Genomic DNA, 57,671 nt, shown 5'->3' with positions numbered 1-57,671 from the left:
ATTTGGATGCTCCGTCATGGGTCAACGGATTGCTTGCGTGGAGCTTTTTCGGGTTCGCGTGGGGACTTGCGCGACGAGCAATATTCAGGGGGAAAGGACTAGTTCTCTCAATATTCGTTTGCATGCTGCTGATAGGCATCGGATATTTTCATGCGACGCTCTTCCTGGCGGTCGCCCTCGCCGCGACTTTGGTTGAGGCGATTTTGCTCCGGCACGGTCCAACGATGGTACGCGGGTTCGTGGTCTCGATAGGGGCCGGTCTCTTTGCGGTGATCGTGCACCTACCTGCGCTCTTGACTGCGGGAGTCTCGGGTCGCGTGCAGAGCGTGGTGAACACAGGATTGTTGACGGCGGATTTGTCCGGTATTTTCGCGTCAAGTACCGCAGTTGGAGTGCCTCAGGTCGGGCTATGGGGTGTCAACTTTCCTGATGCTCCGTTGCTTTACACGGCCTGGTTCTTCCCGCTGTTCTTCTTCATTGAGTGGTCGAAACTCGCGCCCTTGCTTCGAGCGCGTGTCAGCGTCATCGTAGTCCTAACGGTTGCACTGGTGGGAGTGTTGCTTCCCAGCGACTTTGGCCCTCTGCGGATACCGATCAGGATGATGCCGTACTTTGCGCTTCCCCTCTTGGTGATTCTCGCCGTGGGACTGTCTCGCGCATTCCTGCGCCCGGTCCCTCGCCGACGGTTCGTGGCAGCGGTGGCCTTCACCGTTTCTAGCGCCTGGCTGACGTTCGTCCAGTCCCCAAAGTATGGGCCCGCGATCCTCCTGTTCACCGGCGTCGCTCTGCTTGTGTTCGCGCTGATTTACCGCTTGACATCAGCGCCCACAAGTCAGGCGACCGGGTCTCCGTCCGGTCATCTCCGTTCAGGTCGGCTCACTGGGCTATCCGCGACCGCCGTGCCGGTGTTGATGCTGGCCGGAGCTTGCCTTGTCGTCGTGCCCCAGCATGTCGTGCACCCCAATGGCCCCCTGACCGACTACAAAGTGCCCCATTCGGTTAGCGATCTGCGGTCCCCTCTGGCCGGCGCGGCTGGGGATGTGCTCGTGGTAGGGGGAATTGTGGACGGGATAGTTCACCCGGATGATTGGGGAGAGACTTCGATCGGTAATCTTTGGTACGTATCGGATGCTCGCGTCCAAAACGCATACACATCCGTCTTCTACCCTGGGTACCAGGACTCTTTGTGCATGGTCTATCAAGGGTCAACGTGCGCAGACCTGTATAGAAAATTGTTTGAGATCCAGCCGGATACCGGCAACCTCCTCGTTGACAATTTGGGCGTCAGCAGTATTCAACTGGTCAAGCGAGTGTTTACAGCCAATGAATGGGAGACTGTACCTGCCGGCTGGGAAATCGTGGAGGATTCTGATCAGACCCGTTTGATTAGCAGAAAAACACAGATTGCGGGCGCGGGTGGGGTGGTCTGGACGTCCGAAGGCATGTCGGTGTCCAACGTTGTCTCCTCTGAGGATTCCGTCACCTTCGTCGCCGATTCTGTACCAGCGGGCGGAGGTTCTCTTGCCCTCAGTCGTATCTCGTGGCCGGGGTACGAGGTCAGCGGTGGAACCGTTTCTTCTGAGCCAATGGACGGGTTTCTCATGTCGGTCGACGTGCCTGCTTCTAGCGAGGGCCAGAGAGTGACCGTTGCGTTCGTAAATCCGGGCGGGAAGGTCCAGATAATCGCCGCTGTGTTGCTCGTGGTTCTTGTTCTTACGTGGACCGTGCTGTGGCTAGCCGCCAAGGTGCAACGACGGCATCGGCGAAACGCTCTGTCGGACCCGGCCGGGTCGGGCGGTCTCGAGCGCCTCGTACTGGAACACCGGCTCCGAAGCCGCGCCACAGCTGCCGCTCCCCAGCCCGGTAGCGCGCCGCGCGCGGCAGGATCCAACCAAGCGGCAGTTGAGGAAGAAACAAATGGCTGATGCCCAAATAGCCCCCGGTGCGGTACGCCATGTGCGATCGTTGACTGGGATCCGGATAGTCGCAGCACTATGGGTGGTGTTGTTCCACATCCGGGGGAATATCGCTTCCGAAGCGCCTGGGTTGTACGCGGTCATAGGCCCGGTCGTGTCGCATGGAGAGCTTGGTGTGGATTTGTTCTTCATGCTAAGCGGCTACATTCTTGCGATGAACTACGGAGACCGTATGGGCGTGACGTTCACGCGCAGATCGGTTGCCGTCTTCTGGTGGGCGCGCCTCGCGCGAATATGGCCTGCATATATGGCAATGCTGCTTTTCACAGCCATTTGGCATGGCATTTTCGTAGCAACTGCCTCACCTGACCCGGTAGCACCTCGGGAATACAGCGTTCTCAGTTTCTTTCGCCAAGCTCTCCTGATCGTGCAATGGACGGAGCCGGATTTTGAACGCCTTACGTGGAATGGAGCGGCCTGGTCAGTCTCGGCCGAAGCGTTCGCGTACCTTCTTTTTCCCGTTATCGCTCTGCTCATATATCGCATGGGTCATGCTCTTTCGCGGCGGGCGCTGATGGGTTTGGCCTTCGGAGCTCTCCTTCCTGTGGTTCTCTTCTCGGCCACGCTGGGGCTATACGCACCGTTTATGTGGGTTGTGCGGATTCTTGGCGAATTTATGGCTGGCGCAGTCCTCTATTACGCGTTGGCCAAAGTCAGCGACTCTAAGAGGACAGAGAAGCTTGCCCAAGGCGTCACCTGGGCGGCGGTCGTTATATTTTTTGCACTGGCTGTTGCGATCGAGCTAATCGGTCGCCCTCAAGCTGGAGCCTTGCTGATACCGGTGCTGTTGGTGTTGATCGGTGGCCTCGCACTAAGCCAAGGGGGCCTATCGCGGCTGCTAGCGAATCGAGTCATGGTTCTTGGCGGCATGATTTCGTACAGCGTGTATCTCGTCCACATGCCCCTAATAGAGATTTTTTGGTGGCTACAACAGAAAGTCGGGTTGCTCGCTCCCGGAACGATCGGGTCCAAGCTGGGCTTCCTTCTCATTCCGGTAGTTGTCGTGGCTTGCGGATATGTACTTTGGCGCTATCTGGAAGAACCGAGTCGGCGGGCCATGCGGCGTATGTCGCTGGCTCACGTGCCCGAGCGGGCCGTGAACGACGCGCCGATGACCCGGATATAGGCGTGTCGGCGTTCCCCGTCAGGCTCCAGCGAGAGCCTCAAGGTCGGTCGCCTATACTGGATCGGTTGGCGGGTGCCTGCTCGCTGGGCGTGGCACCGGGAACTCCCATCGAAAGGTTCATGTTTCATGCAAGAGAGCGGCGCGAACGTCTCTGAGCTATTCCAAGTGATGGACATCGATCGCAGGCGGCATGTTCGCGAGGCTCTGAGCGCCCGGCAGGACCGCTTGGTCTCGAGCGCCATCGTGTTTCACGCACTGGACAACCCAGGAGCCGAGCTGACGGCTTTCATATATATCGCTAATGCAGGCGATCACACCCACTACACGGATTTCTCTACGCGTCGTGGGGAACATGGAACCAACGCTCAATTTGTGGGCTCTTTCGCCTTTAGAAGCCTAGCAAGAGGCAACGTTCATCAGCACTATTCACCCGTCCAAGGCAAGTGGGTTCCTGACGTCGAGACAGGGGAGCGGCATATCATTGTCGACCGCGATCCTGAAACTGTAACCGCTCATGCGACGCTGTCGCGTTTGAGTCCGTACTGGCGACTGCGGGCTGAAGCTGAACGACGTTTCCCTGCGCAATATGACTTTGTGAGGCAGAGGTTACTCCACCGTCGTGAGGCCGAGCTCAACACGCGTCGAATACCGCGCGAGCGAGTGGCCGCGATTCCTGCCGAACCGTCCCTCATCGAGGGACCGAAAGCGATCTTGTTCGGTTTGCATTGGCTCGACTTGGGAGGGGCGGAGCGCTGGGCCGTGGAAACTATTCGTCTCGCGCGCAGCGAGGGATTCGTCCCAATCGTGATTACGGACGTACCTTCATCCCATTCGTGGATTACCAAGGCGGAACTCGACGGTGCCATCGTCATCACGTTGACTCACCCGGTTGGTCAGCCAGAGCATTCGGAGCCGTTGCTCGAGGCAATACTTGCCAACTATGACTTGTCTGGGGTGTTTGTCCACCACAGCATGTGGTTGTACGACCGCCTACCTTGGCTACGAGCGCATCTCCCGCAGGTCCCGATCGTTGAGACTCTCCACATCCTCGAGTACAACGGCGGTGGCTATCCGTATCACGGCGCGCGCTACGACGATTACATCGACATTCATCACGTGATCTCTCCGCAGCTCAAAGAGTGGCTGATCGGAGTTCAGGGCGTGGCTCCGGAGAAGGTAGCGCTCGCTCCACTATTCGGCCTAACCACTCTCGAAACCCCGCAGGCATCTGCCGTCAAATCACGGCGCGACCGAGCTTTATTCACCGTGGCGTTTGTCGGACGTTTGGCACATCAGAAACGGCCCTACCTGTTCGTTCGCTTAGCCAGGCGGCTGGTCGACAGCGGACTGCCCGTGAAATTCATTCTGCACGGAAGCGGGGAATTGGAAGATTTTGTCAGGCACCAAGTAACGAAGTTCAAGTTGAATGACGTAGTTGAATTCGCAACTGAGAAGATCCCAGTGGCCGAAACACTCGCGAAAAGTGATCTTTTGGTGGTGAGTTCTCAGAACGAGGGCGTCACTCTGACAACCATTGAGGCTATCGAAGCCGGAGTGCCCGTGTTGTCTGCCGATGTAGGTTCCCAGTCAACTTTGGTCGCACCTGACCTTCTGGTTCCCCGCTCGCCGCAGCGATTCATCGACGAATCCGAGCGAATCGTCCGCGCCTTGGTCGAATCCGAGCCGCTGCGCGAAAAGAACTGGCAACAGGAGAGGCAACTCGCCAATGAGTTCGCTAGCCTTCGCCCCGCCCATGAATGGACCAAGGAGCTTTACACCAAATGGCAACAATAGCCGCCGTAATTGTCACATTCAACCGGCTCGAGAAGCTCAAGACGGTCATCGAATCTATAGAAGCGCAGGCGCGCCCGGTAGATGCACTGATCATCGTTGACAATGCCTCAACAGATGGAACTGGTCAGTACCTACAAGGCTTGCCATCGTCCGATCGGCTCGAGATAGTGACGCTCGGTTCTAACACCGGGGGCGCGGGCGGATTCTCTACAGGGATGAGACGAGCGTACGACCTGGGGCACGACTTCGTGTGGATCATGGATGATGATTGCTACCCAGCGGCTGACTCGTTGAGTGAACTCGAACGGGGTTATGACGCAGCAGTCGGCGAACTTGGTCCGGACGTTCCGTTCGCATGTTCCCTGGTCAACTTTGTCGATGGCTCAATCTGCGAGATGAATAACCCGGAAACGACTTGGGACTGGGCACGCCTAATCTCGCGTGGGCAGAACAGCGTCATGGTGAAGAGCTGCTCGTTCGTATCGGTTCTTATACCCCGCTGGGCGATTGAGAAGAACGGCCTGCCCTATGCGGAGTACTTTATTTGGTTTGATGATCACGAGTACACCCTGCGGTTGACTGCGATTTGCCCTGGTGTTCAGGTATTGAGCAGCGTCGTCGTTCATGACATGGGCGATAACAGGGGCGTGAATTTTGGGATGATCGACGACCGAAATGCTTGGAAGTTCGCCTACGGCGTCAGAAATGAAGGCTCGTACAGGCTCCACCACCAGAATGTGTTCTCATTCTTGATCTTCGCGGCGCGCGTTGTAATTGGGATGAAGCGAGGGAAAGTGGCGTGGCGGCACAGAGTGACCATGTTCGGCAAGCTCGCCCAAGCAGTCGGGTTCAACCCGCGTCGTGATTTCCCGCAGTCGCTGGCGGACGCTTAGGGTGACGGGCGGGCTCCGCACCGCTTCGCCGCCCGTTTCGGCCGCTTTGAAACAGACGGGACCGCTCCGAAGGGACGACACGATGGTTGGGCAGAGTACCCAAGGGGACGACACCGCACGCCCTGCGCTCCACGCCGGTTCATGGTTGTTGGCGACTGCGGGATTGACTGCCGTACTTGCCTTGCTCCCATTGATGTGGAACCGTCGATTCTATTTTCAGGATGATACCGAGAATGGGGCCTTCGGCGTCTGGTTCCATCTGGGACAAAGTCTGACCTCCGGGAAGATTCCTGTCCTAGACCCCTCAGTGTGGTCGAGCGGGAATTTCCTCGCTGAGGGTCAATGGGGCACCTGGAACCCACTGATGATGCTGCTGGGCGTGATGACCTATCTCGGTGGTAACGCAGTGGCCACCATGACAGCGATAAAGATAAGTTTCCTTGTGTTGGCGTCGGTTGGGGTCTTCCTGCTGGCGCGGTCGTATGGCGCCCGGCCCGAGCTTGCTTTCGTTGGTGGCGTCGCCGTGACGTTAAACGGCTTCACCGTCTACTTCGATAGCCCGTCTTGGGTTACCGGCCTCATTGTGTGGGCTTTGATTCCGTACTTCTGGCTCATGTTGAGACGTTTAGTTCTTGGCGCGGACCTGCCCTTGTGGGCTTTCCTGAGCGGCTACTTGATTGTCACCGTGGGCTATCTTCAAGGCACATTTGCGATCGGGTTCGTGTTGCTTGCGGTCGGGATTGATGCCCTCCTTCGTCGCGCTTGGCCATCCGCGTGGAAAGTCGTCGGCGTCGGACTAGCCCTCGTTCTCGTTGCGGTGACAGTGTTTCTACCTGGCGTGCTAACGGGCTCGGTGACGAATCGTGCCGTGTCCGTAGTTGGCAACGACGGAATGATGGCCACGGATATCGCTGGGCTGCTCAGCTCAACGCTCGCAACCGCGTTCCCACAGGTTGCTTCATGGTGGTGGACGGGCCCAACGGCTACCAGCCCCATGCTCTACATTGCCTGGTTCCTTCCTGTCTTGTGTTTTGTCGATTGGAAAAGGGCGGTCGCGGGTAGAGCGTTGATTCGTGATGTGGCGATCGTGCTCGTTCTCGCGACAGCTTATGTCCTGCTTCCCACGGTGATCGGACCTCTCCGGTATCCAGTGCGTTTCATGCCTTATGTAGCGCTCGCAGCTATCTTGCTGAGCGTGATTCTCCTCAGTCGATGGCCGGCTCCGAGAATGAGTAAACAAAGGCTGATTGCCGCGCTGGCAATCATCGCGATTGGAGCGTATTTGGCATGGGCGCAGCTACCGAGCCATTTACTTGCGCTCCTTGCAGCCTTTGCTTGCGCATCGGTCGGAGTATTTCTGGTTTGGTTCGTTTTACGTACCAACAGGTGGCGTCAAGACGGGACGCAATGGGGCCGGGTCGCCGGCGTTGTCGCAACCATTGCACTTATGACGACTTTGATTCAGCACCACGACACTCCAGCGAGTCCGCTTTCCAAAAACAATGTGCCGGCGGATACGAGTATCGCGAAGAGCGTCCTGCAAGACCTCCCAGGCGATGTGCTCGTGGTCGGCGACCCAACGCAGTATGGAGGTAACCCAGCCGCTTGGCGAGAAACGTCCATGGCAAACTCGTGGTATCTCAGTCCAGCTAGAGTACAGAACCGCTATCAGTTGATCGGTTTTGCAGCCTACAACTCCGCGCTCTGCTTGCAGTACCTAGGAGGGACTTGCCCGGAATTGCTTGACTCGCTCTTCGAGCGACGGGCTACGGGGCTCCTTCTCGTCGACCAACTATCCATAAACAGTCTCCAAATCCTAAAAACATCGGTACCCGCGTCCGCTTGGGAATCGCCGCCGCCAGGATGGAGGGTTGTTTCGGACGAGGGGCTGACGGCTGAGTGGACGCGCATAGAACCAATTCCTCCCGCGGGGGGAGTCGTTTGGACGAGCGAAGGTACCGAAGTCGAAACGATTGGAATAAGTGACACCGAGATCAACTTGCGAGTGGTCGCAGTCCCTTCGAACGGTGGCACAGTGGCTTTTAGCAGGTTGGCCTGGCCTGGCTATTTCGCAGAGAATGCCGACTTGACTCGCAGCCCTGTCGATGGATTCCTCCTCGGCGTGGACGTCCCCGGAGGTCGCGTCGGGGACACTGTGACGATAACTTTCCGACCGCCCGGTTGGCATATAGAGGTGGCCGCGTTCGTGCTCGCGGTCATGGGCGTTGCTGGCTGGGCAGTAGCGGTGTTTCTCAGACGAAGGAACGATCGCATTGGGCGAAGTGACGAATCTGACAGAGGAGTACAGGCCCTGGATCCCGCCTGAACCCGTAAGCCCCCACGCACAGGAACGCGCAGCTCAGAGCCGGCTCGACTGTGGGCTCGAACGCGATCTTAGCTCTCAGCCACAAGCGGAGTGAGACATGCCTTGGAAGAGTCGCAAGCCGCATTCGAGTTCACTTGCGATCGGGTGGTGGCGCAGGCCCCATGCCCTGTCACGAGAGACCGGAAGCCTTGCGGGTCCCTGAAACATGTGAGCCCCTGATTGGATCAGAGATCGTCTGACCATAAGGCGCGGGAGGTCAAAGAGCCGGTCGTAGCGGTCTCCAGCGGGCCGCTACGCGCGCACCCGAGTGGACGTCTCGCCGCGGTTGCGCGCGGAGGCTGCGCGCTCTCTGGCGATATCCGGAGGGTCATCATCACCATTGTCGTTGCCTCACCGGCGGCGCCCTTGCGATGCAAAGATTCGAAATGGCGAACATCTGACCGTCTTTGAATTTCATGTCCCGGTGCTGGGGTAGCGCAGCCCTTGACAGTGAGCACAGTTTGGCGTCGCTCACATGAGGAGCAGGTGCGATCTGGGCACTTCAACCCAAGGCGCGGGCGTTTCCGCGTAGCGCCCACGTTGCGGACGTCCAACGTCTCGCGTAGCGGGAGCACCGAAGTTGTGCTCGGTACATTATTTACTTCAGCAGGGTCTGCAGGTAGCGACCGTATCCACTCTTCACGAGCGGCTCTGCCAGTTCGCCGAGCTCCGCGGACGAAATAAGACCATTGCGCCAAGCAATCTCTTCGATGCAACCGACTTTGAATCCTTGGCGTTCTTCGATTACACGAACATAGTCGCTGGCCTGCATCATCGATTCGAAGGTGCCGGTATCCAGCCATGCGGTGCCGCGAGCTAGTATCTCAACTTTGAGGGTGCCTTGATTTAGATACTCCTCGTTGATCGACGAAATCTCAAGTTCCCCTCGGGCGCTCGGCTCAATAGACTTTGCTATTTCGACTACCTTGTTGTCATAAAAATAAAGGCCTGGGACGGCGTAGTTGCTGCGCGGCTGCAGCGGCTTTTCTTCGATGGAAACCGCTCGCATCGAGTCGTCAAATTCGACCACTCCATACGCTGTGGGATCAGCCACGTGGTACGCAAAGATGAGTGCCCCGTTGACGGATGAATTCTTCTTCAGTGCAGTTCCCAGTCCGGCTCCGTGGAATATGTTATCCCCGAGAACGAGGGCGACAGAATCATCTCCGATGAATTCTTCCCCAATGATGAATGCCTGCGCGAGGCCGTCGGGCGAGGGCTGGACTGCGTATTCGAGCCGCATGCCGAGTTGGGAACCATCGCCAAGGAGCGCCTTGAATTGCGCGTTGTACTCCGGAGTCGTGATTATGAGTACCTCCGTGATACCCGCCATCATGAGGGTGGACAAGGGGTAATAAATCATGGGCTTGTCATAGATCGGCATCAGTTGCTTCGAGATGCCCTTAGTGATGGGCCAAAGGCGAGTGCCCGATCCTCCGGCGAGAATGATTCCACGCATACTAATTCCTCATGCCTTTCGTGCCTGTTTGCAATACTGCGGAGAGTTTGAGCGAGTCGCTCCATTGGGGGAGGACGTTCTTTCCTGTCAACGAGCCTAGGGTTGGCGCGCCCCGGTCTTTCTCGGACAGCAGCAGCTCATCTGCTTCTAGCGGGAAGCGCAGATCGATATCTGGGTCGAGTGGAGTGATCCCGTGTTCGCGGCCGGGACTGAACGTTTCGCTAACAAGGTAGGACACTGTCGCATCGTCCGTGAGCGCCAGAAAACAATGTCCGAGGCCCTCCGAGATATAGACAGCCCGCCTATCACCGTCGTCGAGTAGCACGGAGTCCCATTGCCCGAAAGTGGCTGAACCTTCGCGGATGTCGACTACGAAGTCAAGAACTGCTCCACGCATGGCAGTGACATACTTTGCCTGGCCCGGCGGAATGTCGGCATAATGAATGCCCCGAAGGCTCCCTTTGCGCGAGACGGATGTATTCGCTTGCGCAAGCCTCAGCGGATGGCCGACGACGGCCTCAAGCTTGTCGAATCGGTACCACTCCATGAAGACCCCCCTGTCGTCGGGGAACTGCTGGGGGGTTACTTCAAATGCGCCCTGGACGGCGAGCTCGCGGATCTTCACGCTGGAAAGTCTACCAACGGTGGTTTCGCTCACTCGAACGACCGCCTCCGCAGAGTCCGTGCTGAGCAGGCAAGCGTCACTCGGTCGGTACGGGGGAAACCGTACTGTTCCGCAACCGGGACCGCCAGCTCATGTTCTGAGACGCCTTCACGGAACAGACAACAAGGAGCAACCAGCCAGCTTCGACAAGGATGAAGCTTTCAGCGGTGCTGGTGGCGATCAGCGCGACCATAACCAGTGCCGGCCAGGTGTAGGTGACAGTTCGGCGGTTTGAGGCCAGCAGCCACGAGCGCACAAATGCCAAAACGATCAGAGCGAGAAAAGCACAGAGGCCGACAAGGCCGACCTGAAGGTAGACGTCGAGGAAAGCGTTGAGGCTCGTGTCATGCTCGCGGACAAGCGCATTATTGATGTAGCTGTAGGGCGCCACGTCCTGCCAGAACCCTGTCCAGCCCCAACCCTCGAGGTCATGAACGGGGACAAGCTTCCAAGCCTGGGACCAGAGCAAGTAACGGTACTCAAATTCGCTTCCCGCGTTTAGCAGGGCGAGCACGCGCGACCGTGACAGGTAAGTGATGTAGAGCCCGATGAGGGTCAACCCGGCTAGCGCCCACTGGAGGGTGCGCCGGGTTTCCTTCGGCGCCTGGCGGAGTCCGTACAGGGCGAGGGCCGCCAGACCGAGAGCCATAGCGACGAGGGCTGTGACCGGGGACTGGCTTAGGCCGAGGCAGGCGACGGCGATCGCGAGGGAGTAGATCAGTGTGCCCCTGGTCACCGCGCGCGTTCGCCACTCGACCACGAACGTCACGAGTGCAATCAGCGCCATGAATCCGAGCATGTTGCGCGTGCCGAACACGCCCTGAATCGGCCCGCCCATGGCGATGTTTCCCTGTACGCCCATGAACGCGAAAGGCATGTCGAGGACGAGCCCGGAGAGTACTTCGATCGCGATCGACGCGGTCAGGAGCGCACGAAGCACGGAACCCACGGACCGCACAATTTGGATCATGTCCCTCGTGAGCGCGACCGTCAGACCCAGAAATGCAAAGGCGATCTGGTACAGCGAGCTGGCGAGGGTGACCCACTGGTGGTCCGTCCAGAACGTCGAAAGCAGGCACCACCCCACGAACGCGAAGATCGAGACCGGCAAAAGCCCGTGCCACTCGATTGTGTCCCACCTGGCGATCACGACCAGGATGGCGATCGGAACCAGAGCTGCTACGACGCCGACTAACCCGTTCCAGCCGAGCATCGACCGAATCAACGGTGTGGCAAAGGCCACTCCGAAGATGGTCAGGCTCAGGGCTGCTGCGGCGTGAGCGCTGGCCAGCCCTCGAATCAGCGTGGCGATGGCAGGGTGATGCGGGAACGGGCGCGGAGAGGTCATCGGCCGGTTTCGACAGCGAGCTCGGGGGAGAGGGTGGGCTGCTTCACGGCATCCATCACCGGGTACTGCTTCGTCTTGAGCGCGAGGGCGACAACGAGTACCCAGCCCGATTCAATCAGGATGCGGCTCTCGGCGACGGACTGCACGACGAGCACCACCGCCAGGAGGATCGGCAACAATGACAGCACTGTGTACGGACGGTCGTCACGGAGGTCGAAACGAGGGCGGTCGACCGCGGCGAACCAGCTGCGCCACAACATAGACACGACGACCGCAGCGAACAGGACCACTCCGATCACGCCGAGCTGGAACCAGACATCGAGCCAGGCATTGTGAGCGTGCAACTGCAGCACTCCACGACGGACGATGAGGTCATCGAACGGTTCGACCCACGGAATCCACGGGCTTGAGTAGCCCCAACCAAACCAGGGGCGTTGCTGCGCGAGGGTGATGACCTCCTCCCAGATGCCGAGACGGCCGGTCAGGTCGGGGCTCTTGCCGAAAAGCGCGAGGAAGATGTTGTTGAAGACCGTGACAAACAAGACGCCGACGCCAGCAAGTGCTCCGAGCCCGAAATATACGGCGGTGCGGCCCCTCGCCGTCGTGCTTCTTCGAATGAGAACCGCAGCCCCCAGCACTATGGCTGCGGCCACCGCGGCGATAATCATTGTGCTCGAGCGCGTCAGCCCAAAAATCACAACCGCGAGAGCGAGCCATGCAATTCCCCAGCTGCGGCGCACACTGCCGGCCGTGAGCTGCAGGCCAAAGATGACGATGCCGAACAGTGCGATGACGGCCAGCAGGTTCGAATTGCCCAAGATCCCCTGGATGCGCCCGCCCTCGAGAAGTAGATTGCGCGACCACATCGCGAGCAGCGGCGGCTTCTCGTCGCCGAAGTCAACAAAGAGCGGCAGCACAGGGGAGCGGACAATGAATGCGACCCAGAGCTCGAACAGGATCGACAAACCGAGCACCCATTTGAGCGCGATGGCAAGAACCCGCACGACCTCTGACCAGGTGAGCACGAGCGCAAGATAAATCCCAACGATTGTCGTCAGGGTGGTGCCAAGGAGCGTGAACAGCGAGGCCCCGGTGTACGCAGACCACGCCGTTGAGAGCACCGCGAAGCCCAGAAAACCGATCAACGCCTTCGGTAGCCGTGACCTGTCGATCGCCGGCTTGACCCGAATGATTCCCACCACGCACGCCAGCGCAACGAAAATCGCCAGCGCCGCGAAGCCCCAGATGGTGATCAAATTACGGATGCCGTCACCCGCGAATGCGACGAACATCGCGAGCGCGCCGATTCCTACCACCCAGAGACGCTCGGTCGAGAGCGCAACGGGCGGCAGCACCGGGGATGTCGTCATGGATTACAGGTTATCGCCTGCAACTCCGGGCCCACCCCGCTTGAGGCGGCGAGCCTCCGGCCACTACGCCGCCGGGCCGGATCGAGTGATCACCCGACGCAAGGTGGCCATGTCGGCCTTGGGCGTTCGGTCGTCCGCCAACAGACCGTTTGTCTCCTGCAGAGTGTCGACCAGTTGGGTGTAGCAGAAGCCGGCGAGTGCCGAACTCTCGGCGAGGGCACCGAGCACAGCGTCGAGGCGGTCGACGAAGTCGTCCGAGCTCGTAGCCGTTGAGTATCCCCACGCGTCGTCTGGAACCTGCTTCGATGCATAGGAAATGCCGCCGAACTCGGTCACCATGACGGGTCGTTCGCCGATCTCCTGGCCAGCCAGGAGCATCCGTCGCCCCGCAGGGCCGATTCCTCCAAGCAGCGCCTCGCAGGCATCCTTGTCGCGATATCGGTCGCCGAGGACCTCGCCTGACCACTCGTAGTCGTGGATGCTCAGGATGTCGGAGTCGACGTGCTCCCAGCCGTCGTTCGAGACCACGGGGCGTGAGGGGTCGAGCGCACGGGTGAGCGACACGAGCGACTGGGCGTACGCCCGCATGCGCGAGTCGTGCGCGATGTGCTGCACTCCCCAGCTCTCGTTGAGGGGCACCCACGTAACGATGGACGGATGCGACAGGTCACGTTCGATGACGGCGGTCCATTCGGCGCTCATGCGCGTGATCGCGCGCGGACTGAACTCGAAGGTGCCGGGGGTCTCTGCCCAGACGAGGAGACCGAGGACGTCGGCCCAGAACAGGAAGCGGGGGTCCTCGAACTTCTGGTGCACACGGGTGGCGTTGAAGCCAAGCTCCTTGATGAGCTCTGCCTCGCGCTTCAACGCTGCGGCGCTTGGCGCGGCGAGATGCGACTCGGGCCAATAGCCCTGGTTCAGCACGCTGCGGACGTAATAGGGGCGATCGTTCAGCAGGAAGTGCCCGCCAGCAACTGTCGCGGAACGCATCCCGAAATAGGAATAGACCTCGTCAGCAACCTGTGCCGATGCGGCATCTTCGAGCACGGTCACGCTGACGTCGAGGAGCCGCGGGTGTTCAGGCGACCAGAGCAACTCCTCGTAGGCCTGGCCGTTGGACTGCAGGGGCAGGTGCACGACGACGGTGGTGCCGATATCCCGCGCGGCGACGCTCACTGTTGCCAACTCGTCGCCCTCACACGAGACAGCCATCTTCAGGCGCACGTCGGTGGTCGGTCGGCGGTTGAGATCGACCCGGAGCGTGACTGTGCCTTCCGGGACGTTCGGGGTGGTGTGAAGGAGGGTCACGAAGGTGTCGGCGGTCGATTCCAACCACACAGGCTGCCAGATTCCCGACGTGCGGTGGTACCAGATGGAGTGCGGCTCGAGGCGCCAGTCCTGCTTGCCCCGCGGTTGCGAAACATCGAGCGGGTCGTCCTCAGCGCGCACCACGAGAAGTTGGGTGGCACTCGAGGAATCGAGAGCGTCGGTCACATCGAAGGAGAACGGGGTGTGTCCGCCCTCGTGCGCTCCAAGGTGCACACCGTTGAGCCAGACCTGGGCGCGGTAGTCGACCGCACCGAAGTGCAGGTGCAGGCGTCGGTCGCCAGCTGAGAATCCGGTTGCCGCAAGCTCGTCGGCGGTGAGCTCGCGGGAGTACCAGACGACCGGGTGGAACGACGGGTCGTGGATACCGGACGCTTCCGATTCGAATGGGAAGGGAACCACAATCTCCCGGTCGAACGCCGGCGCGTCGAACCAGTGCTTGGCAAGGCCCTCGTTTGCGTCATCGAACGCGAACGACCAGGTTCCGCTGAGGTCGGCCCAGTTCGGTCGCAGAAGCTGCGGTCGAGGGTAGGTGCCGTCTTGGCGGCTGGCTCGGAGTACCTCGTCGTCGAGGCGGGCGTGACTGCTGCTCATGCACACATCATGCCGTCAATTTACGGCGCTGTAAACCTGCGAGACATGGAACGTCCTCGGTCCACGGACGGACCTAGGCGGATATCGCGTGTGCCGACCCGGCGTGCACGGAAGCCAACTCCCCGCCGGGTGCGTCCGTCGACGCCAGTGCGGGTGCGCTCTCTCGCAGGACCAGATCGAAGTCGACCACCCGGTGCCGCCCAATGCCGTCGAAACCGGCGATGCGCTCGGCGAGCATGTCGAGCGCCACGCGCGCCAGGGCCTGCGTGTTAGGCGCGACCGACGACAGGCTCGGAAAAGTGGTGGCGGCAAACGCGATGTTGTCCCAGCCGATGACGGCGACGTCGTCCGGAATGCTGATGTCGCGTTCGTGCAGCGCGCGGAGTGCGCCGATCGCGGCCAGGTCGTCACGGCAAACCAGCCCGTCGAATCGAACGCCGCGGTCGAGTGCTGCCCCGACGGCGATGGCCGCGTCCTGTGACGTGATGGCTCCCGTCGAGATGAGAAGGTCGTGGTCAACCGGAAGCCCGTGCCGCTCGAGTCCCTCCTGGTAACCCATGATGCGTTGGCGGGACGTCGAGGACATTCCCGACCGTTCGTGGCCAACGAAAGCGACGCGCTCGCGCCCGAGTGCAGCTAGGTGTTCCGTGGCGGCCGTAGCCGCCGCGACGTTGTCGACCATCACACGATCCACGCTAAGCGGAGCGGGTCCTTCGCCGAGAAGAACCATTGGCAGATCACCGTGGCGCTCGGCGATCTCGCGCGATGACATCCGGGATGGCTGCAGCAGCATGCCGTCGACGAGTCCGGCCTCGCTCGCCGAGAGCACAGCGCGTTCGCCCTCGATTGTGCCTTCGGTTTCTTCGAGCAGCAGCCGATAACCGGGTCCTGTTGCGGCAGCGGCCTTCGAGATGACGTTGGCCAGTTCGGAGAAGTAGGGCAGGCGCACGTCGGCGAAGGCCAGAGCGATCAGGCCGGTGCGGCCGGTGGCGAGGCGGCGTCCGATCGCGTTCGGCCGATAGCCGAGCTCATCGATGGCGCGCTGCACCCGTTCCCTCATGGCTGCCGAAACATTCGGGTGGGAATGAACCACGTTGGAGACGGTCTTCATCGACACGCCAGCGTGTTCAGCCACATCCTGCAGGCGAACTCCCGCCATGGTTCCTCCTGGATATTCGGTGCGGCAATGAGCCACGCCCGTGTTGCGTCCGTCTGCAAATTGCGAGTCTGAGACATCGGCGGAAACCAGATTACCGCTCCGGCCGGATTTCGGGTCCTTGACTGCGCACTTCCAGCGCTGTAAATTCACTCAACACACCCTTCGTTTCCGACGGGTGTAACCCTGCGCACCGCCCCTTGGGCGAAAAACTCAAAGAGGAGTAGTTATGAAGAAGGGATTCGCCCGCAAGACTCTTGCGGCGACACTGGCGCTCGGCGTCGGTTTGGCCCTCACAGCTTGTGGGTCGTCCGGTAGCACCGGAGGAGGCGCGACCGTCACCGGCGAGGACTATGACGGTCCGAAGGTCGAGATCAGTTTCTGGAACGGTTGGACCGGCGGCGCCGCTCCCGTCCTGGTCCCGAAGCTCATCGAGAAGTTCAACAGCGAACACGACAACATCGTCGTCAAGAACGTTCCCCAGGAGTGGGGCGACATCTCGAAGAAGCTTCCTCTCGCGGTCAAGGCGGGCAAGGGCCCAGACGTCGCAGTCGCACACGGCGACGACATTGCAACCTACGCGGCCCAGGGCCTGCTCCTTGAAGCGGACGACATCGTCGACGCCCTCGGTTACAGCGCCGATGACTTCCCCGAAGGGCTCATGGAGGCAGGAAGTTATGCCGACAACCAGTACGGAATTCCGTGGAGCGTCACACCACTCGGCCTGTACATCAACAACGACGTCCTGAAGGCGGCCGGTCTTGACCCCGCAGTCGTTCCCACGGACAAGGACAGCTACATGAAGGCGCTCGACGCGCTCAAGACCGCGGGCATCCAGGGTGAATGGGTCGACGGATACGTCTTCACCGGAACATTCGAGTTCGAGTCCCTACTCTGGCAGTTCGGTGGCGACCTCTACAACGAGGACGTTTCCAAGGCGACGTTCAACTCGGATGCTGGCGTCCAGGCGCTCACGCACATGACCGACCTGATCAAGAACGGCTACAGCCCGGCGAACGTCGCCCAGGATGGCAACATCAAGGGACTGCTCGCAGGAAAGACAGCCTTCAACTGGAACGGAATCTGGCAGACCACCAACGAGGGCTTCAGCTCCATCGACTGGACCGCAGTACCCGTTCCTCAGATCGGCACCGAGAAGGCCGTCTGGTCCAGCTCGACACACTGGATGTTCCTGAACAACAAGGGCCAGGACGAGAACAAGACGGCGGCATCAGCAACCTTCGTCAAGTGGATGAACGCCAACTCAGCCGGATGGGCCGAAACCGGTGAGCTCCCCGCCGCAAACGAGATACGCAACGACCCGTCACTTGTTCAGACGTATCCCAGGCTCGAGCCGTTCCTCGAACAACTCGAGTACGCGCACTTCGAGACGAGCGCTCCCGGAATCACCGCCGCGAACGCGTTCATCACGACAGCGCTGAACGAAGCGGTCACCGGCAAGAAGGACCCGAAACAGGCCCTGGACGACGCCGCCAAGAAAGCGGACGAAGTCCTCAAGCAGAACAAGACCAAGTACGGTGACTAATTCCAGCATCGCGGCCGGGCCTAACCCGGCCGCGCCAGCGGTAGCGGTACCGCCGTCGTCCCGACGTTCACGCGTCGGGGCGACGGGGGTGCCGCGCCGCACTGGCACGGCCTACCTGTTCCTCGCGCCATTCCTCGCCCTCTTCGCGGTGTTCGTGATCACGCCTGCCGTCTTCGGCCTGATCATCAGCGTCACCGACTGGAGCCCGTTCAAGGTCGAACAGACCTTCATCGGGCTGCAGAACTACATCGACCTCTTCACCCCGGGCTCGATCACCTACGGCGACTTCTGGCAGAGCATGGGCGCCACTGGCATCTTCACCCTCCTGAGCGTGCCGGTGATGCTCGTCATTCCGCTGCTGCTCGCCGTCCTGCTGAACAACAAGATCAAGGGCGGCACGGCATTCCGCGCTATCTTCTTCGCGCCATACGTGCTCGGCGTCGCCGTCATCGGCGTGATCTGGCGGTACATCCTCGACACCCAGTCCGGAATGCTCAACAACCTGCTCGGGCTGATCGGTCTGCCGACAGACATCCCGTGGACCGTCGACGTACCGTGGGCCTGGGTCTCACTCGTCGGCGTGACCGTTTGGTGGACGCTCGGCTTCAACGCCGTAATCCTCCTCGCCGGCCTGAAGGGCATCAGCGCGGATCTCTATGAGGCCGCATCGCTCGACGGTGCCGGTGCGATCCGCAAGTTCTTCAGCGTGACACTGCCTGGGCTCCGACCGGTGATGCTGTTCGTCACGACGACAACGATCCTCGCCTCGGCGAACATGTTTGGCCAGTCCTTCCTGCTCACCAAGGGCGGGCCTGGCAACGCAACCCGAACGGCGATCATGTACATCTCCGACCAGGGTCTCGGCCAAAGCAACATGGGTGCCGCCTCAGCGATGAGCTACATCCTGTTCGCGTTCCTGGCGATCATCAGTGTGATCAACTTCCGTCTACAGCGCGAGCGCGCGGAGTAAGGGCCACGATGACTACTTCGACTCCCACCCGCCCGCAGGACGGCAATTCGTCCGCCGGTGGTAACAATAAGCGAATGGATGCCTCCGGTCGCGTCCCCAAACAACGTCGCCTTCGCCCACGCACGGTCAGCGGCGTGCTGCTCTACGTCGTGCTCGTCGTGGTGTCGCTCATCATCATCCTCCCTCTCGTCTGGGTGTTCATCACCTCGTTCAAGACGGATGGCGACGTCATCACGAACCCGTACGGCATCTTCCCGAATCCGTTCTCGACCGAGGCGTACGCCACCCTGTCGTCCGGGCAACAGCCGATTTTCCGATGGTTGCTCAACAGCTTCCTGGCGGCCACGCTCCAGACGATCATCATTCTGGTGACAGCTGCCTCGGCGGCATACGCTCTGGCTCGCCTGGAGTTCTGGGGCAAAAAACTTGTCTTCGGGCTCATCATCTCGACGCTGCTTGTGCCGCCGGTCATCTTCCTCATCCCCAACTACCTCATCGTGCAGAACCTCGGCTGGCTCGACACCATCTGGGCCATCTCGATTCCCGGTGCTGCGAGTGCCTTCGGGGTCTTCTTCCTGCGCCAGTTCTTCGTTGGACTGCCCATGGAAATTGAGGAAGCGGCTCGCATCGACGGTGCAGGTGACCTGCGAATCTTCCTGCAGATCATCGTTCCGCTGTCGAAGCCGGCGTTGTCCACTCTCGCCGTGCTGAGCTTCCTGGCCAACTGGAATGACTTCCTCTGGCCGATCTACGTGCTGCTCAGCCCCGAGAACCTCACCCTGCAGCCCGGGTTGTCCCAACTGCAGGGCGCATACTCGACCCACTTCTCGATAGTCATGGCCGGCGCCGTGATTGCGTCAGTCCCAGTACTGATCCTGTTCGCCATCGCGCAGCGGCAGATCGTCGAAAGTGTCGCATCGTCTGGTGTGAAGGGGTGATATTGCCGCTCGAATGGCTCCGCGGCGCGAGCTCGACTCGCTTCGCGGAGCCGCGTGGCAACGCCGGTCGGCACCTATTGGCTGCCGTCGCCGTGGTTCTCACTGGAACGCTCGTGCTCAGCGGATGCTCAACCGGCGACACCAGTGACGGCGAAACCTCGGAAGCGGCGTCACCCGCCGCCTTCGTCATCGCCCAGCATTTCCCCGACCCCGACGTGCTGAAGATCGGCGACACCTACTACGCATACGCGACAAACAGCCTCACCGCGAACGTGCAGTTCGCAACGTCCGACGACCTCGAGACCTGGGAAATTGCCGACGAGGACGCATTCCCCGAACTCCCCGCCTGGGCGGAGGAGGGTCGCACCTGGGCGCCAGACGTCGCCGAACTCGCCGACGGCCGGTTCGCCCTGTACTTCACCGCCCAGGACGCCGCGTCGAGCAAACAGTGCATTGGTGCTGCCACGGCTGACGCCCCCATTGGCCCGTTCGTGGCGACAAGTGACACGCCGCTGATCTGCCCACTCGACGAGGGCGGCGCCATCGATGCGGCGAGCTTCACCGACGCCGACGGTTCTCGCTACCTCGTCTGGAAAAACGACGGCAACTGCTGCGCACTCGACACCTGGTTGCAGTTGTCGCCGCTCGGGCCGGACGGTGTGTCCCTCGCGGGGGAGCCCGTGCGGTTGCTCTCGCAAACCGAAGAGTGGGAGGGCTCGCTCATCGAAGCGCCCGTGATTGTCACCCACGACGACAGCTACGTCCTGTTCTACTCGGCGAACGACTACGGCGGTTATTCCTACGCCACCGGCTACGCCACTGCCCCAGCACTCACCGGTCCGTACACCAAGGCCGACGGGCCGCTCCTGACCAGCGCGCTGACCGACGAGGCCTACATCGGCCCAGGTGGCCAGGACATCATTTCGGGGCCGGACGGATCCGACCGAATCGTCTTTCACTCCTGGGACCCCGCGATCGCGTATCGCGGCATGAACGTTCTACCGCTCAGCTGGGACGACAGCACACCCGTCGTGAAACTCCCGTAATACCGCCCGACTCGCCCCTCAACGTGGAGGAACAATGAGAAAACTGCCCCTGGCCGCCGGATTCGCTGCTGCCGCACTGATGTTCGGCTTGATCCCGGCCAGCGCGGCCGGCGCCGCAGCCCCGACCGTGCGTCCGGAAGCGGCGCTCGCCGCAGCGGTTGCCACGGGCAGCTACACCAATCCGCTCACCCTCACACTGCCGGACGGGCGCACGGCCGAGCAATGCGCCGACCCCGACGTCATTCGGTCGGCTGACCCCGCCGATGAGGCCTGGTACCTGTTCTGCACCCGGGACGCGCTTGACGCCGATGAAACCAACCCCGACGGGTCGTTGCGTTTTTACAGCATCCCCACCTACCGCTCGACCGACCTGGTCACCTGGGCATTCGTGGCCGAAGCGCTGCCGCAAAAGCCAGCGTGGATCGGGGCCGGTGACATGTGGGCCCCCGACGTCGTCTACCTGAACGGTCAATACCACCTCTACTACACGGCAACTGAGACAACCGCCCCAGGCGGCGGTTCCGCCATCGGCGTCGCAACGGCCGACACTCCGGCCGGGCCATGGACCGACGCCGGCGCACCCGTCGTTGAACCGATGGCCCCGCCAGGGAGCACCGATCCCAACGCGCGCCGCTGGGTCTTCGACCCCGAGGTGATCACAGCCGACGGCCAGAACTACCTCTACTTCGGCAGCTACTTCGGCGGACTCTCGGTGCGCGAGCTGAGCGCCGACGGCCTCAGCACCGACCCGGCCAGCCAGATCGAGGTGTCGATCTCGAACCGCTACGAGGGAACCAACGTCGTCGAGCACGACGGCTACTTCTACCTCCTCGGCTCGGCAACAAACTGCTGCGCCGGGCCACTCACCGGATACGGGGTGTTCGCCGGTCGTTCGACCAGTCCCACTGGCCCGTTCGTCGATCGCACAGGGACCTCGCTTCTCGCCGGCCGGGTCGGCGGAACGCCCGTGCTGCACCAGAACGGCAACCGCTGGATCGGAACCGGACACAACTCGATGGTGACCGACCTGGCCGGCACACAGTGGATCGTCTACCACGCCGTCGACCGGAACGACCCATATATGGTCGAGGGGGAGACCTACACGAAACGGCCGGTGCTGATGGATCGGATCGACTGGGTTGACGGTTGGCCAACGGTGCGCGGTGGACGAGGCCCATCGGATACGCCTCAGCCAGCGCCGGTGACACAGCCGGGGGAAACGGCAGCCCCGGCATCCCCGCCCGTGACCCAGCCGCAGCCAGGCGACCCGATCGCAGCGCTCTCAGACGAGTTCGACGGGGATGCGCTCTCGCCGCAGTGGACGTGGATCCGAGAACCGGATGCGTCGACGTACGGGATTGAGGACGGCCAGTTCCGATTCGACACCCAGGGCGCTGACCTCAGTCCGGACCCCGGCGCGGCCGGGCTCCTCACCGAGCAGGCACCGGAAGGCGACTACGTCGTGGAGACGCGACTCTCAGTTTCGGTTCCTGCAGAAGGTTGCTGCCAGAACTTCGTGCAGGGCGGCATCGTGCTGTACACCGATGACGGCAACTTCATTAAGCACGCCGTCTCCTCGATCTGGGAGACCCGCCAGACCGAGTTCGCGAAACGACAGGATCCGGTGCCCGCCGGATACCCGGCGTACGGCAACGGCGTCGGCGGTCCGGTCGGCGAGGACACCTACCTGCGCATCGTTCGCCAGCACAGCGACACCGAGAACCTGTACACCGGATACACAAGCCTCGACGGCGAAACCTGGGACGAGTCCGGAACCTGGACAACCCCGCTCGGCGTCGCACCGCGCATCGGGCTGGTCTCGATGGCCGGCGCAGGATTCACCAGCACGTTCGACTACGTGCGCGTCTCGAGCCTCGCGGTCGCGCCACCCGTGCCAACAGACCCGCCCGTCGAACCGACAACGCCCGCGGTGCCACCTGTGCCGACGCCTGGAACGACCGCTGCACCCGGAGTGACCGGCGGGTCGCCATCTACAGACCCCGCTGCCACCGAACAGGGCCGGACCCGCAGCACCCTCTCGCAGTCGGGCGTCGACAACACGGGCATTCTCGTAATCGGCGGGATCGCGGCAGCACTCGTGTTGGCCGGACTCGTGCTTCTGCTGGTTCGGCGCCGAAATGCCACCCGCCCTGGCAGGAAGCAGGACTGACCCGCCGCTGCACCTAGCGAGCCGATTGGCAACCCCGCGAACTCCCAGCCAACTCCGCATAGCGTGGAGGAAATGGGGAAGGCAACAGGGGAAACCGAACGCATGCACGCCCTCGACGGTGTGCGCGGCGTCGCAGCGGTGGTGGTACTGCTCTACCACCTGACACTGATGGCACGACCGCGGCTCGAAGAGACCGCCGGCCTGTGGGAGTGGATCACCCAGTCCCCGCTTCGCCCGCTCACCGCCGGCAGCGAAGCCGTTCTCGTTTTCTTCGTGCTCAGCGGCCTCGTCGTGTCGATCCCGGCACTCTCGTCGAGCTTCGACTGGCTTCGGTATTACCCCAGCCGACTTATCCGCCTGTACCTGCCTGTGGTCGGCGCCGTGCTCTTCGCGGTCGCCCTCATCGTTTTCGTGCCTCGGCTACCCGGCGCTATCACACCGGACAGCTGGCTGGCCGACCGCGTCGCGTCGAGCGTCTCGCTCAGCCAGGTGATCGACGAGTCCTCCCTCCTCCCGCAGACCTACACGATCGTGAACGTGCTCTGGTCGCTGCGCTGGGAGGTGATCTTCTCCGTCCTCCTGCCGGTGTTCGTCGTCGTCGGGCTCGCTGTGCGCCGTCGCCGGGCGCTCGCCGCCGTGGTCTCGATCGCACTCATGGTGCTCGGCCGCGTGATCGACGTCGACGCGCTCGTGTACCTTCCGACATTCTTCCTCGGCACCCTGATCGCCGTCAGCCTCCCCGAACTCCGTGCCTGGACGGATCGACGCAACCGACGCGGCAGTGGGCTGCTCTGGGGAACGCTTGCCGTGGCATCCGTTGGTCTTCTCATCGCCAGTTGGCTGGCTCGGCCGATCGCGCCGGCCGGATCCGACCTCAGCGCCGCACTCTGGGGTCTCGCCGGAGCCGGTGCGGCAGGACTGATCGTCGTGGCGATCGGGTCACCATTAGCGAAACGGATGCTGTCAGCTCGCTTGCCGCTCTGGCTTGGCCGCGTCTCGTTTAGCCTCTATCTCGTGCACGTGCCGGTGTTGGCCAGCGTCGCGTTTGTTATCGGCGACGGCCGGTGGTGGCTGGTTGCGGCGATTTCGATCCCCGCCAGTTTCGCCATCGCCTGGCTATTCCACGTCGCAGTCGAAACACCAGCGCATCGACTGGCGCGGCGGGCGGGAAGCCGCGTCGCTTCGCGGCACGATCGAGTTCCAGAGCCCATCGCTTCGTGACCGCCTCGTCGGAGTAGGCCGCGGCGGTGCGGACGGCGTTGCGCCGCATTGCATCGACTCGAGCGGCCGGCAGGTTTGCCAGGCGCTCGATCGCTGCTGCGAGTGCTTTGACGTCGCCAGGCGGCACGAGGAAGCCGTTTTTCCCGTCCCGGATGATGTCGGCAGGCCCATAGGGGATGTCGTATGCGATGGGAAGGCAGCCTGCAGCCATCGCCTCGACCAGCACGAGCGGGAAACCCTCGCTTCGTGAGCTGAGGAGAAGGAAGGAGCTCTCGGCAAGGTGAGAACTGGCATCCGGATCGTATCCGCGCAGCGTGACTCCGTGGCCCGCTTTGGTGATGGCAGCCGCGACCCGTGATCGCTCAGGGCCGTCGCCGAAAATGTCGAGGGTGACGGGGGAGCCGGCCGTCCGCGCCGCAGCGATGGCGCGCACGGAGTGGTCGACCCGTTTGCGTTTCTCGAGCGCAGACAGCATGATGCCGGCGTGAACGTCGCGAGCGGGCGGCCGAGCCGACGCCCGGGGGACCGCTCGCCCGTTGGGGATCACCGCTGTGTTCGCGCGGTCGCCGAGCATTCGCCGTGCCTCCGACCGTTGGCGCTCGGTGAGAAACACCAGTGCGTCGAACGATTCGGGCTCGGCGAAGACAGCGGCGCGTGAGGCGCGCACGGTCGTGCCGTTCGAACCCTGCAGGTGCGAGGCGTGAACCACGTGCAGGATCAGCACCTTCTTGCGTCGATAGCCGACCATGAACCGCGCGCTGGTCTTGCTGTCAACGATCATCGTCGCCGGTTTCTTGTCGCGCACCCGGTCGAGCCACCAGCGATACAGCGCCCAGGCGCCGTCCCACGCCTTCACCGGCTGGCCGGTCCGATCGCAGAGCACAATGCTGCGCCCGCCGATCGTGCCGCGCTGTCGAATGTCACGCCGGTCGATCACAGCGAGGGTGCCGTCCGCCCGATAGTGGTCGACCTGCAGTTCGGTGACGCCGTCGTCCGCGTACCGCGTGAGGCTCATGCGAACGCCGTCGCGCATTCCGGCGTGGTACGACCCGTTTGGGTCGAGCGGGGCGAGCGAGCCGACAATCTGTGAGAAGACGGATGCCTCCGCTCGCGCAAATTTTTCGGGCGTCGGGTGATCACGCAGCCAGTCCCACAGGTTGAGCAGCCGCATCCCGTCGATCATCCTGCCGGTGGAGCGCAGTCGGCGCTCGACCTCGGGGTAGTCGGGACGGGCGTCAAACGTCAGCACGTCGACGGAAACCCCGCCGAGCCGTACGAATGCCCGGGAGCGGTGCAGGAACGCGCCGGTCATCCCGCCGAAGGTGTCAGAGATTCCCCAGGTGACCACGAAGTGGCGGCCCTGGCGCAGGTGGATGCGTGACATTGTGAGCTCCCTCCCGTGGTGCGTGAAGGCGAAAGTGTGCCCGGTCGGCAACTGTACCCGGGAGCACGAGCGAGGAGCCCCGCCTTTACAGTGGTCCGCTGGCGGTGGTAAGCGACCGGGCTGGGCGCGAGAGTCGGGCCGGTCCGGTGAGCCATCGGCAATATGCTGCCGGTTTCCGGTGCGACCCTATTCTGCGCGTCCGAAAACCGGTCTATCGGCAAGATGTTGCCGAAAGAGGGCTATGTTAGGCGGCAGAGCGTTCACGGCGCCACAATCGGCAGGATATTACCGCTGAGGAGAAATATGGATAGCATCGCTGCTGTCGCGGCCAGCATTCGGGACGCCCGCAAGGAAGCGGGGCTGACCCAAGAGGAGTTGTCCGACCTGGCCGGAACGTCCGAGCGCACCATTCGGGCCATCGAAACAGGAGCCGGCAATCCATCGCTTCGAGCCGTTGCTAAGACAGCCGACGTCCTCGGGCTTCGATTGACCCTTACCCGATGACCAGACAGCCGCGGGAATTCAGACAGATTCGCGATGCCGACGTCTACAAGAACGGAACGTTGGCTGCACGCCTGTCGCGCACGGACGACGGCGGGGTGGCGTTCGCCTACACCGATTCCTACCTGAAGGGGGAGCATCGCCCCATCGCAATCTCGCTCCCTCCCTCGGCGCGAACAATTGAGACAAAAAACGGTGCGCTGCCCCCGTTCTTCTCTGGCCTGCTGCCCGAAGGCCATCGGCTCACCGTTCTGAAGAATGCCGCCAAGACGAGTGTCAACGACGAACTGACATTGCTTCTTATCGTCGGCGCTGACGTTCCCGGTGATGTTCAGATCGTTCCAGCGGGCGAGACACCGACTGAGCCGGACGCGTTGGCTGACACCTCACTGCCGGACGAGCTGGATTTCGTTGACCTCTCGGACGCGGTGGACTTGCACGGCGTGCCAGGCGTCCAGGACAAGGCGAGTGCATCCGTGCTGACAACGCCTCTGGCTCTTCGGGGGAAGAGGTACCTGCTCAAACTGGACCCGGCAGAATATCCGCACCTCGTCGCCAACGAGGCGGCTCACCTCGCGAGTGCGCAAAGGCTCAGAATTCCTGTGGCGACCAGCACCGTGATCCACGACCGACACGGCGGGGCCGGGCTTCTGGTCGAACGTTTCGATCGAGCCGTCGATCAGAGCGGCACTCTGCTTCGGCTCCCGCTGGAAGACGGCACCCAGGTCATGGGGCTTCCGCCGGCATCCAAATACCTCGTCACGGCGGAGGAGGTTGCCACTGCGCTTGCGCAGTACTGCGAGGCGCCTGTTCTGGCAAGGAGGAACATCTATCTGCAGTTTGTGTTTGCGTGGTTGACCGGAAACGGCGACCTGCATGCGAAGAACCTCTCGATTCTCGGCAATTCTCACGGCGGCTTCGTCGTCGCGCCCGTGTATGACGTGCCGTGCACGCTGCTGTACGGCGACGACACCCTCGCGCTCTCGGTCGCCGGAAAGACCAAAAACCTCACGGCGCGCCACTGGGCCGAATTTGCTGATTCCCTCGGCCTGCCGCCCAAAGCCGCAGCATCCGCTAACCGTATTGCGGTGGCCGCGGCGGCGTCTCTCGCTCTGGAGGATCTGCCATTCGCTGGTTCTCCACTGCGAGGAACGCAGAGGGAATTGCGATTTCGACGGGATGCGCTCACGCTCGAGCGGTGACATGCTCGGTGCATGAAACTTTCAACGACGATGTCGATGAAGGGCAACAACACGGGCATCGCGGTGCCCGAGGAGATCATCACGGCGCTCCGAGCAGGCAAGCGACCAGCCGTCACCGTCATCGTGAACGGCCTCGGCGGGCCCCCGAGCCTCCCAGTTGCGTGTGTGAGGGTGCCGAGCCGCTTTGAAGGACAACGCAGCTAAAAAAGGCCGCCCGCTTGACAGGAGATCGCACGATTTTCAGGACAGAATCTCACAAAGCGTCCTGATGAACGCACGATTGCCTGCTGAGCGGGCGACGGCATCCGCTTGGCTAGACGAACGCCGCCTTGCCGGTGATCGCGCGGCCCACGATGAGGGAGTTCATCTCACGTGTGCCCTCGTACGAGTACAGCGCCTCGGCGTCGGCGAAGAACCGGGCGACCTCGTAGTCGAGGACGATGCCGTTTCCGCCCATGGCCTCGCGGGCCCAACCGACGGTCTCGCGCATCTTCGCCGTGCAGAAGCCCTTAGCCAGAGCGGAATGCTCGTCGCGCTGGGTGCCCTCATCGGACATCTGCGACAACCGCACACACATGGCCATCGACGCCGTGATGTTGCCGAGGCACTTCGCGAGCAGATCCTGGATCAGCTGGTGCTCAGCGATCGGCTTGCCGAACTGCTCACGCTCCTTGGCATAGGCGACGGCGGCTTCGTATGCTCCAACGGAGACGCCGACGCTCGACCAGGCAACGGCCGCGCGGGTCAACCGCAGCACCTTGGCGGTGTCGCGGAACGAGTTCGCGTTGGCGAGCCTCATGCTCTCGGGCACGACGACATTCTCGAGAATGATGTCGGCGTTCTGCACCGGGCGCAGCGCGATCTTCCGTTCGATCTTCGTGGCCGAGTAGCCGGGGGAGTCGGTGCGGACGATAAAGCCCTTGACCTGTCCGTCCTCGGTGTCCTTGGCCCAGATGATGGTGATGTCGCTGAAGGTGGCGTTGCCGATCCAGCGTTTCGCCCCATTGAGCACCCAGCTGTCACCGTCGCGTGTGGCCGTCGTGCGGAGCCCGCGCGCGCTGTCGCTTCCGGACAACGGCTCGGTCAGACCGAACGCGCCGATCACCTCACCGCTCGCCATTTTCGGCAGCCACTCGTTCCGCTGCTCGACGGATCCACAGACACTGATCGAGCCCATCGCGAGGCCCTCCTGCACTCCGATGAACGTGGCCATCGACGCGTCCACCCGTGCCATTTCCATGGCGACGAGTCCGCGGAACACCGCCGAGTTCTCGAAAGGTGCGACTTCCTCGAATGCGTAACGCGCGACATCCGTTTCGAGGAATGAGGCGATCAGTTCGTGCGGAAACTCGGCCCGCTCCCAGAAGTCGTTGATGACAGGGCGAACCGAGGTCTCCATGTAGCTGCGCACGCGCATCAGGGCGTCTTGCTCCTGCGCGGTCAGCAGCGTCTCGAATCCATAGAAATCACTGGCGAGGGGTTCAAACGACATTCGTGCTCCGTTGCGTTGTGGTCGGCGGCGGGCTTCCCGGCCCGCAGTGCTTTGAAGCCTACGGATGCCGCGCAGGGCCACGCAATTGCTTGCCGTTTGGATCAAACCGAAACGGATGCTCCCTCTCGCTCCTTGTAGGGTGTCGATGAACGTTCGCCGCGTGCGTTTCGCATTCGCTGCTCCTGCCGTTCGGGAAAGGACCCGCTCGATGTTGATTCCGCTTGCCAATACTCCGCGCGACTACGCCTGGGGGTCGAAAACGGCCATCTCCGAGCTTCTCGGCACCGAGGCGTCTGGTGGACCTGAGGCGGAACTCTGGCTTGGCGCGCACCCGGGATCGCCCGCCCGCGTGCTGGAGCCCGAGCTGACCGGCGGGGCCGACACGCTGGCCGCGTGGGTCGAACGGGATCCGGCAGCGGCAGGGCTCACCGAACCACGGCTGCCGTTTCTGCTCAAGCTGCTCGCGGCCGACGCTCCGCTGTCGCTTCAGGCGCACCCGTCACCCGAGCAGGCGCTCGCCGGGTTCGACAGGGAGAACGCTGCCGGTATTCCGCTCGACGCCCCGAACCGCAACTACAAGGACGCGTTCCACAAGCCCGAACTCATCTTCGCGCTGAGCGACACCTTCGACGCGCTCTGCGGTTTCCGCCCGGTGGCCGCTGCCGCGGCCGACGTCGACGCGCTGCTCACCGTGCCGAACCTGGCTGCCGATGCCGTCGATGAGTTGCGCCAGTTCCGGTCCCGGCTTGACGGCCCTGACGCCGACGTGCTGCGCTCGGTGGTTGAACACCTGCTCACCGACGACGTGACCGCGCTGGTGTCCGCTGTGACCCACGCCGCGGCATCCGCCCCTGAGAACCCCGCGGTGAAAACGGTGCGGCTGCTCGCCGAGTTCTATCCGGGCGACCCTGGCATCGTGGTGTCGCTGCTCGTCAACAGTGTGACCCTCACGCGCGGCGAGGTGCTGTACCTGCCCGCGGGCAACATCCACGCCTATCTGCGCGGCTTCGGCGTCGAGCTCATGGCCGCGAGCGACAACGTGCTGCGCGGCGGACTCACACCCAAACATATCGATGTGCCCGAGCTGCTCAGCGTGCTCGACTTCACGCCGCTTCCCGTTCCGTACCTGACGCCGCGGCCAGCTGGTGCCGGTGCCGCGCTCTATGCGCCGGACGTGCCCGATTTCGAGCTGATCCACGTCGCCGGGCTGGGCAGCGAGCCGACGCTACTCGAGTTGCCAGGGCCCGCTATTGCGATCACCACCGAGGGGACTGTGACGCTCGCCGGAACATCCGCTCGCCGTGATCTGAACCGCGGCGACATCGTCTACGTCACCCCGGACGAAGGCCCGCTCACCGTGTCAGGCGCTGGTGAACTCTTCCTGGCGACCACCACCCTGTAGCTCGGCGAGCATCTCCTCGTCGCTGTCTGTGCAACTGAACGTGCGGCGGTAGGCGTTCGGCGTCGTGTGCAGCACCTTGAGGAAGTGGTGCCGCATCACGGCCGACGAACCGAATCCGCTCTCCGAGGCGATCTGCTCGAGCCCGTAGTCGGTGCGCTCGAGCAGGTGCTGGGCGCGGATGAGCCGTTGTCGGTTGAGCCAGGCCGCCGGGGTCGCTCCCATCTCGGCGCGGAACCGGCGCGCAAAGGTGCGCTCAGACATCAGCGCCTTCGCTGCAAGCACGTCGACCGTGAGGTCGTCGGCGAGGTTCGCGAGCATCCACTCGGTGACACCGGCGAACGAATCGCTCTGCCGCTCGGGCACCGGCGCCTGGATGAACTGCGCCTGACCGCCGTCGCGCTGCGGCGGAACAACCATCCGGCGCGCGATGACGTTGGCCGCCGCTGCGCCGAGCTCCTTGCGGACGAGGTGCAGGCACGCGTCGATACCGGCTGCGGTGCCGGCGCCGGTGATGACGCCGCGGTCCTCGACGAAGAGCACGTCGGGATCGACGTCGGTGAGCGGATATTCGCGAGCGAGCTGGTCGGTGTACATCCAGTGGGTGGTGCTGCGGCGTCCGTCGAGAATGCCGGCCTCGGCGAGGGCGAATGCGCCACTGCAGACGGAGAGCACCCAGGCGCCGCGGTCGACCGCGTCTCGGAGGAGCTGCGAGATGCGCGGGTCGGGTTTGCCGCCGGATACCGAGTACGCGGGGATGGCGATGAGGTCAGCGTCGGCTGCGCTCGACAGGTCGTCGTTCACCACGATGTCGAAACCGAGTTTGGTGCGAACCGGTCCGGGGTCTGCGGTGACAACACGAAAGTCGAATTCCGGCCCACCGGTGTCTGCGCGGTCGATGCCGAACACCTCGCAGATCACACCGAATTCGAATGGCGCCATATCGGGCAATGCGACTAGGGCAATTTTCTTCAACATACGGATGCTCCGCTCTGGCAGAAAAGTATCGAACGTTGGCAATTCTGCCACTGGTGGCAGAAAACGGCAATACCTAGATTTACTGCCATGATCGTTTTACTGCTTCTCGTCCTGGCCGCCGTTCTCTTCATGACCGCCGCCAGCGTGATCGCCCTCCGTCGCGACGGCTACCGTCGCGTATCCACCCGCAGTGCGGGTCCCATGGAAAAGTACCGTTTCCTCGTCTAGCTCCTCGTCTGTGCCGGCCCGGGTCGATTGTGACCCGGGCCGTTGCTTGCTCACTCGGGGTGCTGCCCGCGGTGCTCGCTCGGACTCAAATGGCTGAAGCACCTTTGCTCGGTCGAAGAGGGTCGTAGTTTTCGGAATCGGCCAGCCGTTCGCGACCGAGCAGGGGGTGACCAGCCGTTTGCGACCGAGCGGCGACACCACCAGCCGTTCGCGACCGAGCAGGGGAATCACCGGCCGAGCTGCCGCGGAAACAGCCGTCTGGAGCAAAGCCATGCGGGCGTGCGGGACGGACTCCGCGACGTCGCGAACTCGCTCCGGTTTCGCCAGTGCCATAGGCTCGTCGAGGATGCGGAAGCATCCCGCATCGAGGAGGAACTATGACCTGGCTGGTCACTGGCGGAGCTGGATACATCGGAGCGCACGTTGTTCGCGCATTCACCGAGCAGGGGATGGAAGTCGTCATCTACGACGACCTCTCGAGTGGCCACGAATCGTTTGTTCCCGCTGGCGTCCCGTTCGTTCGGGGGAGCATCCTCGATGGCGGTCACCTCGTCGACACTTTCCGCCGCTTCAACGTCACGGGCGTGGTGCACGTCGCCGGATTCAAGTACGCCGGTGTCTCCGTGCAGCGTCCGCTGCACACCTACGCCCAGAACGTCACCGGCACCCTGTCGCTGCTCGCCGCCATGGAAGAGGTTGGCGTGAGTCGGGTCGTCTTCTCCTCGAGCGCCGCCGTCTATGGCACGCCCGACACTGACCTCGTCACCGAGGCCACGGCCAAAAGCCCTGAGTCGCCCTACGGGGAGTCCAAGCTCATTGGCGAGTGGCTGCTGCACGACCAGGGTGTCGCCCAGGGTCTCGCTCACACCTCGCTGCGCTACTTCAACGTCGTCGGCTCCGGCTACCCGGACGTCTACGACACCAGCCCGCACAACCTCTTCCCGCTCGTGTTCGAGGCGCTGCTCGACGGCCGAACGCCCCGGATCAACGGCAACGACTACCCGACTGCAGACGGCACCTGCGTGCGCGACTACATCCACGTTGCTGACCTGGCCCTCTCTCACGTAGCCGCAGCCCGACGGCTCGACGCCGGCGAGCCGATCGAGCCCGTCTACAACCTGGGCTCCGGTGACGGTGTCTCGGTCGGCGAGATCATGACCGCCATGCGCGAGGTCACCGGAATCGAATTCGACCCGGAGGTCGCTCCGCGCCGTGCTGGGGACCCGGCACGGATCGTGGCATCAGGAGAGCTTGCGGCACGGGATCTCGACTGGACCATGCGCCACACGCTCACCGACATGGTGCAGAGTGCGTGGGACGCACGGTCGAAGGCTTGACCCGAGGCGCGACACGCCGGTAAACGCACGATGAACCCTCCATTGGGGGTTGAGGGTTTACTATCTGCGACTTGACGTACCCGAATTACACAGGTGTAATTATGTGTAGCGCCGCGTGGCGCACGGGTAACAAGTGGGGAGAGAGATATGGCGCCTGAATATCGCTCTGGTGTTCCCGAGGACTGGTTCGTCGATCCGGTACAACTCGGAGTACCAGGTGTCCGGAAGCCGGTCGAAGACGATAACCCGCTTGCGTGGCAGTCTGATTCTCTCTGTGCTCAGACGGACCCCGAAGCCTTCTTCCCCGAAAAGGGCGGCTCGACCCGCGATGCCAAGCGCATCTGCACGAGCTGCGAGGTTCGCTCGCAGTGCCTCGAGTACGCACTTGAGAACGATGAGCGGTTCGGCATCTGGGGTGGCCTTTCCGAGCGCGAGCGTCGCAAGCTCAAAAAGCGCGCCGTCTAACCTTCCTTCTGAGGGGGCCTCGTTTCCGCGAGGGCCATTGACACTCGTCGGATCTCCTGCTTCGAGGCGGACGAATCCGTGCCACGCCGACAGCGTCAGCGGCGTGATCGCAAGGTCAACATAGTCTGGACGCGATGTTTCCCCGAGTAACCGCGATCCTTGTCGTGCACGATGGCACCGGCCCTAATGGCTCACACCACCTGCAGGACACCCTTGACGCCCTCGCCGCCCAGACGCGGCAGCCCGATTCGATCATCGCTGTGGCCTGCGCGTCACCAGCGGCTGTCACCCAGGCGCTTGAAGCGGCCGGTGTGAACCGGATAGTCGAGGCGGGGGACCGGCTCAACTTTGCTGCGGCGCTAGCCGAGGGTGTTCGGGTCATCCCGCAGTCCGGCGGGCCCGATGAATTCCTCTGGCTGCTCGCGCAGGACAGCACTCCAGCGCCGGATGCCCTTGAGCGGCTCGTCGGTGCACTCGAGGTCGCGCCATCGGTTGCTGCGGCAGGGCCGAAGGTGATGGATGCCCGCGACGGCGCAACCATCGTTTCCCTCGGTCAGGCACTTACCCCGCTCGGCGCCACGGTTTCCCTCGTCGGTGAGGAACTCGACCAGGGCCAGCACGACGCCGTCTCCGACGTTCTCGGTGCCGCGCCGGCCGGCATGCTCGTGCGCCACGCAGTCTGGGAGCAGGCCTCCGGTCTCGACACGGCCTTCGGCTCGACCGACGACTCGCTCGATTTCTCCGTTCGCGTGCGCCTCGCCGGGCACCGCGTCGTTGTCGTCCCCACGGCTTTGGTCTTCACAGGGGGCGACGGCATCGCTGGCCCGTCCCGCTCACGCAAAGCGAGCGCCTACCGCAAGCGCGCTCGGCAAACCCGCGGAGCACAGCTCTACCGTCGGCTCGTATACGCGCCTGCCGCGCTGGTCTGGCTGCACTGGTTGAGCCTCGTTCCGCTCGCGATTGTGCGCACCGTGTGGCGCGTCGCCACGAAGAACCCCGGTCTTGTCGGTGGCGAGTTCGCCGCGGCGTTCCACGTGGCGTTCAGCCCGATCCGCGTCGCGCACGCCCGTAAAAACCTGCAGGCGTCAAAGCAGCTGGGCTGGTCGGCGATTTCGCCGCTCCGAATCCCGCTTGCGGAGGTCCGCCGACGACGGCTGCTCCGCCGAGAAGCCGGTGCTCCGGTCTATACGGTCGAGCGAAGCGACCTCAGGTTTTTCACCGGCGGCGGTGGCTGGGTCGTCATCGCCTCCGCGCTCGTGAGCGTTGGTCTCTTCTTTAATTTGCTCGCGGCATCCGCTGTCGAAGGTGGAGGGATGCTTCCACTCTCGGCGTCCGTGGCGGACCTGTGGCAGAACATCGGTTTCGGGTGGCGCGACATCAGCATCGGCTTCACCGGTGCGGCAGACCCGTTCTCGGTTGTGATGGCGCTTCTCGGGGCTGTCACGTTCTGGGACCCATCGTACTCCCTCGTCCTGCTCACGCTGCTGGCCCTGCCGCTGGCCACCCTCGGTGGCTGGTTCGCGGCGACCCGGCTCACCGAATCGAGCGGGTACCGCATTGTCGCCGCCGTGCTGTGGACCGTCGCCCCGCCGTTCCTCACCGCGCTGATCGACGGTCGCCCCGCCGCCATCATCGTGCACCTGCTCCTTCCGTGGCTGTTCTACGCCGGCTCCGTTGCCGCTCGCTCATGGGCGGCCTCTGCCGTGGCGTCGATGCTGCTCGCGCTGACGATCGCCGCCGCGCCGTCGCTCGGCCCGGCCTTCCTCGTGATCTGGGTGCTTGCGCTCTTCGTCAGTGGCCGACAGATTGCCCGCATCGTCTGGCTGGTCATCCCAACGGCAGCGCTGTTCGCGCCGCTGATCTGGCAGCAGGGCATCGTCCGCGGCCACTGGCTGCTGCTTCTTGCCGACCCTGGCGCTGTCGTCAGCTCGGCGCCGACTACCGGGTGGCAACTCGCTCTCGGCCTGCCGGGCGGCAACCCGGCCTGGGACTCGATCACCACAGCGCTCGGCCTCACCGGGCTGCCCGCGCAGCTGCTGGTCCCAGTGCTGCTCGCCCCCATCGCCGTGATGGCCCTGCTCGCTCTCTTCCTCCCTGGCAGCGCCCGTGCCGCCGTTCTGCTCTTCGTCGGACTGCTCGGACTGGCAACGGCCGTCGGCGCCACCGCCCTGATGATCTCGCTCACCGGATCAACGGTGACCAGCGTCTGGGCCGGCGCCGGTCTCAGCCTGTACTGGCTCGGCCTCGCCGGAGCAGCCGTCGTCGGCTGCGACAGCATCCGCCGCGGCGCAGCGGTACCCGCACTCGTGATCACGATCCTCGCGGTCGTGGTTGCGGTGCCGATGGCCGCGACTCTCCCGCTCGGGCAAGGCTCCATCGTCGCGAGCGACGGTCGCACACTTCCCGCCTATGTCTCGGCGGCGGCGTCGACGAACCCGGCTCTTGCCACTCTCATCGTCACCCCGCAGCCCGATGGCGGCGTGTCCGCTCGCATCGTGCGCGGCGTCGGAGACACCCTCGACAACCAGTCGACCATCCTCACCACAGGCGAGAACCTCACGAGCAACGACGAGCAGGTCACCGCCCTGGCCGGAAACCTGGTCTCGCAGGGCGGATACGACCCCGCCCCGACGCTGAGTGAGCTCGGCGTCCAGTACGTGCTGCTCTCGCCGGCCTTCGTCGAACCTGATGCGCAAAGGAGTCCAGAGGCAACCACAACGTCGAGCCGCGCCTCAGCAGCGCTCGACAGCAGCCCGGTCCTCGCACACATCGGACCCACGGATCGCGGCACTCTCTGGCGATTCGAAGGTGAAACGGATGCCACGGCGGCCGTCGGTCCCTCCTCGCCGTTCTCGACACCCGTCCTGATCGGCTGGGCAATCGTGTTCGGATTCGCGTTGTTGCTCTCGGTTCCCACTGCGGCATCGCGCCGCGCGGCCGAGGAATCGCCGCGCACGGTCGGTCGCAGGGACGTCCGGGAACGCCCACGCAGGCTCACCCGAGCCGAACGAGCCGAGCTCAAGGCGGACGCCGAAGCCGAGGCCAGCCTCGCCGCAGAAATCGCACACGACGCCGAGGTCGAGGACCGGAAAGAAGCCGTCGCGGCGACTCCCGACGCGGTTTCGCCGAATGTCGAATCCCCCGAGTGGAGTGCCGACGCTGTCGACGAACCGCGTAGCGAAACCGAGGCCGACGCCCAGCCCGGGAGCGACAGCGATACCGATCGCCAGCCCGGCAGCGACACCGCCGCTGACAACGAGCCAGCCGTCGAAACTGAGGCCGGCCAAGTGGCATCCGCCTCAGACGTGACAACAGGAAGCAACCCGATCGCGAGCCGCACTGCCGCGACCGAAAGCGAGTACAGCAATGGCCGATAAACGACGGGTAGCCAAAACGAGCGGCAGGCTGATCGCCGGAATCGTCGGCGTCGGCATTGCCGGAGCTTCGGTGTTCGCTGTCGGCACTTTTGAGTTGCCGCGCGTCACAGCGGCGGTGCCAAGCGCCGTGGTCACACCGACGGCGGCCGACCAGGCACGCGTGTGCGCCGGGCCGCTTGTACAGCTTGCGGGCGACGGTTCATCCAACGCTTCGTCGTTCGGTGCGGCAGAGCTCACCGTCGGATCGGAGTCCGAGCCGACTCAGACCCCGCTCGTCGCTCCGAACAACCTGGCGGGGGACGCCTTCGGCTCGCCGATCGTTGTCAGTGAACCGAGTGCAACGGATGCCACGACCGCACCTCTGCTCGCAGCCGCGCAGTCTCAGTCAGCGGCCCTCGGCGACCTCAGCGGCTTCGCGGCAAGCGCCTGCGCCGAGCCAAGCGCTGAAAGCTGGCTCGTCGGTGGATCCACCGATGTCGGGCGAACGAGCGTGCTTGCGCTGACCAACCCGACGCGGTCGGACGCCATCGTCGACATTGCCATCTTCGGTGAGGGCGGCGCTGTCGACGCTCCCGGTTCGCAGGGCATTATCGTCAAGGCTGGCGAGCAGAAGTTGTTGTCGCTTGCCGCATTCGCGCCGAACCTCATCACGCCGGTGGTGCACGTCACGAGCCGCGGCGGCCAGGTTGCTGCCGTGATCCAGCACAGTGTCGTTCGGGGTCTCACACCGCACGGCGTTGAGTACGTCGCCCCGACGGCGCCCGCCGCCAACGAGCAGTTCCTGTCCGGCATCGTCATCGCACCGAACGCACCGGTGGTTTCCGACGAGGACTACGACGACAACAACCCAGCGCTCCGGATGATCGCGCCGGGAACCGAACCGGCCGACGTCACGGTTTCCTTCACGAGCGAGCAGGGCGGCGAATCACCCCAGCCGCTTGAGTTCGCACTCGAGGCGGGTATCGCCACCGAAATCAGTTTGAGGGACCTGCCCGTCGGCAGCTACACCGTCGAGGTGTCGTCGACACAGCCGGTGGTCGCAGGTGCACGGACCTCGGTGGCGGTTGGTGAGTCCAGTGACCTCGCCTGGTTCCAGGCGTCAACGGCGCTGCCCGAGGCGGTCATGGTTGCCGTTCCGGCGGGGGAAACCCCGGTGCTGCACCTCGCGAACCCGGAACGACGCGCTCTCACCGTCGAGCTGGAGCCGTCGGCGGGGGAGACCATCACGGCGAAGATCCCGGCCGGAACCTCGGTTGCTCTTCCGGTGGCCGGAGGAGCGTCCTACCAGATTTCCGGCGCCGAAGGCGCGATTGCGCAGTTGAGCGTGCAGTCAGCGACGGGCATCAGCGCGTTCGCGGTGCAGCCCGCGAATCCGTCGGCGACTCCGGTAACCGTCTACCCGCGCTAGGACGGCGGGCAGCGCCCAGCCGACAGTGTGCGGGTGGTTAGAAGCGAAACCGGTCGGGACCGAGGTCCCACGGGTCTTTGCCGATGAGCTCAGCTGTCGCGCGAAAGACGCAGCTCTCGATCATCATCCGCTGGTGCAGCTCATCGTCGCGATGGAGCTTGCTCATGCGCTGGATCGGTAGCCGATACAACACAACACGTCGCTCGGCCGCACTCGTCCACCACCGCGCAACACCCTCGCCGTTTTGCTCGCCCACCGGCATGTTGCCGACCTCAAACCGAACGTTGACGAGTTCGTCGGGCCAGGTTGCGCGGAGGAAGTCTGCGGCGGCCGCGACCGTCATGTCGAAACTGTCGATACGGTTCTTCAGCGGCGGCAGGTGCGGGCCCGTCGCAGGGCTGCGCTGTGCCCTGCCGTGCCGGTCGTGCCGAACCGCTCGCCGCGCAAAAGTGCTGCTTCTCGTCCCGCGTCGTGCCATGCAGCCATCCTATTCGCCGGGAGCGACGGCGAGGTGTTCTCCGAGGCACCCTGTCAGTTGTATCGTGAGAGGAATGTTGGACAGGCCATGCACAAAAGTCGGATGCTCGCGCGAAGCGGTCTCGACGCTCACCTACGACTACGCAGACTCCATGGCCGTCCTCGGGCCGCTGAGCCTGGCGAAGGAGCCGCACACCTATGACCTCTGCGCGATTCACGCCGAGCGGTTGAGCGTGCCACAGGGCTGGCAGGTCATTCGACACCAGGTGCTCAACACGTAGAAAGCTGCACACTCACCGGGATTGCCCACCCGGGGTCTGCGAGAATGAAGTTATGACGCTTTCCCCACCCGCCGCATCCGCTACTGCACTTCCTTTCAAGGTCCGTGACCTTTCGCTTGCCGAGGCAGGCCGCCACCAGATCCGTCTGGCCGAGAACGAGATGCCGGGACTCATGGCCCTTCGCGCCGAGTTCGGCGAGTCGAAGCCGCTCGCCGGTGCCCGCATCGCCGGTTCGCTGCACATGACAGTGCAGACGGCCGTTCTCATTGAAACCCTCGTAGTGCTCGGCGCCCAGGTGCGTTGGGCAAGCTGCAACATCTTCTCTACCCAGGACGAGGCCGCAGCGGCGATCGCCGTCGGCCCGACCGGAACCGTCGACGCCCCAGCAGGCGCCCCGATTTTCGCGTGGAAGGGCGAGACGCTCGAGGAGTACTGGGAGTGCGCCGAGCAGATCTTCGACTGGTCAGCGGAGGCTGCCGCTGCCGGCGCCGACTGGACCGGCCCGAACATGATCCTCGACGACGGTGGAGACGCCACGTTGCTGGTGCACAACGGCCGCAAGTACGAGCTCGCCGGTGCTGTGCCCGAAGCTGCTGAAGACGAGAGCCACGAGGGCCGGGTTGTCCTCGAGCTGCTGCGCCGCTCGCTCGCGACATCGACCGACCGCTGGACGAAGATCGCCGCCGAGATCCAGGGTGTCACCGAGGAGACCACCACGGGTGTTCACCGCCTGTATGAGCTGTTCCGGAACGACGATCTGCTGTTCCCGGCGATCAACGTCAACGACTCGGTGACAAAAAGCAAGTTCGACAACAAGTACGGCATCCGCCACTCACTGCCAGACGGACTCAACCGCGCCACCGACGTGCTCATCGGCGGTAAGGTCGCGTTCGTTGTCGGATACGGCGACGTCGGCAAGGGCGCAGCCGAGGCACTTCGCGGCCAGGGCGCCCGTGTGATCGTTTCTGAGGTTGACCCGATCTGCGCATTGCAGGCCGCGATGGACGGCTACCAGGTCGCCAAGATCGAGAGCGTCGTCGACCAGGTCGACATTTTCGTCTCGGGCACTGGCAACCTCAACGTCATCACGACCGAGCACATGCTGAACATGAAGCACCTCGCGATCGTCGCCAACGTCGGACACTTCGACAACGAGATCGACATGGCCGGACTCGAAAAGATCGAGGGCGCCGAGCGAGTCGAGATCAAGCCGCAGGTGCACGAGTGGCGCCTGCCGAACGGCCGGTCAATCCTCGTGCTGAGCGAGGGACGCCTGATGAACCTCGGCAACGCCACCGGCCACCCGTCGTTCGTCATGAGCAACTCGTTCACCAACCAGGTCCTCGCGCAGATCGAACTGTACGCACACCAGGAGAACTACCCAGTCGGCGTGTATGTGCTGCCGAAGCACCTCGACGAGAAGGTCGCGCGCCTGCACCTCGACGCACTCGGCGTTGAGCTCACCACACTCTCAGAAGAGCAGGCCGCTTACATCGGCGTCACCGTGGATGGACCGTACAAGGTCGACCACTACCGCTACTAAGAGTTCGCCTTCGACGGCGTCGCCCGGCTTCGGCTGGGCGGCGCCGTTTTCGCGTGTGCGGGGGCGCGCTGGGCGGTCGTGGCAGGTGGGCGGTGGCGTGCAGCCGTTCGTCGGTCCGGAAGTGCGCGTTCAATGCCGTTTTGCGTCGCAACGGACCGATGAAGTTGTGCGGGCGGGGGTGGGCGTCGTTCGTCGGTCCGGAGGTGTGCGGTTCGACGTTGTTTCGCGTCGCAACGGACCGATGAAGTTGTGCGGGCGGGGGTGTGCATCGTTCGTCGGTCTCGAAGTGCGCGGTTCGGGGGTGTTGGCGCCCTAACGGACCGACGAAATGAGGGAGGGGCGCGGGTGCTACCGCTCAGGGAACCCGTGCGGGCGCCCGGTGAGCACAGGCGCCAGCGTCGACAGGCGCTGCTGCTCGAGCATGTGCGCCGCGTACTCGCGATCCCGGCGAACAGCAGACACCGCGTAGAGAAACAGCTCCGGGTCGACGTTCGGGACAGGAGAGACGAAAACGGATGCCTCAGCGGCCAGATCGCGTGCCAACCGCGAGCGCGTTTCCGGCGTGAGTTTCGCTGCCTGACCCAGGAACTGGGCGATCCTGCGGGTCAGACGATCAGGCATCCGCCCCACGTCTGCAATCGTTGCCCACGACTGCAGCACAGGCGGAACACCGTAGACGGATGGCTCGGCGCGGGGAACTCGTTCCTGCTGGGCATAGGTGCCGGCCAGCAGGTCGCCAAGGCGCTTCGCGCGGGTGGAGAGCAGGCCGGTGAGTGCGGCAACACCGCCGAGCGTCATGTAAATCTCGAAGAAGCCGACGAGGGCGCGAATGAAGGCGTGGCGGAACCCGGTTGCACCTCCGTCGTCGCGGACAATGCGTGCGCCGATGGCGAGCTTTCCGAGGGAGCGGCCGCGGCCGATGGTCTCGACCGCCGTCGGGAGAACCACGGTGCTGAACACGATGATTGCCGTGGAGAACGCGGTTGTTGCTGACTGGTCGACGACGCCCTGTGTTGCCAGGACGACGAGGAGCCAGAGCAATCCGGCGGCGACGAGCACCGAAACCAGAAAGTCGATGATGGCGCCTGCCGCGCGCAGAATGAAGCTCGCTGACTGGACGTCGAGCGCGACCGCCTCACCGGTGATCAGCTGGGAGGAGTCAGACAGATCCGACATCTGCACGCCGGGGGAGTCAGTCATGAATAGTATCTAATCAGATGGATCTCGACGCCTACAGTGCCGCGCACCGAAATGACTGGGACCGCCTCGACGCTTTAGCCTCGAAGCGGTCATTGTCGGGCGCGGAAGCGGACGAGTTGATCGATCGTTATCAGGCGGGAGCGACTCAGCTCTCGGCGATCAAGACCACCGCCGGATCGACCAGGCACGGGGACCGGCTGAGCGTCACGCTGTCGAAGTCGCGGCTGCGGTTCACCTCGGCCAGCGCCAACGTGCTCAGCCAGCTACCGCGGTTCTTTGTGCTTCAACTGCCCGCCGCGCTGTACCGGTTGCGCTGGCTCACCCTCGCCGTCGCCCTCGTCACGGTCGGCGTTGCAGCACTCTGGGCTGCGTGGGTGCTCAACGACCCGCAGGTGCTCGCGAACCTCGGCAGCACCGAGGAACTGCGCCGGGTCGCTGAAGAGGACTTCGCCAACTACTACTCCGACAACCCCGCGGCGTCGTTCGCCGGCCAGGTGTGGACCAACAACGCCTGGATAGCGGCGCAGTGCATTGCCTTCGGCATCACCGGCATTTGGGTGCCGTACGTGATCCTCCAGAACGCGCAGAACCTCGGGCTCAACGCCGCAGTGCTGTTTAGCTTCGGTGAGGGTGACACGTTCTTCCTCTACATTGCGCCGCACGGCCTGCTTGAGCTCACGGCCATCTTTGTTGCGGCGGCTGGCGGGTTGCGAATCTTCTGGGCGTGGGTTGCCCCTGGCAAACGCACGCGCGGCCAGGCCCTCGCCGAAGACGCCCGCGCGTTGTTCACCGTGGCGATCGGCCTCGTTTTTGTTCTGCTCGTTTCGGGCATTCTCGAGGGGTTCGTCACTCCGCAGCCGTGGCCGTGGCCCGTGAAGATCGGACTCGGCGCTGCGGCTCTCGGGGCGTTCCTCTTTTATATGCTCGTCGTCGGTCGACGTGCGTACCGAGCGGGGGAGACCGGGGACCTGGCTGCCTTTGAAGCTGGCGCCCGGCGCATCTACGCGAACTGACCGTTTCCGCATGCGTTAGGTGTGGCATCCGCTCGCCTCTCACGCGTGCTCGTCCACTCGCGTCGGATCCGCCTTCTCGCAGCCCTTTGAGGTCGCTCGCGACGTTGCCGAGATACTTTTCACTGTAGTTTTGAATGAATCAAAATAGATACTAGACTGGGAACATGTCACCCACGGAAGTCAGCCCTGAGCGCGAATTGCTGCGCTCGGCGGGTCTCCGTGCGACGGACCAGCGCGTCGAGACGATTCGCGCGCTCGAGAAGCACCCACACGCTGATGCACAGGCGGTTTTCGACATCGTCTTGCACGAACTCCCCGACACCTCGGTTCAGGCGATTTACGGAGTGCTGGGAGCGTTGACGGATGCCGGTCTCGTGCGTCGGATCGAACCGGCCGGTTCCCCGGCGCGATACGAACTGCGCGTCGGCGACAACCACCATCACATCGTCTGCTCGAAGTGCGGTGCGATCGGTGACGTGGATTGTGCGGTCGGCCACGCTCCGTGCTTGACGCCAGTCACAACATCCGGATTCACCCTCACAACTGCCGAAGTGACCTACTGGGGCCTCTGCCCCAATTGCGCCGCAGCGCCACTCAGCTAACCCCACCCTCTTTCGCTTTCGGCCAGCACCCCTGGCTGACAGCTGCCCCCTGCCCCGCCCAGAAACACCAAGGAGATACATGTCCGATACTTCGTACACCACCACAAACACCGGCACCCCGGTTGCAGCTGACTCCCAGTCGCTCACCGTCGGCGCAGACGGCGCGATCCCGCTGATCGACAGCTACCTGACCGAAAAGCTCGCCCACTTCAACCGTGAGCGTGTGCCGGAGCGTGTTGTGCACGCAAAGGGTGGTGGAGCGTTCGGTGTTTTCGAGACCACCGAGGACGTGTCGCAGTACACCCGTGCCGCCCTCTTCCAGCAGGGCACGGCTACCGAGATGCTCGCCCGCTTCTCGACGGTCGCCGGTGAGCAGGGTTCACCCGACACCTGGCGCGACCCGCGCGGTTTCGCACTCAAGTTCTACACGTCAGAAGGCAACTACGACCTCGTCGGAAACAACACCCCGGTGTTCTTCCTCCGCGACGGCATCAAGTTCCCCGACTTCATCCACTCGCAGAAGCGCCTCCCGGGCTCGAACCTGCGCAACAACGACATGCAGTGGGATTTCTGGAGCCAGTCTCCCGAGAGCGCACACCAGGTCACCTGGCTGATGGGCGACCGCGGCCTCCCGGCGTCATGGCGCCACATGGACGGCTTCGGATCGCACACCTACCAGTGGATCAACGCCGCCGGCGAGCGCTTCTGGGTCAAGTACCACTTCAAGACCAACCAGGGCATCGCTGTGCTGAGCGCCGACCAGGCTGCCGAAATCGCCGGTCAGGACGCTGACTACCACCAGCACGACCTGTACACGAACATCGCTGAGGGCAACCACCCGAGCTGGACGATGTCCGTTCAGGTCATGCCGTACGAAGACGCGAAGACCTACCGGTTCAACCCGTTCGACGTCACCAAGGTCTGGCCGCACGCCGACTTCCCGCTGATCAAGGTCGGCACCATGACGCTCAACAAGAACGCCGAGAACTACTTCGCTCAGATCGAGCAGGCGACATTCTCCCCGGCGAACTTCGTTCCCGGAATCGCAGCAAGCCCCGATCGGATGCTGCAGGCTCGCATCTTCTCCTACGCGGACGCCCAGCGTTACCGCGTCGGCGTCAACCACGCGCAGCTGCCGGTCAACGCCGCGAAGACCCAGGTCAACAGCTACTCGAAGGACGGCGCAGCGCGCATCGACTTCCCGCCGGCCGACCGTCCCGGGTACGCCCCGAACTCGTTCGGTGGCCCGCACGCTGACCCGGCACGCGCTGCCGAATCGACCGGATGGCAGAACGACGGTGAGCTCCTGCGCACCTCCGCCACCCTGCACCCCGAGGACGACGACTTCGGTCAGGCCGGAACCCTCTACCGCGACGTCATGGACGACGCGGCCAAGGCCCGCCTGCTCGCGCAGATCATCGGTCACGTCGGTGCAGTGAAGAACGCTGAGATCCGTGCGCGCGCCATCGCGTACTGGTCGAACGTCGACATCGAGCTCGGTTCGAAGCTCGGCGCTGCACTCGCTGCAACGAGCGTCGCCGTCTAAGCACTGCTGACTGAGGGCCCGGCTTCCGCATTGCGCGGAGGTCGGGCCCTTCGTGGTTCAGCGCTCGGCTTCATCGGTCGCCGCGATCCATTTGCCGAAAATGGCTCTGTGATGTGTGCCGAACGCGGACCAGCCGACACTTTTTGGTAAATGGTGCGGCGAGGTGGCGGCGGGCGTGGGAGCGGCGTGCGGCAGACGGTGGCGAGGGCCGACGGAAGGCGGCGCGAGGGGACGAGCGCCCGACTACAGCCGGCCGGCGGCCTTGAGCGCGATGTAGGTGTCGGCGAGGGCGGGCGGCAGGTCCTCCGGCGACCCGGTCACGACCTCAGCACCGAGCTGGCGCACCGCCGCCGAGACCCGTGAGACGTCGAGAAGCGCCCGCTCGGCGGCTGCGGCCAGGTAAATCTCGTCCCGGTTGCCGCGCGTGCGGCTGGCCTCGAGGGCGAAAGGATCGGTGACGGATGCCACGACTACCGTGTGGCGGGACGTCAACTGCGGCAGCACCGACAGCAGCCCGGTCGAGGCACCAGGCGCGTCGATCGAGGTGAGCAGCACAACGAGGGAGTGCTGCGTGGTGATGTTGCGGACCTGCCCTGGGACAGCAGCCCAGTCCATCTCGATCAGCTCGGGATCGATGCCCGCCATGGAGTCGACGAGCTTCGACAGCAGGTCTGCCCCTGTGGCACCCTGCACCCGACCACGGACCCGGCGATCGTACGCGACAAAGTCGACCCGGTCGCCGGCGCGGGTGGCCAGCGCTGACAGGAGAAGCGACGCCTCGAACGCCGTGTCGATGCGCGGCTCGTCTGACACGCGTGCGGCCGATGTGCGTCCTGTGTCGAGGACGATCACCACACGGCGGTCGCGCTCGGGACGCCAGGTGCGCACAACAACGTCTCGACGACGGGCGGTCGCGCGCCAGTCGATCGACCGCACGTCATCGCCTCGGACGTACTCACGCAGCGAGTCGAACTCGGTGCCCTGCCCGCGAACCATCACGCTGGTTGCACCGTCGAGTTCCCGCAGCCTGGCGAGCCTGGAGGGCAGGTGTTTGCGGGCGTTGAACGGCGGAAGCACCCGCAGTTGTCCCGGCGATGTCATCGTCGCCTGGCGCGACATCAATCCGAGCGGTCCTGCTGAGCGCACGGTGACGTGTTCGACCCGCCGTTCGCCGCGGCGGAACGGCGTCAACTGCAACGCAACCACCCGGCGCTCACGCGGGGGAATGGTGACCCTGCTGCGGTTCGTTGACGGTCCAGCTGACGGCTGCCAGGCATCCCGAACCGTTGCTCGAAGCGTCCGTTTTCCTCGGTTCGTGAGATACAGCTCGCTCGTCACCGTCTCGCCGAGCCGTGTGCGTGATGGGAGTGATCGCGCTGTGCTGATCTGGCGGGGGGATGCCGCGAGCGAGAGATCGAGGACGCCGATCAGCACGCAGGACAACAGCCACAGGCCCAGCACAATGCCCGGCTCACCGGTGAATGAGCCAAGCACGATCACCGGGACGACGCCGAAGGCGACGAGCGCGACAAATCTCCCCGAGACGGTCATTTAGATCGGCACCTGCACGGAGCTGAGGATGGAGCGGAGGATCGCATCAGAGGCGATGCCCTCGAGTTCGGCCTCTGGACGAAGCTGGAGCCGGTGCCGCCAAACGGGCAGGACCATGGCCTGGACGTGATCAGGGGTGACCGAGGAGTAGCCACTGAGCCACGCCCATGCCTTGGCGGCGGCCAGAAGCGCTGTCGTTCCGCGGGGGCTGACACCCATCCGCACGCTCGGGCTCTGCCTCGTCGCGCGGGCCAGGTCGACGATGTAGCTGAGCACGTCCGTCGAGACCCCTGTGGTTGCCGCAGCGCGCTGGGCGTCGGCGAGGTCATCGGCGCCGAGCACAGCGGTGACCCCGGCCGCCGCGAGGTCGCGCGGGTTGAAGCCTGCCGCGTGCCGACGAAGCACTTCGACCTCGAGCTCTCGCTCGGGCACGTCGAGCACGAGCTTGAGCAGGAACCGGTCGAGCTGGGCCTCCGGCAGCGTGTATGTGCCCTCGTATTCGATCGGGTTCATGGTCGCTGCCACCATGAACGGCGTCGGGAGCGGCTGGGTGACACCGTCGACACTGACCTGCCGTTCCTCCATCGACTCGAGCAGTGACGACTGGGTCTTCGGTGGTGTGCGGTTGATCTCGTCGGCCAGCAGGATGTTGGTGAACACCGGGCCGCGGCGGAACTCAAACTCGCCGGTCTTCGCGTCGTAAATGAGCGAACCCGTGACATCGCCAGGCATGAGGTCAGGGGTGAACTGCACGCGCTTGGTGTCGAGGTCGAGCGCCGAGCTGAGCGTGCGGACGAGCAGGGTTTTGGCGACACCGGGGACGCCCTCGAGCAGCACGTGCCCCTTGGCGAGCAGGGCGATGATCAGTCCGGTGACGGCAGGTTCCTGGCCAACGACGCTCTTGGCGACCTCGCGTCGCACCTGAGCGAGCTTTCCCCGAAGCTCCTGCACGCGGGCGGACTCGCCGTGCTGCTGAGGCTGCTGCTGCTGAGGCGGAGCCTGCTGAGCCTGCGGATCTTGAGCCTGCTGCTCCGCATGCTGGGCGTACTGCGCCGGTGCGGCATGCTGCTCGACTCGCGGCTGCTCGTGCTGCGCAGCCTGCTCCTGCTGGGCGGAACGCGACCGGCGGGTCTGCTCCTGCTGCTCGCCGACAAGCGCATACGGGTTCGGCGGCACCGCCTGGTGCGGTGTCTGCTGGTGTCCCTCGTACGGCTGCTGCGGTGATGTCATCGAGTTCTGCTTCCGGTTGTCAGTGTCGGTGGGGGAGAAATGGGGCGGCGGGGCTGTCGGCTCCACGTTACGACGGGCGGCTCGGCGGTCGTGGATCGACGGCCGCCGCTGTATCCCGTTCAAGGTTGGCAAGCGCGTCCGAGATCGACACGACGTCGCGTTCGGACTGCGGAAGGATATCGACCAGGACGCCGCGAATCTCGTCGCGAGGCCGTCCGAGTGCCGAGGCGCAGGCATCCGCTACCTCATAAACCGTGGCGTGACGGGACAGCCCGAGCACGCGGCCGAGTCTGCCAACCGCTCCAATGCGGAGCGCGTCGATCGCGCGGGTGCGCGCGGAGATTCGCTGGTAGAGCCTGGCGCGACCCTCGAGCGTTTCGCCGGCAGGCACGGTGACTGGGAGGTTCTCGGCGACGAGCGGCCCGAACCTGCGCCCACGCCAGAACATGGCGACGAGCGCGGTCAGCGCGAGCAGCGACGTCGTCGGAACAAGCCAGTTCGGGGTCAGCTGGGCAACGTCTGGCGGGCCGGATGCCTCAACGTCGGCGATCGAGGGAAGGTACCAGACGAGACGGCCGGTTTCGCCGAGCAGCCCGAGCGCAAACGCCGCATTGCCGTGCAGAATCACTGACTCGTTGCTGACCAGTTCCGACGGGCCGACCAGGGTGAGCGTGCCGTTCTGCTCCGGCAACTGCACCACAGCGAAACCGTCGGTGTCCGCGGGGAAGCATGTAATGGCATCCGTTTCGGAATTCACCCGGAAGGTGGCGCCTGGACTGATCGTTTGTGCCCGCTCGGCAGCGGGCAGGTCGCAGTCCGCGTCCAGTGCGCCAGGCTCGTCGCTGACACCCGCCGCAAACACGTCAGGGGCGACCACCCGCAGCTGCGCGAAGGTCGGTGCGAGAATCACGGTTGAATCCGCTGTGCTGACGAGGTCGAAGAGCCTTTCGTCAGTGAGGTATCCGCTCGGGTCGAAGACGGCCAGAGTTGTGCCCTGCCGTTTCGCCTCACGCATCGCCTCGCCGTAGCTGCCAGGCAGGATCACGTCGACCCCCTGGTCGCGCAGCACCTCGGCCGTGGCCTTCGCCCCGGTCGGTGCCGGGTTCGCCGGGTCCAACTCGATACCGCTCGACGCTCCACCCCGCGTGAGCAGCATCGTGGCCGCGACAACGAGAATCGCCACGACCGCAACTCCGATCCAGAAAACGGAGCGGCGGGCGACGGTGCGAGCCCGCGGCGTGGTGACCTGGTCACCGTGGTTCTCTTGCGAAGCGGATGCCACTGGTCGCGTGGTTGGGAGCCTTCCGGTCATGAGGCCGGTTCCGTTTCGATCGACTCCAGCCGCGCCGGTGTGCGGGCGGAGAGTTCGACATCCAGCGCCCGGAGCAACCGGTACTGCTCGGCGGTTCCGTCGGTGCCGAGGTAGCGCACATCGTCGAAAGTGCGGGCGGCCGAGGCGAGGCGGTCGCTGGAATCCGGGAACGCCTCAGCGGCGCGACCGGCAAAGTCATGGGCCGTCGTGCCGGGGGAGACGAACACGATGGTGCGCTCGGTGAGGTCCCGAGCGAGCGCGCGGAACCGGTCGAGGGTCGCGTTCGTCCAGTCGCCGGCGGCGGCGAATCCCTCGGCAGACCGGCGCAGTTCGTCGGCCGTGCGGGTGTCATCCTCACCGAACAGGCCCTGTGCCACCCGGCTGCGGCGGTTGAGGCGCGGCATACCCCAGACGAGAAGCGCGACGATCAGCGCCAGCACAATGGCGATCACGATGGCGACGGGAACCCAGTCGGTCGGCACTGACGCTCCCGGCTGGAACAGACGCTCCAGCCACTCAAAAAACGCCTGGCTCAACCGATCGAACAGGCTCGGCTGCGCCGCGGCATACTCGGGCTTCGACAACTCGTCGACCAACCAGTCCCGCGCCTCGGGCGCCGTCGGGTCGACGGGCACGTCGAGCGGTGCTCCGCCAGGCACACCCCACGCGCCAGCTAGGCCCACGGCGAACCAGACCCGGCAGGCCCGGCCTGCCCCATCGGCGTCGGACGGCCGCTCGCCTGAAGAAGATAGGGGTCCTCAACCGTTGCGTTTCCGGTCTGCCGCGCCTCAACGAACCGGATCAGCTCGAGGTCGAGCCCCTCCTTACGCATCCGCAGGTCGACATAGATCAGGGCGATGGCCGCCGATGAAACCACGGAAGTGATCGACCCGACGAGCAGGGACAGAACAATCATGATCGCGTAAAGCACGAGAGGGCCAACCCAGCTTTCGGCACTTGTTCCCGTCGGGTCGACGGCTGACAACGCCATCACATAGAGCACGCTCACCGGGGTGAGAACAACCTGCGACACAGTTCCGACGATGAAGGCGATGAGGTACTGAACGCCGAGGGTGCGCCAGAAGTAGCCGTCGGTGAGCCGCCATGACCGGCGGATCGCGGCTCCCATCGACGCGCGCTCGAGAACGATCACACTCGGGACGATCGACAGTTTGATGCTCAGCCAGACCCCGACGACGATCAGGGCGATGCCGGCGAGGATGGCCAGGATGATACCGGCCGCGATAAACCCGCCGCCGAGCACAACGAGCATCCAGACGATCCCGACCAGGACCGCGAGCACAATGGTGAACGCGACAGTCGCCACGAGAACCCAGAGCAGCAGGTGTCCGAACCTCGGCCAGGTGGCCTTCCACACGGCCTTGAGTGTGAGTTTCTCGCCGAGGGTCGACCGAGCGACCTCATTGACGATGACCCCCTGCAGGAAGACCGTGCCGATTAGGGTGATGAGGAACGGAATGAGCGCGCCGAGCAGGATTGCGGCGACACCGCCAGCGGCGATCGCGTCCTGATCCTCGGCCGAGGCGGAGCTGATCCGGGACACAAAGAAGAACGTGATGGCGCCAATCACCAGAAGGCTGATCACGACGCTGATGGCCTGCACAAGTAATGCACTGCCGAATGTCGCCTTGGGGTTGCGCTTGAGAGCGAGGAAAGGAGCCCCAAGAAGGGTGCCGAATCCAAGCGGTCGAAGTGGGATGAGCCCCGGTTTGGGGGGAGGGGTCCAGCCGGGCTGGGAGAACTGCGGAGCGCCGTACGGTTGCTGGCCCCACGGATTCTGGCCGTACTGACCCTGCCCTGAGGGCTGTGAGGGGTAGGGGTTCTGGCCGTACGGGTTCGCGCCAGAAGGGGGGTTCACCTGCGGGTACTGCTGCGGCTGACCGGCAGGCGGTTGCTGGCTCTGCGGTGCCTGCTGCGGTGCTGGCGGCGATTGCGGAACGCGCTCGCCATAGCGGGGCGGCTCTTCAGCCGATCCCGGTGCCTGCCAGTTCTGGTCGTGAGTCACTCAGTGGCCCCCTCGTAGCGAAAACTTGCCTTCGTTCATCGTGGCATATCCAGCTCCCGCACACCTCCGATCCTGCGCCCGGACCGTGGAAAAATGCTGTTCATCAGAAGGTCCCCGGCTGGAGCCAGTAATCTGTTCCAGAGTACCGAGCGCCCGGATGCCCAAAGCCGGTCGAAGAAACGAGAACGAGGCGTATGAACGCACGGATCCTGGTGGTCGACGACGACACAGCACTGGCCGAGATGATCGGCATCGTGTTGCGAACCGAAGGCTTCGAGCCACACTTCTGCGCCGACGGAAGTGGCGCAGTTGACGCCTTCCACGAGGTCAAGCCCGACCTCGTTCTTCTCGACCTCATGCTTCCTGGCATCGACGGCATTGAGGTATGCACCCGCATTCGTGCGGAATCGGGCGTGCCGATTATCATGCTCACGGCCAAAACCGACACGGCCGATGTGGTCAAGGGGCTCGAATCAGGGGCGGATGACTACATGGTCAAGCCGTTCAACCCCAAGGAGCTCGTCGCTCGCATCCGCACCCGGCTGCGCCCAGCACCGCAGCAGGCCCTGGACACGCTGCAGATCGGCGACCTCGTCCTCGACGTCGCCGGGCACGAGGTGCGCCGTGGCGACACAGCCATCAACCTGACCCCCCTCGAGTTCGACCTGCTGCTCACCCTGGCGTCGAAGCCGCAACAGGTATTCACCCGCGAAATGCTGCTCGAGCAGGTGTGGGGCTACCACTACAAGGCAGACACCCGCCTGGTCAACGTGCACGTGCAGCGCCTCCGCGCCAAGGTCGAGTTCGACCCTGATAACCCGCGCATCGTAATGACGGTTCGAGGTGTCGGCTACCGCGCCGGCACCGGCGCCGCCGCGCAATAGCTGGCATGGTGTTCAGCCGGGAATCGACGGCGAGCCCAGCGGGGTACGGCGCCAACGCAGGGGTCGCCGGAGCGCGACTCGCGAACTGGAGGACCTGGCCAACCCGGGTGGTCCGCTCGTGGCGACGGTCGCTGCAGTTCCGCACCGTCATCGTCACCCTCGGGTTGTCGCTCGCCGCCGTGCTCATTTCGAGCATTTACATGTCGTTGTCGATCGGCAACGACCTCTTCTCCTCCCGCGTCGACCAGGTGCAGCAGGACTCGTTCCGTGCGACATCGTCTGCCCAGAACATCCTCGACTCCTCGAGCGACCAGGACCGGGCCGGCATCCAGGAGCTGATGAGCGCCGCGCGCACCGAGATCGCCCGCGCCTCAAGCTCCACCCTCATCGCCGGCTACCGCACACCGGGCCAATCGCCGAGCGCCGTCGCTCCACAGGACTTCGAGAGCCCCCAGCTCAGCGGGGTGATCAGCGACGCCCTCCGCGCGAGTGTGCAGAAGAACCCTGACGAACAGTGGTGGCAGTCGGTCTCACTTCCGGCGTCGAACGGTGGAACCAACCCCGGCATCGTGGTCGGAACCGAAATCACCCTGCCTGAGGGCAGCAGGTACGAAATCTACATCGGCTACAACCTGGTCGACACCGAGGAGACGCTGCTCTTCGTTCAACGCACCCTCTTCATCGGCGGGCTCACCCTCCTGATCCTCCTGGCGTCCGTCGCCTGGGTGGTTGTGCGCCTCGTTGCCAACCCGATTCGTGTGGCGGCCGAGACCAGCCAGCGACTGGCATCCGGAGATCTTGAGGTTCGAATTCCTGAAAAGGGCGAGGATGAACTCGCGACGCTCGCTCAGTCGTTCAACGGCATGGCCGACAGCATGCAGAAGCAGATCAAGGAACTTGCCGACCTGTCCCAGGTCCAGCAGCGCTTTGTGTCCGATGTCTCGCACGAGCTCCGCACCCCGCTCACCACGATCCGGCTCGCGGGCGACGTGCTCTACGACCAGCGCGACACCTATCCGCCTGCCATGGCCCGCACGACCGAGCTGCTGCACACCCAAACCCAGCGCTTCGAGGTGCTGCTCGCCGACCTGCTCGAAATTTCACGGTACGACGCCGGGTCTGTGCAGCTTGAAATCGAGCCGACCAGCCTCATTCACTTGGCCGAGGACTCCATCGATGGTGTTGCGTCGCTCGCCGAGCAGAAGGGGTCAGAGATCCGACTTGTCGCGCCGGGCGGCTACTCGCCTGTCGAGGCCGACCCGCGGCGCATCCGCCGCGTGGTTCGGAACCTCCTCGGCAACGCCATCGAGCACGGCGAAGGACGCCCGATCGTCGTGGTGGTCGACAGCAACGAGCAGGCCGTCGCTCTCACCGTCCGTGACTACGGGCACGGAATGACCGAGGCCGACTCCGAGCGGGTCTTCGACAGGTTCTGGCGGGCCGATCCGTCGCGCAAACGCACCATCGGCGGCACCGGCCTCGGCCTCGCCATCGCGCTCGAAGACGCGCAACTGCACGGAGGAACTCTCGACCTGTGGACACGGGTCGGCGGTGGCACGTGCTTCCGGCTCACCCTGCCGCGCGTGCTTGGCGGCGAGTTCTCTGTGTCGCCGCTCCCGCTTCCCCCCGAGGACGCGGACGGTCCTTCCCCCGCGATCGATCGAGCGGATGCTCCGACGCAAGTGAGAGAGGAACGCTCATGACCCGCAGGCGGCTGAGAAGCACCCTCGCGACTGGGCTGGCGCTCGCGCTGGCCGTCCTCGTCACCGGTTGTGCAGGCATCCCGCAATCGGGTGCACCGCAGATCGGGCAGGTCGTTCCGACCGACGAGGACCCGGAGATCGAGTTCCTCGCCCAGGGACCCGAGAAGGACGCGACGCAGGAGCAGATCCTGCGCGGTTTCATCGACGCGGCCTCGAGCCCGCGCGACGACTACGCGACAGCACGTGAGTACCTCTCGCCGTCGATCCAATCGACCTGGAACCCTGACGCGAGCGCGCTCATCGACGAGGCCAACCAGCGAGCATTCACCTCGGTGGACGCTCTCACCATGCAGGTCAGCCTTGTGCCTGTCGCATCTGTCGACGGGTCGGGGGAGTACGTCGAGTTCAGCGACCTGCAACCGACCACCCGGGTGTTCGCGCTCGTGCAGGTGGACGGCCAGTGGCGGATCAACTCAGCACCGGACGGAGTCGTGCTCGACGAGCAGAAGTTCAGCGAGGTCTTCAATCCGTACGCACTGAGCTTCTTTGACCCGTCATGGACGCACCTCGTCCCCGACCTGCGCTGGTTCCCATCGCGCGCGTCGACGGGAACACAGATCGTCAACGCCCTGCTCGACGGGCCAAGCGAGTGGCTTGTCGGCGCTGTGACATCGGCGTTCCCCGAGGGCACCCAGCTGACCCGCAACGCCGTGCCCATCGTCAGTGACGTGGCGCAGGTTGACCTCAACAGTGAGGCGTTCGAAGCAGACGATCTGACGCTGCAGCGCATGCAGGCGCAGCTCTCCGCGAGTCTCAGCGGTGTGTCGACCATCAACTCGGTCAGCATCGCGGTGAGCGGCAACGTTCAGGACATCCCGGTGCTCGCGATCCCAGGACCACGGGTGGACCCGCGGCCGCTCGCCATGACCGAGGACGGTTTCGGTTTCCTCAGCGGCGGCGCCGTCGAGCGGCTCCCCGGCATCAGCCCGCAGATCGAGGCACTCAGCGCAACGGCGGCGGTCGTCAACCCGAGTCACTCGCTCGCGGCGGTCAGAACGCCGGACGGCGTGTACGCCGTGCGGCAGTCGCAAACCTCAGGCCTTCGCGTCGACGGCAGGGCGGGTCTCATCGCCCCGTCACTCGATCGATTCGGTTTCATCTGGAGTGTCCCGGAGGGCGAGCCAGGTTCGCTCCTGGCCATCCGCGCAGACGGTTCGCAGTCACCGGTGATGTCGAGCTGGCCAGACGCGTCGAGCATCCAGTCCATCCAGGTGTCGCGGGATGGCACAAGGCTCCTCGCCCTGGTCCGCACGGCTGGCGAACCCCGGCTCCTCGTTGCCGGCATCGCTCGCGCCGCAGACAACACCCCGGTCAGCCTCGGCGATCCGCTCGTGCTCGCGGTCGGTGACGGCGCTGGCCTCTCCGCCACCTGGATCGACGAGATCACCGTCGCGTCCCTGACGAGCTCGTCCGACGGTCGGGGCGAGGTCGTCACCCAGGTGATCGGCGGAGAATCGACGCGGCTGGCCACCCTCGACGACGCCGTGCAGATCGTTGGGGGAAACACGACCAAGCAACTTCGTGCGCTGTCGTCTGCGGGTGACGTGCGGGTACTGCGCACGTCGCTCTGGCAGACAACCGCGAGCGGGGTGGCGTTCCTGGCCACCCAGCTTGGGAGCCCGAGCTAACTGTCCACAGGCCGGGCTGCACGGCGGGCTTTCCCCCGATCGTGCAACTCCCGGTTCCGCGATCGCTGCGCGCGCAAAGCTAAGCGGATGGAGGTCTCCGACAGCACCCCGGTCGCGCAGGTCGTCGGCCGAGCCCTTCGCGAGGCGATCGGGGTGCTTCTCCCGGTTGCCTGCGTGGGTTGTGGGCAAGCGGATGCCGCGCTCTGCGACGCCTGTCTGGCCAGCGTTCCGAAACCTCCCGCAGTTCGTGAGCTCGACGACGGGTTTCCGGTGTGGGCGGCGACAGACTACGACGGTGTTGTTCGTCGTGCTCTCCTCGCACTCAAAAATGAGCAGCGGACAGACGTTGCCGCAGCGCTCGGCGGCCTTCTCCGCTCGGCGTTCGACCGGGCCCTCACTGAGCTGCCCGCTCGGGCAGGCACCGTGGCCGATGTGACGCTCGCCACGATTCCATCGAGCCGGTCCGCCTACCGGAGAAGGGGATACCGGCCCGTCGACAGGCTCGTGGCTAATGCGCGCCTCGCCGCGGAGCATCCGCTCGCCCTCGTCCGACAGCCGGACGACCAGATCGGGTTGGGAATCGCCGGCAGACAGCGCAATCTGACCGGATCGCTCCGCGCACGCAACCGCGCGACGGGGCGCTGCTACCTCATCGTCGACGACGTCGTGACCACCGGCGCAACGCTGCTCGAAGCGCGTCGAGCGCTCGAGCAATCGGGTGCACGAGTCCTCGGTGGGGTGGTGCTCGCCGCGACGCCACGGCGCATTCTACCCCGGCCGTAACCACACAGTTTGCTGAGTGACTTATCTCCCCCCGCGGACTACCGTGGGGCTAAAGGCGCGAAAGGACCGCCCATGATTATGCGGCGGGACGCCTGATCTGGGAGGTTGACGTGGAAATTAACATTGTCGGACAAGGCCTGGGACTCACTGATCGCTTCCGCGATTACGTCGAGGAGAAATCAGCGAAAGTAGCCCACCTGTCAGACCGAGCCCTCGCATTCGAGGTCAAGGTCAGCCGTCACCACGACAAGAGCGGTAAGGCCGGAGACGACCGGGTCGAGCTGATGCTCGTCGGTCCAGGCCCACTCGTTCGAGCCGAAGCGGCGGGTTCAGACAAGTACGTTGCCTTTGATCTGGCAATTGCAAAACTGCTCGAGCAAGTGCGTCGAGCGAAAGATCGAAAGAAAGTATTGAGGGGGAAACGGCGAACATCACTCTCGACAGCGAGTGCTGAAGGATTCAGCGGAATCGACCTGCAACCCGCTGACCCTGAGACCATCGAACGCGTAGCCACCGGTGTGCTGACGGCGGTCGATGAGAATGAGGAGAACACCGAAGAGGAATACTGCCCGGTTGTTATCCGGGAGAAGGTATTCCCGGCCGAGTTCATGACCGTCGATGAAGCTGTCGACCGCATGGAACTCGTCGGCCACCCGTTCTTCCTCTTTGTTGATGCCAAGAACGACAGGCCAAGCGTTGTGTACCGCCGAAAGGGCTGGGACTACGGAGTCATCGGGCTCGACGAGGACACAACGGAATCGAAGAAGCGAGCGTAGATCCGCAGGGATCACTCGACCGTTGTTCACGCGGGTGCCGGAATTCCCGGCACCCGCGTGAACACTTTTGGGGGTGATTGCCTGTTGTTATCAGGGTGCTCCCACCGGACTGGACGCTAACATGGATAGCGTTATCGACTGACTGTTGATCATCACCCGCGCACACGGCGCGGTGGCGCGAAACTCGCGTGCCCTAGAGACAAAAGTGGAGTGCAATTCGTGGCCTCAGTACTAGAGAGGGTTCTTCGCGTCGGCGAAGGCCGGATCCTCAAGAAGCTCGAGAACCTGACGAAAGCCGTCAACTCGCTCGAACCCAACTTCGCCGAACTCACCGATGAGGAATTGCGCGCCGAGACGGGCGAACTCCGGGCTCGATTTGAGAAGGGCGAGACCCTCGACGAACTTCTCCCAGAGGCCTTCGCGGCCGTTCGTGAAGCGTCGAAGCGCACCATTGGTCTTCGTCACTTCGACGTGCAGATCATGGGCGGCGCGGCCCTCCACCTCGGCAACATCGCCGAGATGAAGACCGGTGAGGGCAAGACCCTCGTCGCGACCCTCCCCGCCTATCTGAACGCCATTGCAGGCAAGGGTGTGCACATCGTCACGGTGAACGACTACCTGGCGACGTACCAGTCAGAGCTGATGGGGCGCGTCTTCCGCGCTCTCGGCATGACCACCGGCGTGATCGTTGCAGGGCAGACGCCTGAGCAGCGACGCGAACAGTACAACGCAGACATCACCTACGGAACGAATAACGAGTTCGGTTTCGACTACCTGCGCGACAACATGGCCTGGCAGTCCAAGGACCTCGTTCAGCGCGGTCACTATTTCGCCATCGTCGACGAGGTCGACTCCATCCTCATCGATGAGGCGCGTACCCCGCTCATCATCTCCGGACCCTCCTCAGGGGAAGCGAACCGTTGGTTCAACGAATTCGCGCGCCTCTCCAAGATCCTCATCGAGGGTGAGGACTTCGAGGTCGACGAGAAGAAGCGCACGGTCGGCGTGCTTGAGCCGGGCATCGAAAAGGTCGAGGACTACCTCGGCATCGACAACCTGTACGAGTCAGCCAACACGCCACTGATCTCGTTCCTCAACAACTCGCTCAAGGCGAACGCGTTGTTCAAGAAGGACAAGGACTACGTCGTGATGAACGGCGAGGTCATGATCGTCGACGAGCACACCGGTCGTATCCTCATGGGCCGCCGCTACAACGAGGGTATCCACCAGGCCATCGAGGCGAAGGAAGGGGTTCAGGTCAAGGCCGAGAACCAGACCCTCGCCACGGTGACCCTGCAGAACTACTTCCGCCTGTACTCGAAG

At 63.9% G+C, this 57,671-nt stretch carries 46 protein-coding genes and 1 pseudogene (1 of these 47 running past the window's edge); 30 read left to right on the top strand and 17 right to left on the bottom strand.

Annotated elements, in window-relative coordinates; all coding sequences use genetic code 11:
* The 5 genes from D9V28_RS10970 to D9V28_RS10950 form a co-directional block, all read left to right on the top strand.
* Nucleotides 1-1,925, top strand: partial view of a cyclin family protein gene (locus D9V28_RS10970; RefSeq protein WP_121659793.1) — the 3' portion only. 424 nt of this gene lie to the left of the window's left edge; the window shows 1,925 of its 2,349 coding nt (coding positions 425-2,349); its start codon lies beyond the left edge, outside the window; the stop codon is at nucleotides 1,923-1,925.
* Complete coding sequence (locus D9V28_RS10965) at nucleotides 1,918-3,102, top strand: acyltransferase family protein (protein WP_121659792.1); 1,185 nt, start codon at nucleotides 1,918-1,920, stop codon at nucleotides 3,100-3,102. Before D9V28_RS10970 ends, D9V28_RS10965 begins: the two co-directional genes overlap by 8 nt.
* A gap of 126 nt (nucleotides 3,103-3,228) precedes the next feature.
* Nucleotides 3,229-4,896 carry a glycosyltransferase gene (locus D9V28_RS10960; RefSeq protein ID WP_121659791.1) on the top strand — a complete coding sequence of 556 codons (1,668 nt, stop codon included), beginning with the start codon at nucleotides 3,229-3,231 and terminating at the stop codon, nucleotides 4,894-4,896.
* Nucleotides 4,884-5,789, top strand: a complete 906-nt coding sequence (locus D9V28_RS10955; RefSeq protein WP_121659790.1) for a glycosyltransferase family 2 protein — start codon at nucleotides 4,884-4,886, stop codon at nucleotides 5,787-5,789. The genes D9V28_RS10960 and D9V28_RS10955 overlap by 13 nt, the downstream gene beginning before the upstream one ends.
* 163 nt (nucleotides 5,790-5,952) lie before the next feature.
* Complete coding sequence (locus D9V28_RS10950; RefSeq protein ID WP_183086504.1) at nucleotides 5,953-8,115, top strand: hypothetical protein; 2,163 nt, start codon at nucleotides 5,953-5,955, stop codon at nucleotides 8,113-8,115.
* 637 nt (nucleotides 8,116-8,752) lie between these two features.
* On the opposite strand, the gene rfbA is transcribed toward D9V28_RS10950, so the two are convergent.
* The 6 genes from rfbA to D9V28_RS10920 form a co-directional block, all read right to left on the bottom strand.
* The gene (gene rfbA / locus D9V28_RS10945) at nucleotides 8,753-9,613 is read right to left on the bottom strand and encodes a glucose-1-phosphate thymidylyltransferase RfbA (RefSeq protein ID WP_121659788.1); all 861 of its coding nucleotides are present in this window, start codon (nucleotides 9,611-9,613) and stop codon (nucleotides 8,753-8,755) included.
* A gap of 1 nt (nucleotide 9,614) precedes the next feature.
* Nucleotides 9,615-10,238, bottom strand: a complete 624-nt coding sequence (locus D9V28_RS10940) for a dTDP-4-dehydrorhamnose 3,5-epimerase family protein (protein WP_121659787.1) — start codon at nucleotides 10,236-10,238, stop codon at nucleotides 9,615-9,617.
* A 76-nt stretch (nucleotides 10,239-10,314) separates the two neighbouring features.
* Entirely contained in the window at nucleotides 10,315-11,625 is a 1,311-nt protein-coding gene (locus D9V28_RS10935) for an O-antigen ligase family protein (protein WP_229728067.1), read from the bottom strand.
* A complete protein-coding gene (locus tag D9V28_RS10930) occupies nucleotides 11,622-12,995 on the bottom strand; it encodes an O-antigen ligase family protein (RefSeq protein WP_121659786.1) in 1,374 nt (457 codons plus the stop codon). Before D9V28_RS10930 ends, D9V28_RS10935 begins: the two co-directional genes overlap by 4 nt.
* Nucleotides 12,996-13,058: 63 nt before the next feature.
* The gene (locus D9V28_RS10925; RefSeq protein ID WP_121659785.1) at nucleotides 13,059-14,915 is read right to left on the bottom strand and encodes a glycoside hydrolase family 2 protein; all 1,857 of its coding nucleotides are present in this window, start codon (nucleotides 14,913-14,915) and stop codon (nucleotides 13,059-13,061) included.
* Between the two features lie 73 nt (nucleotides 14,916-14,988).
* Entirely contained in the window at nucleotides 14,989-16,074 is a 1,086-nt protein-coding gene (locus D9V28_RS10920; protein ID WP_121659784.1) for a LacI family DNA-binding transcriptional regulator, read from the bottom strand.
* Nucleotides 16,075-16,300: 226 nt separating this feature from the next.
* On the opposite strand from D9V28_RS10920, the gene D9V28_RS10915 reads away from it, so the two are divergent.
* From D9V28_RS10915 to D9V28_RS16325, 6 genes are all read left to right on the top strand, one after another.
* Nucleotides 16,301-17,617 carry an ABC transporter substrate-binding protein gene (locus D9V28_RS10915; RefSeq protein WP_121659783.1) on the top strand — a complete coding sequence of 439 codons (1,317 nt, stop codon included), beginning with the start codon at nucleotides 16,301-16,303 and terminating at the stop codon, nucleotides 17,615-17,617.
* Nucleotides 17,610-18,587 (top strand): carbohydrate ABC transporter permease, encoded by a 978-nt coding sequence (locus D9V28_RS10910; protein ID WP_229728068.1) that lies wholly within the window; start codon nucleotides 17,610-17,612, stop codon nucleotides 18,585-18,587. Before D9V28_RS10915 ends, D9V28_RS10910 begins: the two co-directional genes overlap by 8 nt.
* A gap of 8 nt (nucleotides 18,588-18,595) precedes the next feature.
* Nucleotides 18,596-19,525 carry a carbohydrate ABC transporter permease gene (locus D9V28_RS10905; RefSeq protein WP_229728070.1) on the top strand — a complete coding sequence of 310 codons (930 nt, stop codon included), beginning with the start codon at nucleotides 18,596-18,598 and terminating at the stop codon, nucleotides 19,523-19,525.
* Nucleotides 19,526-19,527: 2 nt separating this feature from the next.
* Complete coding sequence (locus D9V28_RS10900; protein ID WP_229728072.1) at nucleotides 19,528-20,571, top strand: glycoside hydrolase family 43 protein; 1,044 nt, start codon at nucleotides 19,528-19,530, stop codon at nucleotides 20,569-20,571.
* 34 nt (nucleotides 20,572-20,605) lie between these two features.
* Complete coding sequence (locus D9V28_RS10895; RefSeq protein WP_121659781.1) at nucleotides 20,606-22,741, top strand: glycoside hydrolase family 43 protein; 2,136 nt, start codon at nucleotides 20,606-20,608, stop codon at nucleotides 22,739-22,741.
* Nucleotides 22,742-22,813: 72 nt separating this feature from the next.
* Nucleotides 22,814-23,962, top strand: a complete 1,149-nt coding sequence (locus D9V28_RS16325) for an acyltransferase family protein (RefSeq protein ID WP_121659780.1) — start codon at nucleotides 22,814-22,816, stop codon at nucleotides 23,960-23,962.
* A gap of 49 nt (nucleotides 23,963-24,011) precedes the next feature.
* Here D9V28_RS16325 and D9V28_RS16475 read toward each other — a convergent pair.
* Nucleotides 24,012-24,710 (bottom strand): annotated as a pseudogene (locus D9V28_RS16475) (glycosyltransferase); the annotation flags it as partial.
* A 939-nt stretch (nucleotides 24,711-25,649) separates the two neighbouring features.
* On the opposite strand from D9V28_RS16475, the gene D9V28_RS10880 reads away from it, so the two are divergent.
* The 3 genes from D9V28_RS10880 to D9V28_RS10870 are packed head-to-tail and all read left to right on the top strand — an operon-like array spanning nucleotide 25,650 to nucleotide 27,253.
* Entirely contained in the window at nucleotides 25,650-25,850 is a 201-nt protein-coding gene (locus D9V28_RS10880; RefSeq protein ID WP_121659778.1) for a helix-turn-helix transcriptional regulator, read from the top strand.
* Entirely contained in the window at nucleotides 25,847-27,049 is a 1,203-nt protein-coding gene (locus tag D9V28_RS10875; RefSeq protein WP_121659777.1) for a type II toxin-antitoxin system HipA family toxin, read from the top strand. The genes D9V28_RS10880 and D9V28_RS10875 overlap by 4 nt, the downstream gene beginning before the upstream one ends.
* A gap of 12 nt (nucleotides 27,050-27,061) precedes the next feature.
* Nucleotides 27,062-27,253, top strand: a complete 192-nt coding sequence (locus D9V28_RS10870; RefSeq protein WP_121659776.1) for a hypothetical protein — start codon at nucleotides 27,062-27,064, stop codon at nucleotides 27,251-27,253.
* Between the two features lie 109 nt (nucleotides 27,254-27,362).
* On the opposite strand, the gene D9V28_RS10865 is transcribed toward D9V28_RS10870, so the two are convergent.
* Complete coding sequence (locus D9V28_RS10865) at nucleotides 27,363-28,541, bottom strand: acyl-CoA dehydrogenase family protein (protein ID WP_121659775.1); 1,179 nt, start codon at nucleotides 28,539-28,541, stop codon at nucleotides 27,363-27,365.
* Nucleotides 28,542-28,749: 208 nt separating this feature from the next.
* Between D9V28_RS10865 and manA the strand changes: the two genes are divergently transcribed.
* Nucleotides 28,750-29,943 carry a mannose-6-phosphate isomerase, class I gene (gene manA / locus D9V28_RS10860; RefSeq protein ID WP_121660107.1) on the top strand — a complete coding sequence of 398 codons (1,194 nt, stop codon included), beginning with the start codon at nucleotides 28,750-28,752 and terminating at the stop codon, nucleotides 29,941-29,943.
* On the opposite strand, the gene D9V28_RS10855 is transcribed toward manA, so the two are convergent.
* On the bottom strand, nucleotides 29,902-30,918 hold the full coding sequence (locus tag D9V28_RS10855) for a GlxA family transcriptional regulator (protein WP_121659774.1): 1,017 nt from the start codon (nucleotides 30,916-30,918) through the stop codon (nucleotides 29,902-29,904). The genes manA and D9V28_RS10855 overlap by 42 nt on opposite strands.
* A gap of 96 nt (nucleotides 30,919-31,014) precedes the next feature.
* Nucleotides 31,015-31,479, bottom strand: a complete 465-nt coding sequence (locus tag D9V28_RS10850; protein ID WP_121659773.1) for a hypothetical protein — start codon at nucleotides 31,477-31,479, stop codon at nucleotides 31,015-31,017.
* 44 nt (nucleotides 31,480-31,523) lie between these two features.
* Between D9V28_RS10850 and galE the strand changes: the two genes are divergently transcribed.
* From galE to D9V28_RS10830, 4 genes are all read left to right on the top strand, one after another.
* Nucleotides 31,524-32,483 (top strand): UDP-glucose 4-epimerase GalE, encoded by a 960-nt coding sequence (gene galE / locus D9V28_RS10845; RefSeq protein ID WP_121659772.1) that lies wholly within the window; start codon nucleotides 31,524-31,526, stop codon nucleotides 32,481-32,483.
* 147 nt (nucleotides 32,484-32,630) lie between these two features.
* Nucleotides 32,631-32,948 carry a WhiB family transcriptional regulator gene (locus D9V28_RS10840; protein WP_121659771.1) on the top strand — a complete coding sequence of 106 codons (318 nt, stop codon included), beginning with the start codon at nucleotides 32,631-32,633 and terminating at the stop codon, nucleotides 32,946-32,948.
* A gap of 134 nt (nucleotides 32,949-33,082) precedes the next feature.
* Nucleotides 33,083-36,325, top strand: a complete 3,243-nt coding sequence (locus D9V28_RS10835) for a glycosyltransferase (protein WP_121659770.1) — start codon at nucleotides 33,083-33,085, stop codon at nucleotides 36,323-36,325.
* Nucleotides 36,315-37,733 (top strand): DUF5719 family protein, encoded by a 1,419-nt coding sequence (locus tag D9V28_RS10830; protein ID WP_121659769.1) that lies wholly within the window; start codon nucleotides 36,315-36,317, stop codon nucleotides 37,731-37,733. Before D9V28_RS10835 ends, D9V28_RS10830 begins: the two co-directional genes overlap by 11 nt.
* Nucleotides 37,734-37,770: 37 nt before the next feature.
* Here D9V28_RS10830 and D9V28_RS10825 read toward each other — a convergent pair whose 3' ends face one another.
* Nucleotides 37,771-38,211 carry a metallopeptidase family protein gene (locus tag D9V28_RS10825; protein WP_121659768.1) on the bottom strand — a complete coding sequence of 147 codons (441 nt, stop codon included), beginning with the start codon at nucleotides 38,209-38,211 and terminating at the stop codon, nucleotides 37,771-37,773.
* A 73-nt stretch (nucleotides 38,212-38,284) separates the two neighbouring features.
* On the opposite strand from D9V28_RS10825, the gene D9V28_RS10820 reads away from it, so the two are divergent.
* Complete coding sequence (locus tag D9V28_RS10820; protein WP_121659767.1) at nucleotides 38,285-38,491, top strand: DUF3499 family protein; 207 nt, start codon at nucleotides 38,285-38,287, stop codon at nucleotides 38,489-38,491.
* A 52-nt stretch (nucleotides 38,492-38,543) separates the two neighbouring features.
* Nucleotides 38,544-40,034 carry an adenosylhomocysteinase gene (ahcY, locus tag D9V28_RS10815; RefSeq protein ID WP_121659766.1) on the top strand — a complete coding sequence of 497 codons (1,491 nt, stop codon included), beginning with the start codon at nucleotides 38,544-38,546 and terminating at the stop codon, nucleotides 40,032-40,034.
* 348 nt (nucleotides 40,035-40,382) lie between these two features.
* Here the strand turns inward: ahcY and D9V28_RS10810 are convergent, their stop codons facing one another.
* Nucleotides 40,383-41,234 carry an RDD family protein gene (locus D9V28_RS10810; RefSeq protein WP_229728074.1) on the bottom strand — a complete coding sequence of 284 codons (852 nt, stop codon included), beginning with the start codon at nucleotides 41,232-41,234 and terminating at the stop codon, nucleotides 40,383-40,385.
* A gap of 17 nt (nucleotides 41,235-41,251) precedes the next feature.
* Here D9V28_RS10810 and D9V28_RS10805 point away from each other — a divergent pair, with 17 nt between their 5' ends.
* The 3 genes from D9V28_RS10805 to D9V28_RS10795 all read left to right on the top strand — a co-directional run bounded on the left by D9V28_RS10805 (nucleotide 41,252) and on the right by D9V28_RS10795 (nucleotide 44,395).
* Nucleotides 41,252-42,247 (top strand): stage II sporulation protein M, encoded by a 996-nt coding sequence (locus D9V28_RS10805; RefSeq protein ID WP_121659765.1) that lies wholly within the window; start codon nucleotides 41,252-41,254, stop codon nucleotides 42,245-42,247.
* 164 nt (nucleotides 42,248-42,411) lie between these two features.
* Nucleotides 42,412-42,849, top strand: coding sequence for a Fur family transcriptional regulator (locus D9V28_RS10800; protein ID WP_121659764.1), 438 nt, complete (start codon nucleotides 42,412-42,414; stop codon nucleotides 42,847-42,849).
* 79 nt (nucleotides 42,850-42,928) lie between these two features.
* Entirely contained in the window at nucleotides 42,929-44,395 is a 1,467-nt protein-coding gene (locus D9V28_RS10795) for a catalase (protein WP_121659763.1), read from the top strand.
* A gap of 243 nt (nucleotides 44,396-44,638) precedes the next feature.
* Here D9V28_RS10795 and D9V28_RS10790 read toward each other — a convergent pair whose 3' ends face one another.
* The 5 genes from D9V28_RS10790 to D9V28_RS10770 form a co-directional block, all read right to left on the bottom strand.
* A complete protein-coding gene (locus D9V28_RS10790; RefSeq protein ID WP_121659762.1) occupies nucleotides 44,639-45,946 on the bottom strand; it encodes a DUF58 domain-containing protein in 1,308 nt (435 codons plus the stop codon).
* Entirely contained in the window at nucleotides 45,947-47,176 is a 1,230-nt protein-coding gene (locus tag D9V28_RS10785; protein WP_371870009.1) for an AAA family ATPase, read from the bottom strand.
* A 67-nt stretch (nucleotides 47,177-47,243) separates the two neighbouring features.
* The gene (locus D9V28_RS10780) at nucleotides 47,244-48,488 is read right to left on the bottom strand and encodes a DUF4350 domain-containing protein (protein ID WP_121659761.1); all 1,245 of its coding nucleotides are present in this window, start codon (nucleotides 48,486-48,488) and stop codon (nucleotides 47,244-47,246) included.
* Complete coding sequence (locus D9V28_RS10775; protein ID WP_229728077.1) at nucleotides 48,485-49,171, bottom strand: DUF4129 domain-containing protein; 687 nt, start codon at nucleotides 49,169-49,171, stop codon at nucleotides 48,485-48,487. The genes D9V28_RS10780 and D9V28_RS10775 overlap by 4 nt, the downstream gene beginning before the upstream one ends.
* A complete protein-coding gene (locus D9V28_RS10770) occupies nucleotides 49,162-50,514 on the bottom strand; it encodes a DUF7847 domain-containing protein (RefSeq protein ID WP_121659760.1) in 1,353 nt (450 codons plus the stop codon). The genes D9V28_RS10775 and D9V28_RS10770 overlap by 10 nt, the downstream gene beginning before the upstream one ends.
* A 194-nt stretch (nucleotides 50,515-50,708) precedes the next feature.
* On the opposite strand from D9V28_RS10770, the gene mtrA reads away from it, so the two are divergent.
* The 6 genes from mtrA to D9V28_RS10740 form a co-directional block, all read left to right on the top strand.
* Nucleotides 50,709-51,398, top strand: a complete 690-nt coding sequence (mtrA, locus tag D9V28_RS10765; RefSeq protein WP_121659759.1) for an MtrAB system response regulator MtrA — start codon at nucleotides 50,709-50,711, stop codon at nucleotides 51,396-51,398.
* A gap of 5 nt (nucleotides 51,399-51,403) precedes the next feature.
* A complete protein-coding gene (mtrB, locus tag D9V28_RS10760) occupies nucleotides 51,404-53,101 on the top strand; it encodes an MtrAB system histidine kinase MtrB (RefSeq protein ID WP_121659758.1) in 1,698 nt (565 codons plus the stop codon).
* Complete coding sequence (locus tag D9V28_RS10755; protein WP_121659757.1) at nucleotides 53,098-54,789, top strand: LpqB family beta-propeller domain-containing protein; 1,692 nt, start codon at nucleotides 53,098-53,100, stop codon at nucleotides 54,787-54,789. The genes mtrB and D9V28_RS10755 overlap by 4 nt, the downstream gene beginning before the upstream one ends.
* Before the next feature lie 87 nt (nucleotides 54,790-54,876).
* A complete protein-coding gene (locus D9V28_RS10750) occupies nucleotides 54,877-55,572 on the top strand; it encodes a ComF family protein (protein WP_121659756.1) in 696 nt (231 codons plus the stop codon).
* 110 nt (nucleotides 55,573-55,682) lie between these two features.
* Nucleotides 55,683-56,348, top strand: a complete 666-nt coding sequence (hpf, locus tag D9V28_RS10745; protein WP_121659755.1) for a ribosome hibernation-promoting factor, HPF/YfiA family — start codon at nucleotides 55,683-55,685, stop codon at nucleotides 56,346-56,348.
* 219 nt (nucleotides 56,349-56,567) lie between these two features.
* Nucleotides 56,568-57,671: preprotein translocase subunit SecA (locus D9V28_RS10740; protein ID WP_342353048.1), on the top strand; the 1,104-nt coding region annotated here is incomplete at its 3' end.

The sequence above is a fragment of the Mycetocola zhadangensis genome (assembly GCF_003668565.1).
In the GTDB taxonomy this organism is placed as follows: Bacteria; Actinomycetota; Actinomycetes; order Actinomycetales; family Microbacteriaceae; genus Mycetocola_A; species Mycetocola_A zhadangensis.
Note: the sequence above shows the minus strand (reverse complement) of the source record. Positions and strands in the feature narration are given on the sequence as shown.

Bases quoted from the DNA above. Each gene is read 5' to 3' on its own strand.
- D9V28_RS10965 (WP_121659792.1), top strand. From the start codon at position 1,918: ATGGCTGATGCCCAAATAGCCCCCGGTGCGGTACGCCATGTGCGATCG.
- D9V28_RS10960 (WP_121659791.1), top strand. From the start codon at position 3,229: ATGCAAGAGAGCGGCGCGAACGTCTCTGAGCTATTCCAAGTGATGGAC.
- D9V28_RS10955 (WP_121659790.1), top strand. From the start codon at position 4,884: ATGGCAACAATAGCCGCCGTAATTGTCACATTCAACCGGCTCGAGAAG.
- rfbA (WP_121659788.1), bottom strand. From the start codon at position 9,613: ATGCGTGGAATCATTCTCGCCGGAGGATCGGGCACTCGCCTTTGGCCC.
- D9V28_RS10935 (WP_229728067.1), bottom strand. From the start codon at position 11,625: ATGACCTCTCCGCGCCCGTTCCCGCATCACCCTGCCATCGCCACGCTG.
- D9V28_RS10930 (WP_121659786.1), bottom strand. From the start codon at position 12,995: ATGACGACATCCCCGGTGCTGCCGCCCGTTGCGCTCTCGACCGAGCGT.
- D9V28_RS10925 (WP_121659785.1), bottom strand. From the start codon at position 14,915: ATGAGCAGCAGTCACGCCCGCCTCGACGACGAGGTACTCCGAGCCAGC.
- D9V28_RS10920 (WP_121659784.1), bottom strand. From the start codon at position 16,074: ATGGCGGGAGTTCGCCTGCAGGATGTGGCTGAACACGCTGGCGTGTCG.
- D9V28_RS10915 (WP_121659783.1), top strand. From the start codon at position 16,301: ATGAAGAAGGGATTCGCCCGCAAGACTCTTGCGGCGACACTGGCGCTC.
- D9V28_RS10905 (WP_229728070.1), top strand. From the start codon at position 18,596: ATGACTACTTCGACTCCCACCCGCCCGCAGGACGGCAATTCGTCCGCC.
- D9V28_RS10895 (WP_121659781.1), top strand. From the start codon at position 20,606: ATGAGAAAACTGCCCCTGGCCGCCGGATTCGCTGCTGCCGCACTGATG.
- D9V28_RS16325 (WP_121659780.1), top strand. From the start codon at position 22,814: ATGGGGAAGGCAACAGGGGAAACCGAACGCATGCACGCCCTCGACGGT.
- D9V28_RS10880 (WP_121659778.1), top strand. From the start codon at position 25,650: ATGGATAGCATCGCTGCTGTCGCGGCCAGCATTCGGGACGCCCGCAAG.
- D9V28_RS10875 (WP_121659777.1), top strand. From the start codon at position 25,847: ATGACCAGACAGCCGCGGGAATTCAGACAGATTCGCGATGCCGACGTC.
- D9V28_RS10870 (WP_121659776.1), top strand. From the start codon at position 27,062: ATGAAACTTTCAACGACGATGTCGATGAAGGGCAACAACACGGGCATC.
- D9V28_RS10865 (WP_121659775.1), bottom strand. From the start codon at position 28,541: ATGTCGTTTGAACCCCTCGCCAGTGATTTCTATGGATTCGAGACGCTG.
- manA (WP_121660107.1), top strand. From the start codon at position 28,750: ATGTTGATTCCGCTTGCCAATACTCCGCGCGACTACGCCTGGGGGTCG.
- D9V28_RS10855 (WP_121659774.1), bottom strand. From the start codon at position 30,918: ATGTTGAAGAAAATTGCCCTAGTCGCATTGCCCGATATGGCGCCATTC.
- D9V28_RS10850 (WP_121659773.1), bottom strand. From the start codon at position 31,479: ATGGCACTGGCGAAACCGGAGCGAGTTCGCGACGTCGCGGAGTCCGTC.
- galE (WP_121659772.1), top strand. From the start codon at position 31,524: ATGACCTGGCTGGTCACTGGCGGAGCTGGATACATCGGAGCGCACGTT.
- D9V28_RS10840 (WP_121659771.1), top strand. From the start codon at position 32,631: ATGGCGCCTGAATATCGCTCTGGTGTTCCCGAGGACTGGTTCGTCGAT.
- D9V28_RS10835 (WP_121659770.1), top strand. From the start codon at position 33,083: ATGTTTCCCCGAGTAACCGCGATCCTTGTCGTGCACGATGGCACCGGC.
- D9V28_RS10830 (WP_121659769.1), top strand. From the start codon at position 36,315: ATGGCCGATAAACGACGGGTAGCCAAAACGAGCGGCAGGCTGATCGCC.
- D9V28_RS10825 (WP_121659768.1), bottom strand. From the start codon at position 38,211: ATGGCACGACGCGGGACGAGAAGCAGCACTTTTGCGCGGCGAGCGGTT.
- D9V28_RS10820 (WP_121659767.1), top strand. From the start codon at position 38,285: ATGTTGGACAGGCCATGCACAAAAGTCGGATGCTCGCGCGAAGCGGTC.
- ahcY (WP_121659766.1), top strand. From the start codon at position 38,544: ATGACGCTTTCCCCACCCGCCGCATCCGCTACTGCACTTCCTTTCAAG.
- D9V28_RS10810 (WP_229728074.1), bottom strand. From the start codon at position 41,234: ATGACTGACTCCCCCGGCGTGCAGATGTCGGATCTGTCTGACTCCTCC.
- D9V28_RS10805 (WP_121659765.1), top strand. From the start codon at position 41,252: ATGGATCTCGACGCCTACAGTGCCGCGCACCGAAATGACTGGGACCGC.
- D9V28_RS10800 (WP_121659764.1), top strand. From the start codon at position 42,412: ATGTCACCCACGGAAGTCAGCCCTGAGCGCGAATTGCTGCGCTCGGCG.
- D9V28_RS10795 (WP_121659763.1), top strand. From the start codon at position 42,929: ATGTCCGATACTTCGTACACCACCACAAACACCGGCACCCCGGTTGCA.
- D9V28_RS10790 (WP_121659762.1), bottom strand. From the start codon at position 45,946: ATGACCGTCTCGGGGAGATTTGTCGCGCTCGTCGCCTTCGGCGTCGTC.
- D9V28_RS10785 (WP_371870009.1), bottom strand. From the start codon at position 47,176: ATGACATCACCGCAGCAGCCGTACGAGGGACACCAGCAGACACCGCAC.
- D9V28_RS10780 (WP_121659761.1), bottom strand. From the start codon at position 48,488: ATGACCGGAAGGCTCCCAACCACGCGACCAGTGGCATCCGCTTCGCAA.
- mtrA (WP_121659759.1), top strand. From the start codon at position 50,709: ATGAACGCACGGATCCTGGTGGTCGACGACGACACAGCACTGGCCGAG.
- mtrB (WP_121659758.1), top strand. From the start codon at position 51,404: ATGGTGTTCAGCCGGGAATCGACGGCGAGCCCAGCGGGGTACGGCGCC.
- D9V28_RS10755 (WP_121659757.1), top strand. From the start codon at position 53,098: ATGACCCGCAGGCGGCTGAGAAGCACCCTCGCGACTGGGCTGGCGCTC.
- D9V28_RS10750 (WP_121659756.1), top strand. From the start codon at position 54,877: ATGGAGGTCTCCGACAGCACCCCGGTCGCGCAGGTCGTCGGCCGAGCC.